The sequence below is a fragment of the Sphingomonas sp. BK036 genome (genome assembly GCF_004216825.1).
GTDB lineage: Bacteria > Pseudomonadota > Alphaproteobacteria > Sphingomonadales > Sphingomonadaceae > Sphingomonas.
This window is the reverse complement of the sequence record NZ_SGXR01000003.1, coordinates 742,234-799,904: the sequence shown is the minus strand read 5'-3', so window position 1 is coordinate 799,904 and position 57,671 is coordinate 742,234. Positions and strand designations below refer to the sequence as shown.

Below are 57,671 nucleotides of genomic sequence, written 5' to 3'. Positions count from 1 at the left end.
CCGTGGTCGACCGTGTCCGCGCCACCGATCCGGCGCTGCGGACCCGGATGCGCGCGCTGCTGACCGCGCCGATGCGCGAACGCCACCGCAATGCCGATCAGGTCTTCCTGCGGCGCTTTGCCGAGGTCCGCGACGAGCTCGGGGCGGGCGAGTTCGATGAGGACGAGCAGTTCCTGATCGGCGCCTATTTCAGCCAGGAATATGCGTTCGAATCGGCGGCGTTGTTCAACCCGAGCATGGTCCGGCTGCCCGACGACGCGCTCGAGGGGCAGCCGAGCGAGCCGGGGGCGGTGCGGTTCCTGCTGTCGCTGCGCGGGATCGGCGAGGGGCATATCTCGTCGGTGACGTTCCGCACCGGCGAATGGGGGCCGGGCGACCGGCTGGTGCTCGATCCGCCGAGCGCGAACGGCGTGCCGCCGCAGATCGACCGGACCGAGTCGGACTGGGTCAGGCTGCGGTGCGAGGACAGCCGCGACGTGTCCGAGACGGTGATCTTCCCCGTGCTGCCCAGCCAGCGTCAGGGGGTCGAGGATCTCCGGCTCGTCACCTTCACCGATCATGACGGCGTGCAGAGCGTCATCGGCACCTATACCGCGTTCGACGGCCGGACCGCGCGGCAGGAGATGCTGCGCGGGATCGACATGCGCACGTTCGAGATGCGCCCGCTGGCGGGATCGATGACCGGCTACAAGGGCATGGCGTTGTTCCCGCGGCGGATCGACGGGCAGTTCGTGATGCTCGGGCGGCAGGACAGCGAGAATATCTGGCTGCTGCGCTCGGACGATCTTTACACCTGGGACAGCGGCACGCCGATCATGGCGCCGAAATATCCGTGGGAATATGTCCAGCTCGGCAATTGCGGGTCGCCGCTCGAGATCGACGAGGGCTGGCTGGTCTTCACGCACGGCGTCGGCATGGTCCGCGGCTATTGCATCGGCGCGTGCCTGCTCGACAAGGCGGATCCGTCTAAGGTGCTCGCGCGGACGCCGTCGCCGTTGCTGTTCCCGTCCGCGGAGCAGCGCGGCGGCTACGTGCCCAACGTCACCTATAGCTGCGGCGGGCTACTCGACGGCCGGCGGGTGTTGCTGCCCTATGCGATCGGCGACGAATATAGCGCGTTCGCGGTCGGGACCGTCGACGACATCCTCGCCGCCATGGTCCCCGCATGACACGCTTTTCTCACCCCAGCGTCGCAAACAATTTGCGCACGATCTCTGTATCAACCCAAAAATCCCGCCGATCCACCGCCCGTGTGTCGGTCGGGACGGTCGGGCCGACCGCAGCCAGATAGTCGAGCTGGCGGTGATGCGCGAGATTGGCGAACAGCGTGGCATCGCCCTCGCGTCCTTCGGGGGCGAGCTCGATCAGCGCACTGCCCGGACGCAGGAACACCGCATTGGCGAGCCCGGCGCCTAGCGGGCCCGCAATAGCGTCCGCCCCGCCGAACAGGTCGACCTGGTCGCGGAAGGAGAGATGCTGGGGCGAGACGGTCTCGAACCCATAGTCCGCAGCGATCGCGATAATCTCGTCCTCGTTGACCAGCTTGCGAGATCCCGCATCGGCGCGCGTGACGAACAGCCTGCGTCCGGACCGTGTCTCTAGCGCGTACCGATCGTGGATCTGATCGGCCATCGCGAAGGCATGCGGGCAGAATGTATGGATATTGCCGAGCCCGCGCGCCGGCATCAGCAGACGCTCGCACCGGGTGATACCCGTCCCTTGCGTGGCGCGCCGCTCGATCGGGTCAAGCGCGGTGAGCATGTCGGCCATCCATGGACGCAGCGGTGGCAGCCAGACCGTCGAGTCCGCCGCCAGGCCTTCATGCTGGGCAAGCCACAATCGCGGCATCGCTTCGAGCAACCAGTGGAAATAATTCAGGTTCGTCTGGATGCCGACGACCAGGTGGGTGCCGGGCAACTCGGGGCTTGCAATCCTGTCGATCGAGAACAGCCGGTCGGCATGCTCCTGGAACCCGTGCCGCGCCAACGATCCAAACGCCCGGAAGCTGTCGCTGAGGATGCGATCATCCTGATCGGCGACCAGGAAACCCTCGGTCAGGATTGTGCCATGCGGCAACGCCACCATGAACGCGGGCGCCAGGCGCGTCGTCGCGACCGGCCCCGCGCGGACCTGGTGTTCGCGCTCCACATCGGCGACTCGCGGATCGATCGCGAAGAAGAGAGGAGCGTTTCTGACGACCGGCGCGCTGCCGGGCAGGATGACTCGCGTTGCGCTGCCGATGGCGGTCGAGAGGTCGTCCGTCGTTGGGATGCCATCACGGTGGAACAGGCTATACATCGTGTCAGTCACGAATAGAGGGTCGGCGATCGTCGGCTCCTTGTGGGAAACATCGTCCCGTACCTGCGTCCGGGATGGCCGTCTATATGAACCGGCAGGCGACACGGTCACTCGGCGTGATCCTAGACCTGTACGCCTTTGTACGCTCAGGGAATTGGGCGGCTGAACGCACGGCGGGTCTCCCGCACCTGCGCGTATACCGCACAGTAACGATCTGCCATTGCTGCGGTGTCGTAGTGACGGCCGACCGTGTCCTGCCAGTGGAGAGTCGTCGCCCCGGCTGCCTTGATCGCCTCGGGGAGCGCGGACAAATGCGTTAGCCACTGCGCCAGGTCGGCGGGGGGGATGTTGACGTGATGCAGCCATCCGGCGCCGGAGTCTCGGATCCGGTTGCCCACCGCGCCGATGTCGAAGCCGATGACCGGCAGTCCCGCTGCCCAGAGTTCGGTAAGCGTATGGCAATAGGTCTCCGCCCAGATCGAGAAGATCGCGCCGACATGCGGCGCGATCTCGGCGACGCGCGCTGCAAACGAATCGCGCTGGTATCGTCCGTGCAGGATCAGCCCGGGCCGTGCGGTCATGTGACCCGAGTCGCCAAGGACGTGAAACTCGAAAGTGCGGCCCTCGTCGATCGCCGCCACGGCCTCGATCAGCACGGAGCCTTTTGCAGCCGACAAATTGCCGGGGACGAGGATCTTCAGCGGTGCGCCCGGGTCGCGTGCCACCATCGTCCCGAAGGTTTCGAAGCTTCGTCCATGCGGGATGACGTCGAACGGCCGATCCGTGAGACCGGGCAACCCCTCCAGGATGATTGTCCGTGCGGTCGGGCTCGTCGTGACGAACGCATCGCAGTGATGCAGCGCGGCGGTCATCATGGCGCGCCAGCGATGAATGAACTGATGTTTCAGGTTCGGAAACGCATCGGCGGGCCATAGTTCGGGGCGACACCGGCCAGGCCCCGGCGTGCAACGGCCACCGCAGAACACCATGTCCTGATCGAGCAGCTTCACCGTTGGGCACAAGGCATAGAAATCGTGAAACGAGAAAATCGTCGCAATTCCCAACCTGCGACATGTTTGGGGGAGGGTGGTGCTGTGCCAGGCCATGTGTCGAATGTGGACAAGTTCGATCGCGTGGCGGGTGAGCATGTCGGCGACGATCAGGTCATATTCGCTCGAGCGGTGGACGAGCGGATCGAGGCCGCGCGCGAGGTCCGCGGTCTCGACCGGGACGAGCGCGCCGCGGTCCAGCCGCGACAGTTCGATCCGCGCGGTATCGCAGCGTAGCAGCCATGGTTCGAACCGATCCGCGAGCGCGGCCATCAGATCCTGATTGGTCTGCGGCGTGCCACCCGACTGCGTCGCGATGACGTACAGGATGCGCGGCCGCGGCGGCGCGGTCACGGCGGCGAGCGCGCGCCGGATCCGCCATCGCATCGCCAGCATGTCGCGGCCGCGCGTGAACACGCCGATCCGCGCCTTGTATTCCGGATAGCGGTCGTCGACGACCCGCCGCCCCGCCGCATACAGCGCCGCCTTTTCGCCGCCGAAACTCGCCGACCCCTCGTGATGGATGAAGGTGCGGTCGTCGATGACGTTGCGCAGCCCGGCATGGTCGGCGCGCATCGAAAAGTCGTTCTCCTCGCCATAGCCGCGCGGAAACGCGGCGGCGTCGAGCGGCCCGATCCGGTCGAGCGCATCGCGGCGGATATACATGCAGAACCCGTGTCCGGTCGGCACCTCGGGCCGCAGCGTCATCGCCGATTGCCGGACGAGCCGCGCCATGTCGTCGAACGACAGACCGGCGGGGACCGGGTTGGCCATGCCCGAATCTGGCACCGAAAAGGCCCCCGCATTGTCCGACACCGCGGTCGCGGTCGCCACCGACCGACCGCTATAGGCGGCGAGACGCAGGCCCTGCAGCCAGCCCGTCGTCACCTGCGTATCCGAATTGAGCAGGATCACGTCGTCGCGACCGGCGAGCCCGATCGCGCGGTTGACGGTGCGCGTGAACCCCAGATTTCGGGGGTTGCGGTGAACCTCGACATTGTGGAGCGCGGCTGCCGCAGCGAGGATCCCGGCGATCGCGGGGTCGGTGCTGCAATCGTCGATCAGGATCAGCCGACACGGCATGTCGGTGGCGCGGCAGAGCGCATCGATACACGCGGCAGTATCGACCGGTGCGTTGTAGACCGGGACGATGATCGTCACCCCGCGCTCGTCGAGGTCGGGCAGGATGTCGAGGATCACCGACGTCAGCAGCGAGCGCCGCTCGGGCACCGCGATGTCGGTCGCGCCGCGGATCGCGGCGTCGTCGCCTTGCGCATGGACCGAAACATGCGCGGTCGTGCCGCCCGTCATGCTGATCGACGGCATCTCGAACCGGAACCCGCCGCCCGACGCGACGATGCCCTTGGCGACGAGATCGGCGCGGTACCGGTCTGCGACCCCGGTCGCATAGCGGATGCCGTCGATCCGCATCTCGACGCCGAGCATCCCGTCCCGTCGGTTGGCGTCGGCTGCCCAGCCACGAGCCTCGACCGGAGTTACGCGTTCGAGCTTGCCGCGCACCAATGGCGTGCGGACGATCGTCGACCGGGCGAGGACGTGCGCGCCGGCACGCAGCAGGATCACGTCCGGTTCGAGGGGCGGATCGGACGACGCCGTCGCGTGCGTGCGCAATGCCTGCAACGAGACGCGGAAGCCGTAATTTGGTGCGCTGCCCGGTACCATCTGCGCCAGATCGGGGCGGTCGATCGCCGCGTCGATCGCGGCGATCCGGGTGCCGTCGAACTGAAGCGTGACGGGCAGGCCCGCCGCGACCACCCAGCCTGCGACATCGTCGCTGCCCGCGATCTCGATATGCCCGCGCGGCGGCATCGGCCGGAGCGCGTCCGCGGCGATGTCGAGCGGCCGACCGGTGATCGCCGCGCTCACATGGGTGCCCGGACCTATCGGTACAGGCAGGCAGACGCGAAACGCGCGCGCACCGATCGCAGCAAGATCGTCGCGATGCGCGGTTTCGGCGATCTGGACGATACGTTGGGCGATACCGTCGAACGAAAACGTCAGCGCGCCCGATCGCAGCGCGGCGTCGGTCGCCCAGCCCTGCACGACGGTGCGATCCGCCAGGCACTCCAGCGCCTCGATATAGCCTGCGGTCATGGGTATTGGCTGCTCCGTTAGCCGGTTCCGTCCTGTTCTCGCGCCCTCTCGAATCTTGGGCGTTCGCACTTACCGCGTGAGGCTGCGCGCGACCGCCAGTGGCGAGAAGAGCTGGCCGATGATCTGCGTCATCTTGGCGGGCGCATTGGCGGCGGCGCTGGAGACGTAGATGACGTCCTTGTCCTGCATCTCGACGCGTTGCGACAGGAAGTAGCTGTCGGCGCGGACCATGTTCAGGCGGTAGATTACCGGCTTTGGCTCGGCACCGAGCGACGTGTCGTAGCGGAACAGGTAGACCGCGGCGGGATCCGCGGTGCGCTCGCTCGGGCCGCCGATCCGCGCCATCGCCTCGGCCAGCGACAGCGAACTGGCGCCGAACGGGACCTGCGATACCTTCTCGGTCGCGCCGAACACCAGGAACGTGCGGGGCCGGTTGAACAATTCGATCCGGTCGCCCGGCAGCAGCGCGATGTTCTGGTCGCCCGACGCGTCGATGTCGCTCAGCCGGGTCTCCGCCGAGCGTCCGCTGCGTGTGACCCGCACGATCATGTCGTTGGGCTGGTTGGTCGTTCCCCCCGCGCGCGCGATCGCATCGAGCAGCCGTTCGCGTGGCAGGCCGAGTTCGAAGCGGCCGGGCGTGCGGATGTCGCCGGAGACATAGAACACGTTGAACGCGTTCGCCTTGACCGCCACGACGACCTGGGGGCGTTGCGACAGGCCGATCATGCCGTGTTCGATCGTCCGTTCGACCTCGCCCGGTGTCTTCCCGGCGACCGCGACGCGGCCGACATAGGGCAATTGCACGGTGCCGGCGGCATCCACGCGAACGGTGAGATCCGTGCCCGATGCCGATGGGGTGAAGCTGCTCTGTGCGGTCGCGCCGTTGCCGCGCGTGAACAGCGTCACGCCAACTTCGAAGATGCCGATCGACAGCGTGTCGCCCGGGCCCAGTGTGTCGGTCCGGCCGACCTCGTCCAGCGTCGCGAGCGGCGCGGCGGCGGCGGCGTGGACGGCGAGACGCGCGGTGCTCGCCGCGTCGATGTCGACGATCTGGAATCCGGTCCCGTTGTCCTTGGTCTCCGCGCGGCGGATCTGCGCGGCGGTCGGGCCGGCGGCGGGCAGGGTCGCGCACCCGCCGGTCACCCCGAGGCCGGCAGAGACCAGAACCAGCCTGGCCCAGTGGTTTGCAGTTCGGTGACGCGAATTGTAATTTTTAGACGCTGTCATCGATGACTCTTCCAATAAAGCAGCCGAATGGAAAATGTATCTAGCCACTTTCCCCAATGCGCCGTTAAATCAGCCCCGCGATGAAAACAATCGAATCAACGCCGTTGCGGCGGAAAGCTTTGTAACCTGTGATGCACATCGGCCGCCTCTTGAATCGTATCGTAAAGTGTTACAACTCCACCGAATACAACCGCACCACGGTCGCAATATCGGAATAGAGCATGGGTATCATGGGACACCATCACTAACGTACCACGGTCGCGTCGGGCCTTAAGTGCTTCTTCTGACTTGATTCTGAAGCGTTCGTCTCCGGCACCCGTAATTTCGTCGACGATATAGCAATCAAAGTCTATGGCGAGCGAGACACCGAATGCGAGACGTGCCGACATTCCTGCCGAGTAGGTATTGACAGGTTCGTAAATATAGGATCCGAGTTGCGCAAAATCCTGAACATAGTCGAGCAGTTGTTGTGGATCACGCCCATAGATACGGGCAATAAAGCGTGCGTTGTCGGCACCGGTAAGACCAGGTTGAAACGCGCTGGCATAGCCGATCGGCCAGGACGTAGTCATGGTACGCTTGATGCTGCCAGACGTCGGTCGCTCGACGCCCGAAATCATACGCATCAAAGTCGATTTGCCGACGCCGTTTGCGCCGCAAACACCGATGCTGTCGCCTCGCTTGATCACCATGTTCACATCGTTGAGCACGGCGTTCTCGAAACCGCGCCCGTGATATTTCTTGTAGACGTTCTCGAAGGCAATCATCGTGTCGAATGCTCCGCATGAAGGGGATGACGTCTCACGCTGTACTCGACTGCACTGTGGATAAGAAAGTGAAGATTGCCGTCGACGCGCGATTGTCACGGAGCGGGGGGACGGGGGTCGCCAGCTATCGCCGCGCGGTGCTCGCCGCGCTCGATGCCGCGGGTCGTACCACGCTCCCGCTGGCCGATGATTCGGTCGGTCGGTTCGGCATGCCGGGCACGAAGCGCGAGGCGGCGTCGCGGTGGCTCTCGGCATGGTCGTCGCGCCCGCGCCGACTGCACGCGCGTGCGCCGCGAAGCGATGGTGCGCGTGTGCCGGCAGGGCTCGGGACACGGCGCGAAACGTCCTCCCATGAAACGCCTGCATTGTGGCGGCGCGACGTGTTCCGGCTCGCGCATGTCCATTTCGGTCGGCACGGCACGCTGTTGCGGCTGACCCCGCCGCACCCGGTCGGCGTGATGCACTGGACCTATCCCATCCCCGCGATCGTCGAGGGATGGATCAACGTCCATACCGTCCACGACGTGATCCCGTTGCGGCGCCCCGATCTGTCGCCGGTCGATGCGGATCGGTTGCGGGCGTGCCTCATCGCGATCGCCGTGCGGACCGATCGGATCGTCACGGTGTCCGCCTGGGCGCGTCGGACGATCCTCGATGCGCTGGCGATCCCGTCGGCGCTGGTCGACGATTGCGGCGGCGGGCTGGCGGCGCTGGCCGAACCCCACCCCGATCGCGTCTTGCCGTCGGGCCTGCGTCCGCAAGGCTATCTGTTCTTCTGCGGGGTGATCGAGCCGCGCAAGAACCTTGCCCGGCTCGCCGACGCGTGGGCGACGAGCGGATGCGGCGTGCCGCTGGTGGTCGCGGGCCCCGACGGCGCCGATGGCGGTGCGTTGCGCGGCGCGCTGGAACGCGCGGGTGTCGTCGTGCTGCCCTATCAGGACAGGCCGGTGCTGATCGACCTGATCCGCAACGCGCGCGCGCTCGTGCTGCTGTCGCTGGAGGAAGGGTTCGGCGTGCCGGTCGCTGAGGCCATGGCGCTGGGAACGCCCGTGCTCACTGCCGATCGTGGCGCGCTGGCGGAGATTGCAGGCGGTGCGGCGCTGCTGGTCGATCCGACCGATGCGCGGGCGATCGCCGATGCGCTGCGGCGGATCGTCGACGACGCCGGCTTGCGGGCTACGCTGGCCGGGCGCGGGCTGGACCGCGCAAAGGCCTTCGCGCCGGCCGCCTTCGGCGAGCGGCTGACGACGCTGTACGACCGGCTGATCAATGCGCGGATCGCCGATGGCCGATGGCAGGGACTGGAGGCCGCGCGTGGACGCTGACGTGCGGATCGCGATCGACGGGTTCAACCTCGCCATGCCGCACGGCACGGGGGTCGCGACCTATGGCCGTGCGCTCGGCGATGCGATCACCGGGCTCGGGGTTCGGCTCGACGGCGTGTTCGGAATCCCCGTCGGGGCGAATCCCGACTTGCGCGAGATCCTGTTCTACGAGGCGATGGGGCGCGGTATCCCGGACGATCCCGGGCTGCCGGCGGTGCGCGCGGTGCGGCAGTGGTTCGCCCGGTATCGCCGCGCGAAGGTGTTCGATGTGCCGACGCGCGGACTGATCGTGCAGGACATGCTCGAACGGCGATTGCCGCAGTTCGACCGGATCATGAGCTCGGCCCGGCTGTTCGAACGCGCCGATCGGTATTTCGTGCGGACCGGACGGTTCCTGACGATCCGCGTCGCCAATCCCCCCGACATCATGCACTGGACCTATCCCGTGCCGATCCGGATGCTCGGCACGCGCAACGTCTATACGCTGCACGATCTCGTCCCGCTCAAGCTTCCCTATGCGACGCTCGATCGGAAGCGGCTCTATTACCGGATGATCCAGGCGATCGTGCGCGATGCCGACCATGTCTGCACCGTATCGGAGTCGAGCCGGCGCGACGTGATCGCGCAATTCGGGATCGCCGGGGACCGTATCACCAACACCTATCAATCCGTCTCGACCACGCAGCCGCGCGACGATCGCCTGGGCGACATCACGGCGGTGTTCGGGCTCAAGCCGAAGGGCTATTTCCTCTATTATGGCGCTATCGAGCCGAAGAAGAATGTCGGCCGGCTGATCGAGGCGTATCTCGGCAGCCAGGTCGATACGCCGCTGGTTCTGGTCGGCGCGCGCGCGTGGCAGGCGGACGAGGACCTGCGGCTGCTCACGAGCGGGATGGCCGGCGCGCGCACCGCCTTTGGCACGCGCGTCGCAAACCAGGTCCTCCAGCTGCGCTATGTGCCGCGCGGGCTGTTGCTGTGCCTGATCGCGAACGCCAAGGGGGTGATCTTTCCGTCGCTGTACGAGGGGTTCGGGCTCCCCGTGCTCGAGGCGATGCAGCTCGGGACGCCGGTCATCACGTCGGACCGTGGGTCGTTGCCGGAGGTCGCGGGGGAGGCTGCGCTGATGGTGGACCCGTATGACGTCGGCGCGCTGACCGCCGCGATCCAGGCGCTCGATACCGACGATGCGCTGGCGCGTCGGCTCGTGGCGGCGGGGACCGTGCAGGCTGGGCGCTTCTCGACGGAACGGTATCGGGCGCGGCTGGGGGCGATGTACGACGCGATCCTGGCAAAACGGCCGGCGATGACAGCGGAGGCGGCATAGATGGCGACGCATAGTCCTCCCCGCGCCACGCTGCGCCGGGGCCTCAAGGTGCAGGGCAACGTGATCGGTGCGCTGATCATGCGCGAACTGCACACGCGCTATGGTCGCGACAATATCGGCTATGTCTGGCTCATTCTCGAGCCGATGATGCTGGCGACGATGATCGCGCTGCTGCACCAGCAGACCGGCGGGCATCTGGGCAACGACATCAAGCCGGTGCCGTTCGCGCTGATCGGCTACTGCATCTTCATCATGTTCCGCAGCATCTTCGGCCGTGCCGAGGGCGCGCTGGAGGCCAATCTTCCGCTCTTGTACCACAAGACGGTCACGATCTTCGACATCCTGCTCGCGCGCGCGCTGCTCGAGGCGGCCGGGTGCATCCTGTCGTTCATGATCCTGATGGGGCTGGCGATGGCGACCGGGCTGGCGGGTCTTCCCGCGCGCCCGCTCTACGTCTGCCTGGGCATCGCGAGCATGTTCTTGCTGGCGTTCGGCCTGTCGCTCGTCGTCTGTGCTTTCACCTATGAAAACAGAGCGATGGGTCGGCTAGTCCATCCTATTGCGTACATCATGCTGCCGCTGTCCGGTGTCTTCGTGATGCTGCAATGGGTGCCGGCAAAGTTCAGGCCGTTCTTTTCGGCCATTCCGATGTCGCATATCTTCGAGATGTTGCGATACGGATGGTTCACCAGCGCGGTGCCTTATTACATCGATGGATGGTATCTTGCCGGCTGGATATTTGGATCGACCCTGATCGGGCTGCTCGCAATTGCTGCGGTGAAGCGCAAGATACACATGCCGTGACGATCGATATTCACACTTTATTCGGCCGTCAGCGGGTCGACCTTCGGAGAACATCATGACGCACGGTTTCATGTCGCCGGCGACCGCCGAACCGGAGGCGATGCCGAGCCTCGGGGAGCGATGGCGCGATGCCCGCACGCGCTATGGCTGGTTCTTCGTCGTGGTCGTGTTCCCCTGCCTTGCCGCCGCGCTCTACCTCTACGGCTTCGCCGCGGATCAGTATGAGTCCGAGGCGCATTACCTGGTCCGTGCGCAGGGCGCGCCCGCATCGAGCGGGTCGAGCATCGAAAAGCTGCTCGGCGCGAGCGGCAGCAGCGGTGGTGGCGGGCAGGGCGAGGCGAACAGCGTCGCGGACTTCCTGCTGTCGCACGACGCGGTCGACGCGCTGCGCCGGCAGAGCGCGCTGATCGCACGGTTCCGCCGTCCCGAGGCGGATGGACTGAGCCGCTTGCCCTCCGCCGATCCGACGCCCGAAGCGCTGCTGAAATATTATCGCAAGCAGGTCGACGTCCATTACGACACCGACACCGGCATCACGACGCTCAAGGTCCGCGCGTTCCGCCCGACCGATGCCTATGTCATCGCCCGCAAGCTGCTCGGACTGGGCGAGGGCCAGGTCAACACGATGAACGTCCGGTCCTATGCCGATGCGGTCAAGCTGTCGCGCCAGCAACTCGCCGAAGCCGAGCAGGCGCTGACGCAGGTCCAGTCGCGGATGACCAATTTCCGGCAGGACAGCCGCGACGTGAACCCGCAAGGCACCGCCGAAGCGCAGATCGGCCTGGTGTCGAAGCTCGAATCCGAACTGTCCGCCGCGCGCTCGCAACTCGCGACGACGGTCAGCCTGATCGGCACGCGCAATCCGCAATATGCCGCGCTGTCGCAACAGGTCCGATCGCTGCAGAGCCAGGTCGCGGCGCAATCCGCGAAGCTCGCCGGCGGCGGCAACGCGATCGCCGCGGGGCTCGGCGATTACGAGCGGCTGCGGATGCAGCAGGAGTTCCTATCGAAGCGCTACGACGCGGCCTCCGCGGCATTCGAAGCGGCGCGACAACAGGCGGTCCGCCAGCAGCTCTATGTCGTCCGGATCGTCGATGCGAACATGCCGGTCCGCTCCGAATATCCCAAGCGCGCGCTGTCGTTGCTGACGCTCTTCATCGCGTTGATGGTGCTGTACGGCCTTGGCTGGCTGGTCGCCGCGGGTGTGCGGGAACATGCGAGCTAAGATCCACCACGCACCGTCTCGCGCCACCGTGGCGGCGCGCGCGGTCAGCATCGTACCGTTGCTGCGCGCGCCGCCCTTTCCCTGGGCGGCGCCGGTGACGATCACCGTGGCGGGCGGCACGCCACCCAGCCTTGCGGAGGCTCGTCTTGCGGTGGACGCGTTGCGCACGGCGCGAGTAGGCGGCGCGTTCTGGGACGGCGACGGCGATCCCTGGACTCAGGTCGCGACCGCCGCGTCGGTGCAGGCGGAGCCCGCTGACGACCTTGCGATCGTCGCCTGGCTGTCGCAGGTCGAGGTGCGCGACGGCATGGGCGGGATCGTCGATCCGGCGCGGATCGAACGCGCCTGCCTCGAGCGACTGACCGCGTTTGCCTGCCACGATCCGTTCGAGGATCGGCCCGCGACGCTGGCCGAGACGATCGCCACGCTGGCGGAGTGGCGCCGGACGCTCGACGCCAACCGGAGGATCGGCGTGATGACCGGCATGGCGATGTGGAAGCGCACCGCGATCGGCCGGTTCCTGTGGGACGGACGCGCGCGCCCCGCCGACCTCTCCCCGAAAAAGGCGCTGGCCGCCGCGCGCCGATCGGGCCGCGCGATCGCCGGCTGGGCGTCGCGGATGCCGCCCGACTATGCGCGCGACGTGGCGACCGCCGGGCTCGACCTTCACATCGTCGAGGATGGCTTCGTCCGGTCGAGCGGGCTTGGCGCCGATGGCCGCGTGCCGAGTTCGGTGACGGTCGACACGCGCGGCGTCTATTACGATCCCGGCACGCCGAGCGATCTCGAAATCCTGTTGCAGACTCACGCGTTTCCGGACGCGCTGATCGCGCGCGCGCGCCGTCTGCGTGCCATGATCTGCGATCTGAGGATCGGTAAATACGGGATCGATGCCGGGACGGTCGCGCCGCTGCCCGACCGACGCTGCGTCCTGGCGATCGGGCAGGTCGAGGATGATCGCTCGGTGCTCTGCGGCGGCGCGGGCGTGACGTCGAACATCGCGTTCCTGGCGCGCGTTAGGGCGTGCGAGCCGGATGCGTTTATCGTCTATCGCCCGCATCCCGATGTCGTCGCCGGCCATCGCAAGGGGCATCTGTCGGCTGCGACCGCCGCCGCATCGGTCGATCGGATCGACCAGCACAGCGGCCTGCTCTCGCTCGTCGAACGCGTCGATGCCGTCCATGTCCTGACATCGCTGACCGGGTTCGAGGCGCTGATGCGCGGTCGCCCGGTGACCGTCCATGGACGCCCTTTCTATGCCGGCTGGGGTCTTACCGAGGATCTCGTCGACCAGCCCGACCGGCGAGCGCGCAGGCTGACGCTCGATCAGCTCGTCGCGGGCGCGCTGATCCTGTACCCGCGCTACATCGATCCGGTGACCGGCGTGTTCTGCGACGTCGAAACGCTGATCGGCCGGATCGCGGCGGGGCAGGGGCGATCGGACACCGCTTTCACGCTGCTGCGCCGGGCACTCGGCCGCCTTCGGCATCGCGGCGTCCTGCTGTCGGCGGGGCTCCGTTGATGCCGGCGACCACCGGCCGACAGACGTTCCTGTTTCTGCAGGGACCGCACGGCGTCTTCTTCGATCAGCTCGCCTCCGCGCTTGCGATGGAGGGGCATGCGATACGCCGGATCAACCTGAACGGCGGCGACCGCGCCGACTGGAGCGGCGTGTCGACCGATTACCGCAGCTCGCTGAAGGGCTGGCCGCTGTTCTTCGACGATTTTGTCGTTGATCATCAGGTCACCGACGTCATCCTCTTCGGCGATTGCAGGCCGTACCACGCCTCCGCGCACGGCATGGCCAAGCTGCGCGGCATCCGCGTGCATGTGGTCGAGGAGGGGTATATCCGCCCCGATTTCATGACGTTGCAGGAAGACGGCGTGAACGGCAATTCGACCTTGCCGCGCGATGGTGACTGGTATCGCGAACAGGCGAACCGGTTGGGCGCCATCCCCCCGGCGCGACCCGTCCCGTCAAGCTTTGCCCGGCGACTGCGCGAGACCGGCCGCTACACCATCGCCAGCGCGCTCACGCGGCCGCTCTACCCCTTTTATCGGTCGCACCGCTCGGCCGGGATGCTCAGCGAGGCGCTCGGCTGGGCGGTGCATTTCCTCACCAGGCAGCGCGAGCGGAGGCGGTCGGCGGCGACGATGGCGGCGATCGGCCATTTGCCGTATTTCGCGCTGCCGCTGCAGCTGAATTCGGATTACCAGATCCGCGTCCATTCGCCGTTCCGCGATATGTGCGCGGCGCTGCGGTTCATCATCAAGAGCTTCGCGCGGTCGGCGCCGCCCGGAGTCAATCTGATCGTCAAGCGGCATCCGCTCGATGGCGGGCTGACGAGCTGGCGGCGGTTCGTGCGCCGCGAGGCGCAGCGCTACGGGATCGCCGACCGTGTGTTCTATATCGGCGACGGCGACATATCCGAGCTGGTGGCCAGGGCCCGCGCGGTCGTGACCGTCAACAGCACGGTCGGCACGCTCGCGCTGAATTCGGGGGTGCCGGTGGCGGTGCTCGGCGACGCGATCTACGATATCGAGGGGATCGTCCGGCGCGAGCCGCTCGATACGTTCTGGGCCGATCCGCCGCCGGTCGATACCGAGCTGTACGAGGCGTTCAAGCGAGTCCTGATCGATCGCTGCCTGATCCCCGGCGGATATCTGAGCGACGAGGGGATCGCGATGCTCGTCCGGCATGCCGTGCGCCGCCTAACGGGCGCCGACCCTGTCGATCACCCCGAGGCCGGCGTTTGAAGCCGTTCCGCGCGTTTGCGCCGATGCTGCTGACCCGGACCTGGGTGCCGCGATGGCTCGGCGGACGCCCCAGCGAGGACGCGGAGGTCGTGCTCGACCTGTCGCGCCTGCTCAGTCGTTCCTATCATGTAACGCCGACCGGGATCGACCGGGTCGAGTTCGTCTATGCACGCGAGCTGCTCGACCGCATTCCGGACAGGCTGGCCTTTGCCGCGGTGCATCCGGCGGGGGGCTATTACGGGCGGTTGCCGGTGGGGGCCGTGCGGCAGTTTCTCAGCTTCACCGATGCGCGGTGGCAGAATCCCGACGCGTTCGATCCGCAGGCGGTGCGCGCCGCCGCCAACCGGCACCTGCTGGCGCTGCGGCCGCGACCGGTGCCGACGGCGGATCGGCGGCGCATCTATCTCCAGGCGTCGCATCATCATCTCGAGGATACCGACCTGGTCGCGGCGATCCTGAAACGCGAACGCGCTCGGCTGATCGCGCTGATCCACGATGTGATCCCGCTCACGCATCCCGAATTCGCGCGGAGCGATGGTCAGGCGCGACACGCCAAGGTCATGCGGACGATCGACCGCCACGCCAGCGGGATCATCGGCAATTCGGCGGCGACGATCGCGGCGGTCGGCGCGCATCTGACCGACGCGCGCAGCGACCGCGTGATCCGGGTCGCGCATCTGGGGACCGACCCGGCCGAGCTGCCTTCGACCAGCCGGTCGACGATTCTCCCGGCGAGTCCCGAGTCTCCTTATTTCGTGTGCGTCGCGACGATCGAGCCGCGCAAGAACCACCTGTTGCTGCTCAACGTCTGGCGCCGGCTGGTCGAGACGCTGGGCAGTGCGGCGCCGAAGCTCGTGCTGATTGGCCGGCGCGGGTGGGAGAATGAAAATGCGATCGACATGATCGAACGCTGCACCGCCTTGTCGGGGCATGTGATCGAAGCGTCGGACATGTCCGATCGCGTGATGCAGGCGATGCTCGGCGGTGCGCAGGCGTTGCTGTTGCCGTCGTTCGCCGAAGGGTTCGGGATGCCGGTCAGCGAGGCGCTTGCCGCCGGGGTGCCGGTGATCTGCAGCGATATCGCCGCGTTGCGCGAGGTCGGCGGCGAGACCCCCGACTATCTCGATCCGCTCGACGGGCTGGGGTGGCTGGAGGCGGTGATCGCCTATTCCCGCCCCGGATCGCCGCGCCGCGCCGCCCAGCTCGACCGGATGGCGCAGTGGCGGCCGGTCAGCTGGGCAGAGCATATCGACGTGGTCGAGGCGACGATCGATTCGGTGGGGGCGATGGTGCGGGGCTGACCTGCGGGCGGCGCGTCGTTCAGCGATCGCCGCGGCGGACGATGATCCCGAACGACGTCGTGACATATTGGCCGAGCGCGAGCTTCAGGTGATTGTCCGCCGAATAGGGCGGCACGTCGACATAGGCATCCTGCTGCGTGTCGCCGAGATCATATTTGATCTGCGCGACGAAATGCCCGCGCGAGACGAGATCGACCGCGAGCCGCTCGAAGTCGCGCCGCCGGAACAGGACGGTGCCGCCGCTGTCGATCGTCGCATCGTTCGAGGTGAGGTTGAGCTCGGTGGTGTGCACCGCCAGCCCGCCCGGATTGAGGCACTGGACCGCGTTGCGGACGAAATCGAGGCCCGCCTCGATCGACCCCAGATGCTCGTACGCGCAGGAGGACCAGGTGAAATCGAACCCGCGCAGGTCGGCGGGAATCGCGTTCATGTCGGCCACGCGGAACGCGACGTTCCGGTCGAAGACGTCGTCCGCGCAGATTTGGGGATAGCGAAGCTGGTCGAGCCCGTCGCTATGCTGGTTGGTCAGCGTCCAGTCGCGGCTGCGCGCGTCGTCCGAGGCGAGATCGGTCGCGACGACCGAGCACCCCATCGCCGCCATCGCCGCGGGCAGCGGCTCGATGCCGACGCCGAAGCCGAGACCGCGCGCGCCGGGCTTGAGCATGCCGTAGCGCTCGAGCGTCTGCAGGATGTAGACGAATTCCCATTGCTTGCGATGGCGGTGCTTGGCGAGCTTCAGCCGGTCGAGCCAGAGGTCGTAGGCTGGCTCGTTGAACTGCGACGCGGTGCAGGTCTGCGAGACCGGATCGGCGAGCGTCGCCTTGCCGGGCGCGAGCAGTCGCGAGGCGCGGCGGAACACGCGCTGGCCGAAGATCGACTTGCGCGCCGCCTCGACCTGCTTCTCGAAATGCGGCTGGTGCGCGGCCGTTTCGAGCACGACCCTGAACGACTGCGCGGCGGCATCGGTGTCGGAATAGAGATGCCCGAGCACCGCATATTGCATGCCGTCGACCGCATCGAACGTCAGGCGCATCGTGCCACCCGCCGCGACGATCTCGCGCACGGCGATCGGCCAGGTCTTGATCGTCTCGGCGGGGCGCGATCCGTCGAGCGGCAAGGCGTTCACCCGCACGACCATCGAGCCGAGCGTTGCGGTCAGGCCGGTGAAGACGAGCGAGCAGCGGACCGTCGCGCTGTCCAGCGCAATGTAGCGCGTATGAAAGACATAGGCCGGATCTTCCGAGGGTTCGGTGCCGCCAAGTCCTTGAATTCGGCTCGTTCGAGGGGGCCAGAAGTCGAACGGACCCGCGTCTATCTCAAGTGCTTCGGCGCTGGATGACAAGGAGGGCGTAGTTTGCATCAGCAGGTCGTAGCGTCGAAGGAGGAACGCGTCACGCGCTGAAGGAACGGTGCCCCAAAATTGTACGACTATACTTGGATGGGTTGTATCCTTCGCCGGTCTTGATCTTATAGTAGGGCGATTCAGGCCCCTAATTAGAGAGATCGATGAACAACGTATTCCGGACGGGCTTCGGTCGGTTGATGGGCGCCGCATCGAGGGCCGGGTCGGGATCGGGGGACCGAACGGTCCACCGGGTCGCGGGCGATGCCGCGCGCGACGCACGCGATTGGGCAGGCGCGATCGAGGCCTATCGCCACCATGTCGCACTCAATCCCGGCGATTTCGCGATCCACGTGCAACTGGGACATGCGCTGAAGGAGGCGCGCGATTTCACCGCGTCGATGGAGGCGTATCACGCCGCCTACAGGATCGATGCGCGCGATTCGGATCTGCTCGTCAACATCGGCCATCTGCACAAGATGCGCGGCCAGCAGGCGGCGGCGTGCTTCGCCTATGTCGCGAGCTATGCGCTGGACGCCAATGCCGATGCAGCGACCGAGCTCGAGGATCCGCTGCTGGCGGCGGACATCGCGGTCGCGCGCGGCGCCTTCTTCGCCGATCCGACACGGGACCCGGTCGTTCTGACCACCGATCTCCTGGCACCGGCGCCGACGCCGGATATCCCCGCGGACCCGACGGCGGATCGAGCCGCGGAACCGGCTGCGGATCGCGGCGACGCCATCGCGCAATCGCCGCTGTTCGACGAACGCTGGTACCGGCAGCGCTACGGGGTCGCCCCGGGCATGGACGCGGCGCAGCATTATGCGACGATTGGCGCTCCCGAGGGGCATGAGCCGCACCGCCTGTTCGACAGCCGCTTCTATCGATCGCAGGTGATGGGCGACCTGCCGCCGGGCGCGAACCTGCTCGATCATTTCCTCAAGGTCGGCGGTCCGAACGGGCTCGATCCGCACCCGCTATTTGCCGGACGCTGGTACCGCGAACGCTATCCCGAATCGGCTCGCGACGGTGCTATCCCCGTCCTCCATTACCTGACGCGCGCGCCATACGAGGCGATCGCGCCGACGCCGCTGTTCGATGCGGCCCGCTACCGCGAGGCGATGCCCGACATCGGTGAGACCGAGACTGCGTTCGGCCATTATCTCGACCATGGCGATGCCGCGGACGTCACGCCGATCGAGGGGTTCCAGGCCGCCCGCATCCTCGACACCTTCGGGGGATCGCCGGTTGGCGGCGAGAGCGCGCTGGAACTGTACGTGCATTTCATGGGTCGCGACCAGGCGTTTGCCTGCGCCACCTTCGACTCGCTCGATCCGTCCGAGTTCGGCGTCCGGCCGCCGCCGCTACGCCTCGAGCCGACGGTGCCCGCCGACGAGCGGATCGCCGCGGCCGATCGGCTGCTGCAACGGCTGGTCGGGCGTATCGCGCCGGGTGACGACGGCCCGTCCGCCGCCCGCCCGTCCCCTGACCGGTATGCGATGGCCAAGCTCGAACTGCTGCGCCGCGATCCGGCGCTGCTCGATGCCGCGGTCCGCGACTTGCAGCATGCGACGGTGGCCGCCGCGAGTGAAGTTGTGGCGATGTTCGGCGTTCTGCCGCTTCACGCGGTCGCGCCCGGCGACGACCAAGACGGTTTTCCGCCCGCGGGGCTGCTCGAGCGCTACCGCGCCGGCCAGCGCGACCTGGCGCGCCGGTTCCGCCTCGATCACGACCGTGTCGGTGCGGTGACGGACGGGCCGAAAATCTCGATCCTGCTGCCGATCTATCGCTCGCCGGTGGTGTATCTGGAGCGGGCGATCCTGTCGGTGCTCGCCCAGACCTATGCCAATTGGGAATTGTGCATCGTCGACGACTGTTCGCGCGAGACCGCGTTGACCGACGTCGTGATGCGGTTCTGTGCGGCGGATCCGCGGATCACCTTCGCCGGCGCTCGCCGCAATGGCGGGATCGCGGCGGCCACCAACCGCGCGCTCGACCTCGCCACCGGCGACTATGTCGCGCTGTTCGATCATGACGACATGCTGACCGTCGATGCGCTCGAGATCGTCGCCCGGCGGATCGCGGCGGCGCCCGACACCGACTGGCTCTACAGCGACGAGTGCAAGATCGGGGTCGACGACCAGCCCGACGAACTGTTGACCAAGCCCGACTGGAGTCCGTCGCTGCTGATGTCGGTGATGTATACCGGGCATCTCTCCGTCTATCGATCGAGCCTGGTCCGATCGGTCGGCGGCTTTCGCAGCGCCTATGATTTCTCGCAGGATTACGACCTCGCGCTGCGGATCTCGGAGACCGCGCCGGTCGTCCACCACATCCGCGATGTCCTGTATGGCTGGCGCATGATCGAAGGGTCTGCGGCGAGCGGCGGCAAGCCCGAGGCACGACGGACCAATATCGGTGCGGTCCAGGCGGCGATGGATCGTCGCGGCTGGCATGGTCGCGCGGTCGCGTTGCCCGCATCGAACCGCGCGCAGGCCGACTATGCGGCGTTCGACCAGCTCGTCTCGATCATCATTCCGTCCGACGATGCCGGGCATATCGTCCGGGCGGTGATGTCGATCGTCGCCTGGACCGCTTATGACCGGTACGAGATCGTGATCGTCACCAATTCGCGGACCGCCGCGCAGTGTCGCGACTGGATCGACGGTCCGCGTATCCGCTTCGCGCTGTTCGATGCGCCGTATAATTTCTCGGCGAAATGCAATGCCGGTGCCGCGGTCGCGCAGGGCGAATATGTCGTCTTCCACAATGACGACGTGCTGGTCGTGACGCACGACTGGATCGAGGCGCTGCTCGAGCAACTCGTCCGGCCCGGGGTCGGCGGAGTCAGCCCCAAGCTGCTCTACGAGAATGGGCGTATCCAATATGCGGGCATGGCGGTCGGTTTGCGGCGGCTGACGGGGACGACGTTCCACGCCTTTCCGCGGCACAGTTCGACGCATTTCAACCTGGCACAGTCGACCCGCGACGTCGGGCTGATGTGCGGCGCGTGTTGCGCGATGCCCACCGGGCTGTTCCGCGAGCTTGGCGGGTGGGATGCGCCGAACGTCGGCATCGCGCATTCGGACGTCGATCTCAGCCTGCGGATCCGCGAGGCCGGTTACCGGCTGGTCTATACGCCGCATGCCGAGCTGATCCATATCGGCCATGCCTCGATCGGCGGCGATGCCGACCTGCCGGCGGGATCGCGCTGGAAGAAGAGCAAGGCGGACATCTTCCTGCTCAAGCGCTTTCCGACGCTGATCGCGGACGATCCGTATTTCCCGCCGATGATGAGCGGGATCAGCTATGTCGATTCGCAGGAACCCTATCTGATCCACCCCGCCAGAGCGCGCTATACGGGCACCGGGCCGGACATCCTGATCGTCTCGCACGACCTGACCAACAGTGGCGCGCCGCGCGTCGCGGCGGACATGGCGATCGCGTTGAAACAATCGGGCGCGTTCGTCGTGGTGACGTGTCCGACCGACGGGCCGATGCGAGCGCGTCTGACCGAGGCGGATATCCCCGTCATCATCGATTCGCTCGCGCTCACCGGCCATTCGAGCGTCCATGACTTTGCGCGCAATTTCGATACCGTCATCGTCAATACGGTGATCGGCTGGCGAGTCGTCCAGCAGCTCGATGCCGAAACCGAGGTGCGCTGGTACATCCACGAATCCGGGCTGATCGACGAGATGGTGCGCGATACGCACGGATTCGGCGCGGCGCTGGCATCGGCGCGCAACATCCTCGCGGTCAGCACGCGAACCGCGGCGGTGCTGCGCCGGCACGGCGTCGCGTCGCGCCTGCTGGAAACCGGGATCGCCGATCCCAAGCCCTTATACCCGATCCCGGCGCAGACCGACCGCGTCCGGATCGGCGTGTTCGGATCGTTCGAGCCGCGCAAGGGGCAGGATATCGCCGCGCAGGCCTTTGCGATGATCCCTCCCCGGATACGCGCGGGCGCCGCGCTCAATTTCTACGGTCGCGACCACGATCCCGATTTCCAGCACAAGGTCCGCCACACGTGGCAGCACCAGGAGGGTATCCACTTCCACGGCGAGAAGGGGCATCCGGACTATTGGCATTGCCTCGCCGACATGGACATCGTGCTGGTCCCGTCGCGCGACGATCCGCTCCCGCTGGTCGCGTCCGACGCGCTGGCACTGGGCAAGACGATCGTGTGCAGCGACTGCACGGGGACGTCGGATTATATCGAGCATGAGGTGTCGGGCTTCGTCTATCCGACCGCGCGGATCGCCGATCTTGCCGCGCTGCTGACCCGGTTGATCGAGGACCGCGCGTTGCGCGAATCGGTGCGCGCGCCGGCGCGGGCGGTGTACGAGGCGATGTTCACGATGGAGGCGTTCACCACGCGCCTGTCGGACCGGATCGCCGTTGCTCCCGTCGGAGCGGCGTGATCGCAGCGGAGGACGGCGTCGCCGCGCTGGTGGCGCGCGCCGATCAGGCGCGCGACCGTCGCGACTGGCTGGAGGCGGCGGAGGCCTATCGCGGCGTGCTCCGTGTGCAGCCGCGCAACGCCGGGCTCTGGGTGCAGCTGGGTCATGCGCTGAAGGAATCGGGCGGCCTTCAGGCGGCGGGCGATGCGTATCGGCGCGCGCTGTCGATCGACCGGTTCAGCGCCGATACGCATCTGCAGCTCGGGCATCTGCTCAAGATGCAGAACGATCGTGCGGGCGCGGTCGCAGCCTATGCGCAGGCGCTGCGCCTCGATCCGCAGCTCGAGTCGGCGCTGGGCGAACTCGTCCATCTCGGCGCGCGCGACCGGATTCCGGCGGCGACGATCGATCGCGAGGCGATGTGGCGGCGGCTCGATGCCGTGGCGGGGGCGCTGGCCGACGCGAACGATGCGCTGCGCGCCTGGATCGGGACCTCGGCCTATCCGATGGCGGCGTATGACCGGTTCCGCGCGGATGTCGCGATCCGGCCGCCGCCGCCCGCGACCGGGGGCGACGATCCCTTGCCGCCGATCACGCTGATGATCGACTGCGGCGGGGCGACGGCAACCGCGGTCCGCGCCACCTTGACCGGCTTGCTCGATCAGTCGGATCTGTCCTGGGCGGCGCGACTGGTGGATGCGGCCGGGATCGCCGATCATCCCGTGGCGAGCATGACGCTCACCGATCCGCGGTTCGGGTTCGACGATCCCGACGATCCCGACGATCACGCCGAGCGCGCCGGACTGACGATCGGTATCGATGCGGGCACGATCCTGCATCCGCATGCGCTCGCGTGGCTGCGTTATGCTGCGCTGCGGTCGGGCGCGGGGGCGGTGACGTGCGATCACGACCATGTGCGGCGCCACTGGGCGCGCGGGCAGCGTCATGCCGATCCCGTCCTCTACGGAGTCGATGATCCGTCGTTGCGCGCGGCGGTCCCGCCCCGGCTGGTGGCGGTGCGCGGTGATCTCGCGGGTATGCCGTCCAGCGGTGGCACGCGCTCGGGCGCCGATCTGCGCGCCGCCATGCTCCACGCCGCGCGGGTGGCGCAGGCGCCGGTTGCGCATGTTCCGCGTATCCTCGCCTCGGTGCTTGATGAGGGGAGTGGGCGCCTGGCCGCGCCCGATGCGACGCCGATCGCATCAGGCTCGTCCGACGCGCGGCGATCGCGCATCGCCATCATCGTGCCGACGCGCGATCACGCCGCGATGCTGGCCGAGGCGATCGACAGCCTGATCGCGACCGCGGCGATACCCGACCGGATCCTTTTCGTGATCGTCGACAACCGGAGCCGCGAGGCGGCGACGCAGGCGCTGCTCGCCGCACGCGCGGTGCGGTCCGATCATGCCGTCGTCAGGATGGACGAACCGTTCAACTGGTCGCGCGCGAACATGCTCGGCATCGCCGACCCGCGTGTGGCGGACTGTGACCTGCTGGTGTTCGCGAACAACGACGTCGTGATGCTGACGCAAGGCTGGGACGTCGAACTCGACCGGTTGCTGGCCGATCCGCCGTGCGGGATCGTCGGTGCCCGGCTGCTCTACCCCGACATGACCGTGCAACATGCCGGCATCGTGCTCGGGACGGGCGAGGGGCTGCCGCTGCACGCCGGACGGCATGCGGCGTTCGACGATCCGGGGCCGGGCGGGCGATACGTGACGCAGCATGATGCGGCGGCGGTGACCGGCGCGTTCCTGGCGATGCGGCGCGACGTGCTCGCTGAGATCGACGGGTTCGACTGCGCACGCCTGCCGATCGCGTATAACGACATCGACGTCTGCCTTCGCGCGCGCGCGGCGGGATACCGGGTGCGCTATTCCCCGCAGATCGAGCTGCTCCACCATGAATCGAAGACTCGCGGTCGCACGCGGACCGTGGACGAGGCGGCGTGGGACGATGCCGAGCTCGCGGACATCCATGCGACCTGGGGCGACGCACTCACGATCGACCCAAGCATCAATCCGCAATGGGCGCTGGGCGGCGCGGCGTTCGATGGCCTGCGCGAGCCGGGCATGAGCGAGATCCTCGCGTTCATCGACCGGTCGGCGGCGCCCGATCCGTGGCGCGTGGAGAAGGTGCGCTTCTAGCAAAACCACCGCGCGGCGGGAGCGAAACGGGGGGCGGGCCGTTACACCCCCGTAATGGCCAATCCCGATCGCACCGCACCGCAGGACGATGTCGACGACCTCAAGGCCGCCGATGCGAAGGACCTGCACCGCGCGGTGCGCGAGGCGGGGCAGGAGGAACTCGACCGGCCGGTTTCGTCGCTGTTCTTTTCCGGCCTCGCGGCGGGGATGGCAATCGCCAGCTCGCTGATCGCGGAGGGCGCGCTGCACGCCGCGCTGCCCGACACGCCGTGGCGCACGCTGATCGTGTCGCTCGGCTATCCGATCGGGTTTCTCGTCGTCATTCTCGGGCGGATGCAGTTGTTTACCGAGAGCACGATCAGCGCGACGCTGCCGCTGGTGACCAAGCCCTCGGGTTGGGCGCTGCGGCGGACTTTGCGGCTCTGGGCGGTCGTACTCGGCGCCAATCTGCTGGGGACCGCGCTGGCCGCGGCAATGATCGCGGCGGGGCTGCTCGGCAGCAGCGAGTTGCGCACCGCGATGATCGAGGTGTCGGCGGCGATTACCGAGCTGTCGCCCGGCGCGACGTTCGTCAACGCGATCCCCGCCGGGTTCATGATCGCGATCCTCGCCTGGTCGTTGCCCAATGCACGCGGGCAGGCGTTCCAGGTCATCGCCGCGATTACCTATGTCGTAGCGATCGGGGGGTTCAGCCACTCGGTTGTCGGCGCGGTCGAGGCGTGGCTGCTGCTGTTCGTCGGCAAGACCGGCGTCGTGCAGACGCTCGGCGAGCTGATGCTGCCGGCGATCCTCGGCAACCTGTTGGGCGGTGCGGGGTTGTTCGCCTTGCTGGCACATGCGCAGGTGCGCGGCGAGATGAACGGGCGGGACGAGAACTGATGGGCAAGATCGAACGGGCCGCCAAGGCCGTCGCGACCGCGGATCGTGACGTGACGTTAAAAGCGGCCGAACAGCGTGACCGGCCGGTCGTCAAGGCGACCGGGTTGCTCGCCGAGATCGGCGACCAGCCCCAGCTCGTCGCGACCTCGATCGGAACCGCGGTGATCGGGCTGATCGCGCGGCGTCCCGACATGATCCGCGGCGGGGTGCGGATGCTCGCGGCGCATGCGGCGGCCACCTTCGTCAAATCGGCGATCAAGAGCTCGATCGACCGCACGCGTCCCAAACAGGCGATCGAAGACGGCAAGGCGAAGTTCGAGCCGGGCGACAGCGACGACCACGAACAGACGTCGTTTCCCTCGGGGCATACCGCGGGCGCGGTTGCGGTCGCACGCGCGGCGTCGCGCGACATCGGCGGGGCAGGGGCGCCGGCTGCGGTGATCAGCGGCATGGTCGCGGTCGCGCAACCGCTCACCGGCAAGCATTACCTCTCAGACCTGGTCGTCGGCGCGGCAGTCGGCTGGATCGCGGAGGCGCTCGTCAGCGCGGTATTCGACCGGGTCGCACCGGTCATCGAGGCGCAGGTAGCGACCGGCCCGGCCACGGACGCGAACGCCTAGCGCCGGGTCAGCCGACGCGCATCCGCGCGCGCATCGCGGCGGCGATCTCGTAATCGGTCGCGACATGGTCCTCGATCACGCAGCGCAGGTCGAGCCCGGCGAACCCATGGTCGGACGGCACCGACGCCTGCGCGACCACCAGCCCGTCGCGCGCGTCGATCTGCGGCGCGTCGCCGGGTTTCACGTATGGATGCACCACGTGATAGGCGTAGGCCCCGGTGCTGGCGACGACGCGGCCCTGTCGGTCGACGATGCTGACGACCGCGTCCGATGTCGATTTGCGGATGACGTCCATGATCGTCGCCGCCTGTCCCTCGAAATCATATTCGAGATAGCAGACGCCGATCGTCGCGCCGTCGAAGCGAACCGGCGCGACATAGACCAGCACCTTGCGACGATCCGACCAGGGGTTTTCCCAGACGTCGTCGGTCGACCATTCCTGCGACAGATCGGCCACCAGCGCGCGTTCGAACTGCGGATAGCCCTTGAAATTGACGGTGCGGACAGAGGCATTGTCGTGCGCGCACACTGCCACCACGCCGCTCGCATCGACGACGAAGGCGTTGAGGAAATAGGGCGAACAGCGCAGCAACGCACGCAGGCGTTCGAGCGCCTTGGCCTCCGCCTTGGGTGAATCGGATCGGAACAGGATCGCCTCGCCGACCGAATGGTCCGAGGCGAGCATGCGGATGTCGATCGAGCGGTCGTACAGCGTACGGCACAACGTGTCGGCGATCGACTGCGCCAGCTCGACCAGCCGCCCGCCCTCGACATCGCGCACGAGATCGTCGGCGATCGCCGCGCCCTGCTGGAGTCGTCCGAGGATCTGTTCGCGGAACGACGCGGACGAACTGCGCGCCTGGTCGGCCAGCGCCTTCACCTCCTGCGCGACCACTGCGAAGCCACGCCCGGCCTCGCCGGATCGCGCCGCCTCGATCGTCGCGTTGAGGGCGAGCAAGTTGGTCCGCCCGGCGATCGCCTCGGACTGGCGCGCATGCGCGGTGACCTCCTCGCCCAGTGAGGCAACTAAAGAACGTATGCGGCGGGGCATGGGCAGTATCCGAAGTAGCGACCGGGCTTCGGTAGCCGAAAATGGTTAATCGCTGATAGTCTCGAAACGGATATTTCTGCGAGAAGCGGCTGATATCGCAGCGTAAAGTCGCGCTTCCCCGGACTGCCCCCCGCGACCGTCGATCGTCCCGATACAGAAAAGCCTCCCCCGATCGCTCGGGAGAGGCTTTCTCGGTATCGCTGTCCTCCCGCCGGCGGGAGGGGCATCGTCAGGCGATAGCAGCCTTCAGCGCGTCGACCAGATCGGTCTTTTCCCAGGTGAACGTGTCGCCCTCGGGATCGCGACCGAAATGGCCATAGGCGGCGGTCTTCTTGTAGATCGGTGCGTTCAGCTTGAGGTGCTCGCGGATGCCCTTCGGCGTCAGGCGGACGAGCTTCGGCAGGACCGCCTCGAGCTTGGCCTCTTCCACGGTGCCCGTGCCGTGCGTGTCGACATAGACCGACAGCGGCTCGGCGATGCCGATCGCGTAGCTCAGCTGGATCGTGCAGCGACGGGCGAGCCCGGCGGCGACGACGTTCTTTGCGAGATAGCGTGCGACATAGGCGGCCGAGCGATCGACCTTCGTCGGATCCTTGCCCGAGAATGCACCGCCGCCATGCGGTGCCGCGCCGCCGTACGTGTCGACGATGATTTTCCGCCCGGTGACGCCTGCGTCGCCGTCAGGGCCACCGATTTCGAACGCGCCGGTCGGATTGATGTAGATCGCGGTCTCGTCCGAGATGAAGCCTGCTGGCAGAACGTCGGTGAACACGCCCATGACATAGTCACGCAGCTCGGCATATTTGGCCGAATCAGGGTTCTTGCCCTTTTCCGAATAACCGGGCGCATGCTGCGTCGAGACGACGAGCGCGGTCGCGCGGACCGGCTTTTCATTCTCGTATGCGAGCGTCACCTGGCTCTTGGCGTCAGGCTCGAGGAAGGGGGCAGCGCCCGAATGACGATCGGCGGCCATCCGCTCGAGGATCTTGTGGCTGTAATACAGCGTGGCGGGCATCAGGCCGGGGGTCTCGTCGGTCGCGTAACCGAACATGATGCCCTGGTCGCCGGCGCCTTCGTCCTTGTTGCCGCTCTCGTCGACACCCATCGCGATCTCCGCGGACTGGCCGTGGAGGTTGTTCTCAAAGCGGAATTCGTTCCAGTGGAAGCCCGACTGTTCGTAGCCGATTTCCTTGACGGTGTTGCGGACGGCCGCCTCGATCTCGTCCTTGGCGCCGGGGGCCCAGTAGTCGGTGTCCTTCCACTCGACCTTCCCGAACTCGTAAACGCCACGGCAGCGGATCTCGCCGGCCAGGACGACGAGCTGCGTGGTCGTCAGCGTCTCGCAGGCGATGCGCGCCTCGGGATCCTTGGCGAGGAACAGGTCGACGATCGTGTCGCTGATCTGGTCGGCGACCTTGTCGGGATGGCCTTCGGAGACCGACTCGGAGGTGAAGAGAAAGGACTTGCGCATGAAACCTCTTCGCAAAGGCTCGCCGGTAGAGGGCCGGGGAGCGACATATAAGGAAAGCTTTATATGTCCTTCTAGCGCTGGCGGCGGCGCAGGGCAACTGCGGTTGCGAGCATGATCGCGGCAACGATCGCCGCCATCGCATTCCCGACGCGCGAGAACAGCGTCGGGGGGAGCGCGGACGGTATCGGCTGCTCGATCGCGCCCGCGGTCTCGTGCGGGATGGTGGCGACGAGGTGGCCATCGGCGGCGATGATCGCCGAAATGCCCGTCGGGGTGGCGCGCAGGATCGGCAGCCCTTCCTCGATCGCGCGCATCCTGGCCTGGGCGAGGTGCTGCGGCGGGCCCCATTTGCCGAACCACGCGTCGTTGGACGGATTGAACAGGATGCGCGGCCGGTGCGCGCGATCGACGACCTCGCCCGAGAAGATGATCTCGTAGCAGATCTGCATCCCGATCGCGCCGAAGCCGGGCAGCGTCAGGTTCGCCGGGCCCTTGCCCGAGGTGAAGTCGATGTCGCCGGGGACCAGCCGCGCGAGGCCGAGCGGCTTCAACAGCCACGGCATCGGGAGATATTCGCCATACGGCACCAGATGCGCCTTGTCGTACCGCCCTCGCAACCGCGCCTGCGCGTCGAGCGCGAACACCGAATTGGCGGCCCCGGAAATCTGATCCCTGGCGTTGAACTCCAGCGCGGTGCCGCCGATCAGCAATATGTCCTGCGGCCCCAGCAGCCGCGCCATGCGACGGCGCAGGTAGAGCGGGCTCGACCAGCCATAGGCATAGAAGGGATACCCGTCCTCCACATAGTCGCGCACGACCCCCTCGGGCCAGACGACGAGGCGCGGCGGCGCGCCGGCCCCGCGATCATTGGCGCCGGAGAGCTTTTCGAGCGCGGAGAGGACACGTTCGCCGTCGGTTTCGCTGCGGTCTTCCTGGCCGATGTCGGGCTGGACCACGCGGACCAGCGGCGTGCCGGGGGCAGGCGGCGGCGCATTTGTCCATAGCGCGGACAGCGCCGCGAGGCCAAGCGCGGGCAGCACGATCGCGGGCAGCGCCCAGCGGCGCAGCGCGAGCAACGCCAGCGCCCCCGCCGCCAGCACCGTCACACCCGACAGCGCATAGGTGCCGATCCACGCCGACAGCCGCGCGACGCCGATCGCGGGCAGCCAGACGACGCCGAGCGGATCCCAGGCATAGCCCGTGAACAGCGTCGCGCGCAGCCATTCGGTCGCGATCCACGCGGCAGCGAAGACCAGCACATAGGTCGCGTCAGGCGTGCCGGGGCGCCGCGCGATCCGCCACGTCAGCGCGCCCGCCAGCATCGGGAATACCGCAAGATACAACGCGAGCCCGACCGCGGCGAAATAGCCGAGGACCGGCGGCATCGCGTCCTGAAAGTCGAACGCATGCTGGAACCAGTTGTTGTTCACGGTGAAATGCCCGAGCCCGAACACCCAGCCGCACCAGAGCGCGCTCCGCAACGTCGGCGCGCGATGGACGAGCGTCATCCACAGCGCAAACGCGACCAGCGTCAGCGGCCAGAGATCGAGCGGAGCGAACCCCGTCGCGGCGAGCGCGCCGAGGATGAGGCAGGCGAGAGCGGGAAAACGGGTCACGCAGGCGCTATGGCGTCGCGGGGGGGAGCGGGCAATATCTTAGCCGGGATCGCGTCATTGCACGCCACCTTGCACCACCCCGGCGAAGGCCGGGGCCCAATTGGGAAAGTCGCAGTAACGGAGCGCTGCCCAGAGTTGGCGGCGTTCCCCAATTGGGCCCCGGCCTTCGCCGGGGTGGTATGGGGGGAGCTGTGATCCGCCTAAAGCCTGTTTCCCCGCGAAGGCGGGGACCCAGACTGTTCTCCCGCCTTCGCGGGAGAACACCGGCGCGCCCGCAAAAGGGTGACGAACCCGATCGCACGACCTATCTTCGCCCCCTATGACCCTGCGCCCCTTCCACCTCGCCTTCCCGGTCCACGACCTCGACGCGGCCCGTAGCTTCTACGGCAGCACGCTCGGCTGTCCGGAAGGCCGCTCGAGCGACCACTGGATCGACTTCGACCTGTTCGGCCACCAGATCGTCGCGCATCTCGATCCCTCGGCCAAGCCCGTCGCGGTCGAGAATGCGGTCGATGGCCATGCCGTCCCCGTGCCGCATTTCGGCGTCGTGCTGACGATGGACGACTGGACCGCGCTGTCCAAACGCGTCACCGCCGCCGGCATCACGTTCGGGATCGCGCCGCACATCCGCTTCAAGGGCCAGCCCGGCGAACAGGCGACGATGTTCTTTCTCGATCCCAGCGGCAACGCGCTCGAGTTCAAGGCGTTCGCCCATGACGACATGCTTTTCGCGACTTAAGGACTACACATGGCCAACCCCATCACCGTCGACGTTCCCCATCAACTCGGCAAGGCCGCGGTCCGTGCGCGCCTCGACGGCGGCATCGACAAGATCAGTGCGAGCATTCCCGGCGGCTCGGTGACCGATCACCGCTGGGACGGCGACACGCTGCACTTCACCATCCAGGCGATGGGCCAGACGATCGCCAGCGCGGTCACCGTGTTCGAAACCAACGTCCATGCGGTCGTCGACCTGCCCGGCATCCTCGGGCTGTTCGCCAGCAAGATCCAGGACATGATCCGCAAGGAAGCGCCCAAGCTCCTGCGCTGACGCCGTAACGCCGGGGGCGGGTTACGCCCCCGGTGCGCGCCGATAGAGTTCGAAGGCAGCCTTGGCGCCGGCAACGGCCTCGGCGATCCAGGCCTCGTCCGCGGGCTGCGCGTCGATCGCCGCGAGCAACGCGCGCCATTCGCCCGACAGATGCTTCGCACCAAGATAGGCGGACGGCAGGCCCTCTGACACCGACCGCGACAGCATGATCCCGCCGAGCCGCGACCCCTCGACCACGTACATCGCGCCCCAACCGGCGGCCGCACTCGGCGCCACGTCGAACGACATCGGTGCCGGCATCGCCTCGCCCAGCGCGGCGAGATCGGCGGCAAGCGCGTCGCGACGTGACCGGACCGGGGCAAGCCCCGCGATACCGTCGAGCCACGCCTCGACCGCGGGCAGCGCCCTGGCGTGCGCGATCAGGAACGCGCGGTACTCCCCCGTATCGCTCAGGTCATAGCGGCCGAACCCGGCGTCGACCGCGTCGTGATCGCTCGCCGTCGCCGCGCGGAGGCGGGCGACGGTCGAAAGCGTCCCGGTCAACAGCACCGCCCTCCGCCCTTGCTGCCGTACCGCGCCTCCTGCCGATCGCGGAAGAACGTGCGTTCGTCCATTGGCGGGTGATCGGGATGCCGCTCGGCCATGTGCTGGCAATAGGCGGCATAGGACGGCACGCCGACCATCAGCAGCGCGGTCTCGCGCGCCTTTGCATAGAAAGCGCGGATCATTTCGCGGCCACCAGCTGCGGCGGCACTTCGGTCACCGTCGGCCGGTCGATCTTCAGCGCCGCAAGGCAGGTGCGGATCCCGAAGACCACGATCGACAGCACCACCGCCAGGAACAGCGCGCAGAGCGCCGCGTCGATCCGGTCGTTGAAGATGATCCGCTGCATCTCCGCTATCGTCTTGGCGGGCGCGAGCAGTTCGCCGCGCGCCGCCGCGTCGGAGAACTTGGCCGCATGCGCGAGGAAGCCGACCTTCGGATCGCTTGCGAACAGCTTCATCAGCCCGGCGGTGATCGTGCACAGGCACAGCCACGCGGCGGGCAGGATCGTCACCCACGCGTAGCGCTGCCGCTTCATCCGGAACAGCACGACCGTCGCCAGCACCAGCGCGACTGCGGCGAGCATCTGGTTCGAGATGCCGAACAGCGGCCACAGCGTGTTCACCCCGCCAAGCGGATCGGTGACGCCCTGGTACAGGAAGAAGCCCCAGGCGGTGACGCACAGCGCGGTCGCGATCAGCCCGGGCACGATCGCCGACGCATTGCGGAACGACGGCACCGCAAGGCCGATCAGGTCCTGCAGCATGAACCGCCCCGCGCGCGTGCCGGCATCGACCGCGGTCAGGATGAACAGCGCCTCGAACAGGATCGCGAAGTGATACCAGAACGCCTTCATCGCCTGCCCACCGACCAGGTGGCTGAAGATCTCCGACATCGCCACTGCGAGCGTCGGCGCGCCGCCCGTCCGCGAGACGATCGTGGTCTCGCCGACGTCCCTGGCGGTCTGCGCGAGCAGCTCGGGCGTGATCGGGAAGCCCATCGCGGTGACCGCGCTCGCCGCCGAGGCGAAGTCGGTGCCGACTACGGCTGCCGGGCTGTTCATCGCGAAATAGACGCCCGGGTCGAGGATCGACGCGCCGACCAGCGCCATGATCGCGACGAAGCTTTCCATCAGCATCGCGCCATAGCCGATGAACTGCGCGTCGCCCTCGCTGGCGATCAGTTTCGGCGTGGTGCCGCTGGCGATCAGCGCGTGGAAGCCGGAGACGGCGCCGCACGCGATCGTAATGAACAGGAACGGGAACAGCCCGCCCGACCAGACCGGGCCGCTGCCGTCGATGAACGGGGTGAGCGCCGGCATCCGCAGCGGCGGCGCGACGACCGCGATGCCGATCGCCAGCGCGACGATCGCGCCGATCTTGAGAAAGGTCGACAGATAGTCGCGCGGCGCCAGCAACAGCCACACCGGCAGCACGGACGCGACCGCGCCGTAGCCGACCATCAGCACGCACAGCTGCACCGGCGTCAGCGTGAACAGCGGCGCGAGCGTCGGCGAGGCGGCGACGGTGCCGCCATAGACGATCGCCGCGAGCAGCCCGATGACGCCGAGCACGGAGACTTCGCCGACCTTCCCCGGCCGGATCCACCGCGTGTAGATGCCCATCAGGAACGCCAGCGGGATCGTCGCGGCCACGGTGAACAGCCCCCACGGGCTGCCGGCGAGTGCGCGGACCACGATCAGTGCGAGCACCGCGAGGATGATGACCATGATCGCGAACGCGCCGACCAACGCGATCACGCCGGGGATCGCGCCCATCTCCATGCGGATCAGCTCGCCGAGCGAGCGGCCGTCGCGGCGCATCGAGATGAACAGGATCATGAAATCCTGCACCGCACCCGCGAGCACGACGCCGGCCAGGATCCAGAGCGTCCCTGGGAGATAGCCCATCTGCGCGGCGAGCACCGGCCCGACCAGCGGCCCGGCGCCGGCGATGGCTGCGAAGTGGTGGCCGAACAGCACGTTGCGGTCGGTCGCGACATAATCGAGCCCATCGGCGCGGCGAAGCGCCGGGGTCTTCCGCGACGGGTCGAGCTGCATGACGTGGCGCGCGATGTAGCGTGCGTAGAAGCGGTACGCGATCAGCTGGACCGAGACGGCGGCGGTGACGATCCACAGCGCGTTGACGTGCTCGCCGCGATGGAAGGCGACCACTGCGAGCGCGCAGGCTCCGAGCAGGGCGAGTGCGCCCCAACCGATCTTCTCGCGTAAAGTCATGCGTGCGCTCTCCCGTGCCTTCCGTCTGCGCGGCATCGCGTATTCGGGGCGGCAGCGCTAGCCTAGATTAGGGGGCTGCCCCCGGTCAGGGACCACCCCGGCTAAGGCCGGGGCCCAATTGGAAAGGTTGCCGTAATGGAGCGGGGAGCGTCGTCATGACCGTCCCCCAATTGGGCCCCGGCCTTCGCCGGGGGGGGGGGGGGGAAGGCGTGGGCAAGCCGGCTCGATGCATTTTGGAAGATGCGGAGCGCCAACCCTCTCCGAGCTAACCCCCTCTAGGATAAACCCCCTCCCGTCATCCCGGCGGACGCCGGGACCCATCGTTCCGCGTACGCAAACGACAGCGAGGATGCGGAACCGTGGATGCCGGAACGAGCCCAACAGAACGGGGAAGGGGACGCTGGCTCCCGGCCCCGCTCGATCGAGGCCCCAACCGACGCAGCGCCGATCCCCACACCAAGAGCCGTTCCCCCGCGGACGCGGGGGCTCAGCTAAATACCGTAGCGCTCGGTACCCTGGACCCCCGCCTCCGCGGGGGAACGGCTAAGTGAGGCGTGTCTTCACGATGACGAGGGCAGTCTGCGTCACATCAAACCGCCCCCCGACCTCAAACCTGCGAGTGATGCCCCTTCAGCTCGTCCCCCACGATCCGAACCACATGCAGCACGTTGGTCGACCCAGGCGTCCGGAACGGCACGCCCGCCAGCACGATCACCCGGTCGCCCGCCTTCGCCATGCCGTGGCGCAGCGCCATACGCTTCGACTTGGCCACCATGTCCTCGAACGATTCGACGTCGCGCGTGTGGACCGCATGCGTGCCCCACAGCAGCCCGAGCCGCCGCGCGGTCTCCTGGCTCGGCGTGAGCACCAGCAGCGGCACCGAAGGCCGCTCGCGCGCGATCCGGCGTGCGGTCGAGCCCGAGGTGGTGAAGCAGATGATCGCCACCGCCGAGACCGTCGCGGCGATGTTCTTCGCGGCTTCGGCCAGCGCGTCCGCGGTCGTCGGATCGGGCTTCATCACGGTGAAGTGCATGCGGTCGCCGTGCTCGGGATCGCCCTCGACCGAGACGCCGATCGCATCCATCATCGCCACCGATTCGACCGGCCACGCGCCCGCCGCGCTCTCGGCCGACAGCATGATCGCGTCGGCGCCGTCATAGACCGCGGTCGCGACGTCGGACACTTCCGCGCGCGTCGGCGACGGCGAGGTGATCATCGATTCGAGCATCTGCGTCGCGACCACCACCGGGCGGCCCATCCGGCGCGAAACCTCGACGATGCGCTTCTGCAGCGGCGGCACGGCCTGCGGCGGCATCTCGACGCCGAGATCGCCGCGCGCGACCATCACGCCGTCACACGCCTCGACGATCTCATCGAGCCGCTCGATCGCCGCCGGCTTCTCGATCTTGGCGAGCAGCGCGGCCTTGCCGCCGATCAGTTTCCGCGCTTCCCACAGATCCTCGGGGCGCTGGACGAACGACAGCGCGATCCAGTCGACGCCCTGGTCGACCGCGAAGTCGAGATCGCTGCGATCCTTCTCGGTCAGCGCGGCCATCGGCAGCACGACGTCGGGGACGTTCAGCCCCTTGTTGTTCGACAGCGCGCCGCCGACCTCGACGCGCGTCGTGATCTCGCGCGGGCTGTGCGAGACGACGCGCAGCACCAGCTTGCCGTCGTCGAGCAGCAGGCGCGCGCCCGGCTCGATCGCGGCAAAGATCTCGTCATGCGGCAGTTCGACGCGGGTCGCATCGCCCGGCGTCGTGTCGCGGTCGAGCACGAAGGTCGAGCCGGTTTCGAGCACCGTGCGGCCGCCGTCGAACTTGCCGACACGCAGCTTGGGCCCCTGGAGGTCGGCGAGGATCGTCGACGGGCGGCCATATTCCTTTTCGAGCGCACGAATCGCCTGGATCACCGCGATCTTCGACTGCTGGTCGCCATGGCTCATGTTGATGCGGAACGCGTCGGCGCCGGTGCGGAACAGCGTGGCGATCATCTCGGGCGTGCTGCTGGCAGGGCCAAGCGTCGCGAGGATGCGGACCTTCCGCAAGCGGGGGGCGATAGCGATGGTCATGCGTGCGGTTTCCTCGGGGAAGCTCTTTGCCGCGACGGGCCTTAAACCCTATCTCCGCCGGATCAACCACGGAGCATACGAATGAATCCCGAAACCGACCCACTCGATACTTTGGACGATGCCGTAGCGGCGCAGGCCTTCCGCCGCCTGATCCGCCACCTCCGCCACCGCGACGATGCGCAGAATGTCGACCTGATGGGACTCGCCGGTTTCTGCCGCAATTGCCTGTCCGACTGGGTTGAGGAGGCTGGCGGTCTCGACAAGGATGCGGCGCGCGAGACCGTGTACGGGATGCCCTATGCGCAGTGGAAGGCGCATCACCAGGGCGATGCGACCCCTGAGCAGCTCGAACGGATGAAGCAAAGCGTCGCCAAGAACGCGCCGCAATCGGCTGGCGCCTGATTTGTGGCGATACGCCGCGGCGTCGCTTGAGCCGAACACGGTAAACGCCTAGACGCGGCGACGCACCCACAGCAGCCTGATTCACGACGCCCTGCGACGGCGATCAACGGCGTGGGGTATTTCGATTGGTTTGAGGCCGGCGCCTGTGGCGCCCGCGAGTGGGGAATTTTCGATGTCTGACGAACGGCAACACGGCATGGGCGGCGGCGCGGTCGCAGCGGACGAACTGCGCCTGCTGATCGAGCGCGCCGAGCGCCTCGAAGAAGAGAAAAAGGGTATCTCGGACGACATCAAGGACGTGATGGCCGAAGCCAAGGGCCGCGGCTACGACCCCAAGGCGATCCGCAAGATCCTGTCGATCCGCAAGAAGAAGAAGGAAGAGTATCAGGAGGAAGAGGCGATCCTCGAGGTGTACCTCCAGGCGTTGGGGATGATCTGACGATCGAACCCTGCGCGGTGTCTTCCTCGCGATGCGTCATCGACGCCGAGGGGGACGCCGCGTCAACGCCGACGCGGTACCGGTAAGACATGCTCGTCCCGATCGCTGCGGCGTTCCTGCTGTTTCTGCTGATCAACGCGGTCACCGTCGCCGCGTTTGCGCTCGACAAGCGCCGATCGCATGCCGGCGCATGGCGCATCCCCGAAGCCCGCCTGCTGTGGTTCGCAGCGCTCGGCGGTAGCCCCGGCGCCTTCTGGGCACGCCGCCGTTTTCGCCACAAGACCCGCAAGCAGCCGTTCGTCGGCCGCCTCCAGATGATTGCGATGGTGCAGGTCGGCGTCGTCGCCGGACTGGTCTTTGCGTTCGCCTTCTAGCTACGCCGCCTCCGCCGGCAGCGTCGTCCAGCCGAGCCCGGGGATCGTGATCGAGCGCTTGCCGGCCAGATCCGTGCGGCAGACGATCAACTCGCGGCTTTCGATATAGCCGATCAGGCGCTTCACGCGGCCGATCGAACTCGTGCCGTACGTCGCCGCGATCCGTGCGTCCGACGGGCAGGGTTCGCCCTCCCGCGCCGCGCGGGCGACCAGCAGGAACGCGCCGAGCATGTCGTCCGGCAGTCCGCTCGCCACGTCGAGCGCGGCCGTCCACGCCTCGTCGGTCATGTCGAAGATCCCCGCACGCGCGCAACTCAAGCGGCGGACGAAGCCCGGCAGGTCGAGCGGCGGTTTCGCCAGGCCGCCCATCCGGCAGCGCACCTGGAAATCCTGGAACAGCACCGACGGTGGCCGCAGCGTTGATTCGGGATCCTCGACTATCGCCCGGAAGACGTCGGCATAGACCGCCTCGACCTCGTCGTCGGTCTTCTCGGGCGGCGGCGGCGCGGCGGTGCGCGGCTCGGGCGGGCGGGCGATGCCGTCGAGCAGCTCCTCCGCCGGCACGCGACGCGGGCGCGAATCGAACAACAGGCCCAGCTCGGGCGCGTCGACGACCGGTTCGGACAAGAGGTCCTGCAAGTCCATCGGCGCGGCACTGGGGAGGGGGGTGAGCTTGGGACTGCCGCTGCGCGCGGAGGTCGCGACGTCGCCGATCTTCACCGTGATCGGACGGCGCGACACCGCCGGCCCGAGCGCCATGAAGGTGCCGCGCTGGAGATCGCGAATCGCTTCGGCCTGGCGGCGCTCCATGCCGAGCAGATCGGCGGCGCGCGCCATGTCGATGTCGAGGAAGGTGCGACCCATCAGGAAGTTCGACGCTTCCGCCGCGACGTTCTTGGCGAGCTTCGCCAATCGCTGAGTCGCGATCACGCCGGCAAGGCCGCGTTTGCGCCCGCGGCACATCAGATTGGTCATCGCCGCGAGCGAGGCACGGCGGACCTCTTCCGACACTTCGCCGCCGGTGACGGGCGCGAACATCTGCGCCTCGTCGACCACCACCAGCACCGGATACCAATGCTCGCGCGGAGCATCGAACAGCGCGGAGAGGAACGACGCGGCGCAGCGCATCTGCCCCTCGACCTCGAGCCCCTCGAGGCTGAGCACCGCGGACGTCCGGTGTTCGCGCAACCGCGTGGCGATCCGCGCGATCTCGCGTTCGCTATAGTCGCCCGCCTCGATCACGACATGGCCGTGCGGACCCGCCAGCGTCACGAAATCGCCCTCGGGATCGATCACGATCTGCTGGACATGCCCCGCCGATCGCTCGAGCAGCCGGCGCAGCAGATGCGATTTTCCCGATCCCGAATTGCCCTGCACCAACAGGCGCGTGGCGAGTAGTTCCTCCAGGTCGACGCCGACGGCCGTACCATTGCCGTCGGTGCCCATATTCACGCTAACCGTCATGCCGCGCGTTTGGCAGGTGCGGGCGCTTGGGGGCAAGGAGTCTTTCGCGGGTCTCGTCGCAAGTGCGGTTTTGCGCGCTGGCTTGGACGACGATCCGGGGTACGCCTCGGCATGGCCACATCCTCTCCGCTCGACGATCTCTCGCAACGCCTGCTCGGCAAGCCCCCCGGCGAGCTCGACGACGCGCAACGCCGCGTGCTCGCGGGGATCGAGGCGGGGACGACGGTCAGCCGCGATGCCGCGAACCTCGCCGACGAACGCGCCACGGTCGGCGAACGGCTGTCGGACCGCGTGGCCGCGGTCGGCGGGTCGTGGGGGTTCATCATCGCGTTCACCGTGGTGCTCGTCGGCTGGATGATCCTCAATTCGGACATCCTCACGCAGTTCGGGCGGGCGTTCGATCCCTATCCCTACATCTTCCTCAACCTGCTGCTGTCGACGGTCGCGGCGATCCAGGCGCCGATCATCATGATGAGCCAGAACCGGCAATCGGCGAAGGACCGTCTCGCCGCCAGCCTCGACTATGAGACCAACCTGCGCGCCGAGCTCGACATCCTGCGCGTGCACCACAAGATCGATCACCTCGTTCTCGCGCGGCTCGACGCGATCGAAGCGAAAATCGACGGTCTGGCGAAAAGCGCCTCCGGAGCCTAAGAGCGGGGCATCAAATCATAGAGGCACAGATGGCAGGCCATTCCAAATATAAGAATATCATGCATCGCAAGGGTGCGCAGGACAAGAAGCGCTCGTCGGCGTTCAGCAAGCTCAGCCGCGAAATCACCGTCGCGGCCAAGATGGGCCTGCCCGACGTCGACATGAATCCGCGCCTGCGCGCGGCGGTCAACGCGGCCAAGGCGGCGTCGCTGCCCAAGGAGAACATCCAGCGCTCGATCGACAAGGCGAGCCGCGGCGATGCCGAGAATTACGAAGAGATCCGCTATGAGGGTTTCGGTCCCGGCGGCGTGTCGCTGATCATCGAGGCGCTGACCGACAACCGCAACCGCACCGCGACCAACGTGCGCGTCGCGGTCGGCAAGAACGGCGGCAACCTGGGCGCGGGCGGTTCGGTCAGCCATGCGTTCGACCGGGTCGGCCTGATCTCGTATCCGGCGAGCGCGGGCGATGCCGACGCGGTGTTCGAAGCCGCGCTCGAAGCCGGCGCCGAGGACGTGTCGTCGAGCGAGGACGGGCATGAGGTCTGGACCGCGCAGGGCGACCTGCACGAAGTCGCCAAGGCGCTCGAGGCGAAGCTCGGCGAAGCCGAAGGCGCCAAGCTCGCCTGGCGCCCGCAGACGATGGTCGCGGTCGACGCCGACGATGCCGCCACGCTGTTCAAGCTGATCGACGCGCTCGACGACGACGACGACGTACAGACCGTGTGGGGCAATTACGAGATCTCGGACGAGATCATGGAGACCCTGGGTTGAGATGAAGACGGTTGGTTCGCGCGGAGACGCGGAGACGCGGAGAGTGGCGCTTCGGGCAGTCGTTCTCCGCGCCAGCGGCCCTCCATTTGTCGGCCAGCCCGATGGAGCGGAAGTCCCGCTGACGCGCGGCGATAGCCAGGAGCGCACCACCTCCGCGTCTCCGCGCCTCCGCGCGAACCAACCTTTCTTCTTCCCATGATCATCCTCGGACTGGACCCAGGCCTGGGCACCACAGGCTGGGGCGTCATTCGCGCCGACGGCAACCGGCTGAGCCATATTGCCAACGGCCAGATCAAGACCGACCCGTCGATGGCGCTCCCGCGCCGCCTCACCGCGCTGTACAATGCGCTGATCGATGTCATCCGCACCGAACGCCCCGACGGCGCCGCGGTCGAGGAGGTGCTCGGCAACACCAACGCGCAATCGACGCTCAAGCTCGGCCAGGCACGCGGCGTCGTGCTGCTCGCCGCGGCGGGTGCTGGGCTGCATATCGGCGAATACCACCCCTCGACCGTGAAGAAGGGCGTCGTCGGCACCGGCGGCGCGGACAAGAAGCAGATCCAGGCGATGATGGCGGTCCTGCTGCCCGGCGCGAAACTCGCCGGCCCCGACGCCGCCGACGCGCTGGCGGTGGCGATCACCCACGCACACCACGTCGCGAGCGCGGCTGCGATGGCGCGACGAACGGGCGTTGGCGCCTGAGAGCAGGCCGACGGGGCGGTCCCGATCAGCAACGCAGTCCGGCAAGCGATGTGCCCGACACTATCCGTTGTAAGTAATACCCAATTACATCATGCGCTGTTTCGACTTTTAGCGTCTTGCTCCGTCAGCATAGTCATGACCAAGTGGCGGAAAGCTGATGGAGCGTGCGCGGCGTCTTGTTCGCAACGCTTCGGCCGCTACGGCGAGTGATGCCAATTGCGAAAGAGCGCCGCTCTCTATGACACATCATCTTTTGCAGCCTCGATATTCTCGGATTTTGATCCGACAGCGTCCGCGCGGCGAAGCCTATGGCGGTCCCGTCGGGACTGGTTCGGTATATGCGGCGCGACGGCATCCGGCGGCGCAGGGACCCTCAAGGCCATTCCGAGCCCGCAGGGGGGCACGGTTCAAAGTCTCGCGCCACGTGCGCGAAATCGGCATCCCCGTGCGCCGTACCGGGAAGGGTTTTCAGCCGCGCCATGAACGGGGCGACGATGGCGGGAACTGCGGCCGGATGACGACCGCCACGGACGCTCTGCACAATGCGGCGGCGGGCAATCCCGCACGCGCGTCCTCTGCGACAGCCTAGCATGGCGGTCTCGAAGCCCCGCCGCCGTGTCGCGATCCTGCCCAACCTGTCGATCCGACAGCTCGGCGACGCGGGCCGTGTCCCGACCGCGGATGCGGCGACGCTGACCGAGGCGCTTGGCGGCAATGCGGGCAATGTCGCCTATGTCGACGGGTTGGTCGCGTCGCTCGCCGACTCGCATATGATCACCTGGAGCACGCCGCCCGAGATCGTCCGCGCGACCGCCGACATCATCGTGGTCGCCTGCGCGAACCAGCTTGGCGATCATGTCGATCTGGCAGGATGGGCGGCGCGGCTCGCGGCGTTCGGATTGCCCGTGCTGCTGGTCGGTCTGGGCGCGCAGGCCCCCGGGCTCGGTGCGAGTCTCGATCTGAAGCCCGGCACTCGCGCCGCGCTCGACGTCGTCGCCGCGGCAGCGGGCGCGGCGCCCGCGATGCTCGTGCGCGGCGCCTATACCGCGGAGATCCTCGCGCGGAACGGCTATGCCTCGACCATCATCGGCTGTCCGTCGCTGTTCCTGTCGCCGACCCGCGACCTTGGCGCGCGGATCGCGGCGCGAGTCGCGGCCGGGCTCGGACCGCGACCCGCGATCGCGGCCGGCCACCAGCATCATGCCGACATGGCACCGGAGCATCGCCTGATCGCCGCAGCGGAGCGCGATGACGGATGCTATGTCGTCCAGCATCCGGCAACGATGATTGCGCTCGCCCGATCGGACCCCGCGGATATGCAAAGCGCGGAGTTCGCGATGCTGGCGCAGCGGTTGCTGCCGGGTCTCACCCCCGCGCAGGTCGTGGCGTGGGGCCGGCGCAGGGCCTTCGTCTTTACCGACAGCCAGAACTGGATGAGCTTCCTGCGCCGCTACGACTATGCGATCGGGCCGCGATTCCACGGCGTGGCGCTTGCCATCCAGGCCGAGCGACCGGGCGTCGTCCTCCATGTCGACAGCCGAACGCGCGAAATGGCGGAGACGATGGCGATCCCGACGCAGCCGTTCGACGACGCGCCGCTATCGGATCTGCGCGATGTCGTCGCAAACGCTTGGACGCCCGGGACCGGCGCGGCATTCGACACCCGCCGCGAAACGCTTGCCCGGGTCTTTCGCACGGCGCTCGAGGCACACGACATCACCGTCAGCGCGCGGCTGGCGGCGTTGAGCAGATGACGTCGTGCTCGCCAGCCGGACCGGGGCGGCGGGTGACATCCGTCTTGCGCGGATGACAGGACCGCGAGGCGGCCGCCGCGGTCCTGTCCTATAGGCCGCGGCGCCACTACGGAGATCGCCGAATGCGAGAAGTAGGCGGAACACACCCTGCTCACCGATCGCGGCAATGATCGTGCTGCGCAGGTTTGCTCGGATAGGTTTTACACTTTTATCGCCCGAAAACTAAAATCCGGAAAATACGACGATCTCGGTTCTCGACCTGAGATGGTGACTTGTATGCGCCGTCAAAACGACGCCGTCCTTGTTTTTCCTATTGTTCATTTCCGAGTAGAAATCCGAGAAAACCTTTGCCGAATTGACCTGATCGGTCACGCGCGTGGCGTTCCCAAAAAGCGTCCTGCTCCATTTATCTGGATCGGTCGTTGCCCATGATGGGACCCCGCCACGGGCCAATTGTCGACTCGAATATTGAAAATCGTTGCGGTGCGCCTGTCGGTCGCGAGACGCTTTCACATCAACATATTTCAAATGCGCCAAAGCGATTTTGGAAGTGAACTCATAAGGTTCGGATAGGTGATGCTGGCCAGAGCCAAACACGGCACTGTTCGAGCGCCAAATCGCCGGCTTGCTATAGGCGGAATGAAATCTGACGAAGCGACGTTGCTGCAGCAATGGGCGACTAAAGTCGAAGTCTTCTTCCAGGTCGGCATTGTGTATGAACTCTACGCCGGTAGGGGCGACAAATGTAGCGGTTTCACCGTCCAGCAGATCGGCCAGCGGAGTGGCGGCGGTCGACGGCATGGGTATCAAAATCTCGTCGACATCGCTCGTAATCACGGTTTCGTATCCGCACAGCGCGACGCCGGCCAGCGACGACAAAATTGCCGACTTCGTCTGATCATCAAACGGAAAACCCGGCATGGCGATCACGCTGACCCGACCGGATAACCCGAGCCGTGCTATCGTCTCGACGACGGGGACCTTGGAGCCGTGATCGACAATCATAAGACCGCATCCGGGGAGTTCACGGATGTAGTGGTTGGCCCATTGTTCGATAAACAACTCTTCGTCTTTGACCATCGTTATGCAGCAAAACCGCTGTACCGGCTGGCGCTCTGGCCATGAAATTTTCATAGTCGCTCCCTGGACCGGGGGCTGCCCCGCGTCTATATTTGATAAGATAGGCGTTGACCGATTTTCTATCGAGGGGGTGGCATCCTCGATGCGCTCTTCGGGTCTTTTCGAAAGGCGCCGGGCCTCAACACGATCCAAAAGGGTTTGTACACGTACCCTATGATTACGACGAAACTCTCGGATCAGAGAGTGGACTACCGGATCCGAGCGGTTTCGACATGCATCGATCAATCGTGTTAGCTTGCTTGTACCGGCAAAAACGGGCGTAACGTTATGGCCCACCATGGGAACATTAAAGATCCGCGCGTGCGGCGTAACAGCAGCAATCTGCCGGACATGAAATGCGTCACGGGCATTCCTGTGATCGGCAAAGACAAATGCATCTCCGCTTGAATCTTCCGGTCTGACGCCCATTCCTGCCATCGCGGTAGAAAAATGTCTTCCCCAACCGGGATCGATCCCGCCGCATTCGTCTGGGTCAATGGACCATTGCGGGCAAAGCGCTATGCCAGTCGTTATTCCAAGCAGCCTAGAATACTTTAGTACAGCATATCCTCCCATGGACCCCCCGTAGGCCACACGCTCAGTGTATGGCATATGACCGAGGATCGTTTCGGCAATGCTTACCATGCTTGCTTTTGGATACCAATTAGGACGCTTGGCCATGATACCTAGGCATGTGGTATCCGACTTTTCTACTGGCTTGTCGCCGAAGAACGACACGCCATTTGCTAAGTTTATCATGTCGCCGAATGTTATAAGGGCGAATGAGGACGCACCCGACGCCCAGACTACCCGAAGGTGATCATCGTCGAACACAATTTCTGGATTAAAGCTCAAAATGCGATGCCGTGAAGATGCTGGTGATCGGGACTAATCGTTGGTTCGCTATTGATTGATTGATATGATATGCGACTAACCGGGGTCTGTAGCGGCGCAGTAACATGATCGAGTGCCCTGTCGGCCGATCGCCCTCTGCAATCCTCTGATTATCGTAAAGCCAGAGCATGATGACCTAGTCCCTGTCTAGCTATTGAACGCTATCACCCTAGGAATAATCGACAATGTTCCATACTTGCAATGACTTGCAGGTGTATGCCAGGGGAAATTATACCTGGCTCAAACACTATAATGAAAACTAGATCAACAACATGCATGCAATGGTAAGAAAATAACTATGCAATAAGCGTTCGGCGGGTATCGGGCATTTGCCATGCAATTGACAGGGCGCTACTGACCCCATGCCAAATGGGGCTGGGGAGCAGAATGTCGGCAGAATCGAAATCTGAAATGTCTGCCGGCAATGAACCGACTAGAGTGTTTGCGATCGGCAGTTGTCGCGTGCACACGCCGCTCAAGCGTGCGCTGGCCGCTGTCCCGGATATGTCTTATATCGGCGACCCGGTATTCGGGTTCGTGCACAGTACTGCCGACATTCACCAGATGCTCGATGTCAACGACGGTATCATGCGCCCGCCGAAGGAGCTGTATTCCCTCCTGTCGATCAGGAATGAGAAATTCCAACCGGATGACGAAAGCAGGAAAAGACGCGTCATCAAGCATGACGTCGTCGTTATTGAAATATCGTCCATCCGTATCTTGAAATATGGATCCTACAGTCTTCAGATCAATCGGCTGAAAGAGATCGTCAAGGAACGGGCGGGCGTTAGGAATGAAGCCGTGGTGACGACGTCGCCGCGCTTTGCCGCCGTTCTGGCTTTGGCCCGATCGGTTTCGGAGGGCAGTGATCCGGTATCGGTGGCGCTCAGGGAGTTTAACGACTTTGAGCAGTCCCCCGACGATTTCTACGCAGCAGCGCGATCGATCTTGGACCGGTTGCCCATGCCTGTACTCCTAGTTCCCCATGTGAACCTGACTTCCGCCGGGAATCCAATTCCGCAGCGGCAGATCATCAGGGATGCGCTGGAGCGTATCGCAGGCGAATCGGAGAATATCCGCTTCTACGATCCCACGGCATTGGTTCGCGATGTCGGTTATGGCGCGGCGATGGCGGACTCGGCCCATTATCAAGAGGGCTTTGAGTTGGCGATGGGCGAGCAACTGGCTGCCGAGATACGCAGCCTTCTCAATACACAGGACATGCGCTAATGAACGATACAGCAATCATATTCGTTATGAACTGGAAGTATATCAGGCCTTTAAAAGTACTGTTGTACTCGCTCTACAAGCAAAACTCGCTTCAGAATATCCCGATCATCATGGTAACGGACGACAAGAGGGTTCTGCACGACCCCTTCGTTCGCGCGGTGTGCCATTCGATAGAATTCATGGGGGAGGAAGAGCTCGCGCCGTTTTCTTCGATCCGCGGCGAGAAAATCGCCGAAAAGTCGAAGGTCGCCTTTGCTCCGAAGTACACGTTTCTCAAATTCTCGATCTTCAAGGAGCGGGGATTCAAGAGGCATATCTTCATCGATGCGGACATGCTGTGCCTGAATCCTCTCGATGAGGAGCTTCTTGCGGCGGATTATCACGTCAAGGCCATGAAGGAGGTGGCGTCCTCTCACTTCCCGATCAGGGCGGAGGATCGGAGCAAGTTCAACGAGGCCAAGTCCCTCGCGTCGGTGACCAGGGCATTCGAGCCTCAGGAGAATGCGCCGGGGACGGGGATAAACTCAGGCTTCGTCGTCCTTGAAGATGGCGCGATTTCCGATGACGTCTTCGATCTGGCGATCTCGGTCGCGTCGAGCGAGGCGTTTGGCGCCGAACAGCCGGCAACAAGCGAAGTGATCCGGCGGATCCCGGACTGCAAATTCCTCGAGCTTCCAATATGGTATAACGCGAGGCGGCGAGTCTTTGAAAGTCTCGGAGAGGCGTTCTTCGACCAACATGCCGATCGTATCAAGCTCCTGCACTATACTCCGGGAAAGCCTTGGGTTCTTGGAGACAGAACGCCGGACTATCTCGATAAGCTATGGCTTAAGTGGGAGCAGGACTCGCTTGAATGGGTCGACGAAGTTACGATCAGGGGGTCCCTTCCCGATTAAGTGCTATACGAGCCCGAATTGGCGATTGTAAGAAACTAGAATGGACCAGAATGTTGCTTCGGATAACCACGTCGAGGTGGCGAGATATCTCGCTTTTCTTTTTCTTATAAAAATTAGGGTCTAGCGATGCAACACACATCGGTGGTGGAGGCCGTCTACTTGATGCGAGTTCTGCTCGCCCGTCGCCCGTCTCAAGCGACCATCGAGCAGTTTGCATCGCGAGATTCCGCCCAGAACGCGGCAGTCATACTGACATCGATCGAGTTCAGCAGATGCGTGTTGGAGCCTATGCGGGATGGCCTCCCGCTTGGCCATGAAGCGCGCGGGATCGGGTTCGATCGGCCTGCTGCGATATGGTTCGCGAGCGCGTTTTCGTTTTCCGAGCAGACGAAGAAGGGGATCGATGCCGCGAGGGACTGGCGGGGATTGTTCTCCGTCGTCCTTGCCGATCTCGCGCTCATCTCGATCGTTCGTCAGGAATATGGCGCGAGTTCACGCGCCGACGCGTTCTTCAAGGCAATCGAAACATTGTCGGCGAACGCCGTCGCGGCCGATCCCCCCGCGGCGGTCGACGCCGCGCCCGTGGCGGAAAAGGGCGCCACGACCAAGCCTGCCGCCATTCCGACGGCCTCTATCGTGCCGGCAGCGGTGGTGGAAGCGCGGCCCGCTACTGCCAGCGCGGATCCGGCCAAGGATGAGCCGGAGAATACCAGCTGGCTCATCAATGGTCGTCTGACCTCCTGGACCGGATCGTTCACGAAGCGGATCGAGAAAGGCCGCTCGCCGATAACGAACGGCTGGGCAGCGCTGGTGAAGCCGGCAGGATCGGCCGCGATCATATCGCTGACGAGCATCGTCACGCGAGACCCCGGCAAGGGCGAGCTGGGCGACCTGCGCTATGCCATCTCCTGCGCGACGACGGACCTTCCGAGATTCGTGCGCATCGAGGCGGAGATCGATCCAGGTCGTATCAAGCCACTGGACGCGTGCCTTCAATTCTACGCCCGCGGCGATTCAAAGACGGTAGGGACCTATCTGAAGGTCAATCGCATCTTCGTTCTGGCGCGCGTCGAGAACCAGGGAAAGACCGAGGATGTCGATTTCGGCGAGATAGCCAAGAACGTCCATGTCGACGCGGTCGGGCGCAATTACAAATTCGATCTACGCCCCAAGGTGCTCGATGCGATGAACGCGGGGACCGTCAAGCATATCTGCGTCGTCTTCGAGATTGCGGCACAGGAGTTCGACTTCAGCCTTTCGGATGTCTTTCTGGGGTCGAACCCCGATCGGCTGCTCACGGAGCCGAGCCGGAACGGTGCGTTCGAAGACCCGAATATCGAAGCACAGACGTCGCTGCTGAAGGGGCTGGGGGACTGGCAGAAGCTGGGGCCGCCCGCGCCACGACCGCATTCCGGCGCGCAGGGGAGGAAATGGCAATGGATCGATCGTGTCGGATCGGTCGATATCGTCGTGCCGGTCTACAACGCGATCGAAGAGGTCGAGAACTGCATCCAGTCCATAGTCCGCGCGACACACGTTCCCTATACCTTGACCCTGGTAAATGATGGCTCGAGCCGCGAAACATCGCGGCGTCTCGATAATATCGCCAGCAAGCATCCCTGGATCAGGGTCATCGATAACGGCAGCAACATCGGCTATACCCGTGCCGCCAATGTCGGTCTGGCTGCTTCCACCGCGGAGTATATCGTCCTCCTGAACAGCGACACGATCGTCGGGCAGGATTGGCTTTCCGAAATGCTGTCGTGCATCGTCAATCACCCGAAGGCCGCTGGCGTCGGGGCACTATCGAACGCGGCGTCTTGGCAGTCGGTGCCTTCGCTGAACGATGCAAAGGGAAAGTGGCGCGTCAATGCCTTGCCTGCCGGATGGACGGTCGATGATTATGCAAGGCTGGTCAGCGACCTGAGCAACAGAGCCTATCCCGCCGTACCGCTGTTGAACGGTTTCTGTACGCTATTCCGGCGTTCCGCATTGGTGGCCGTCGGGTTTCTCGACGAGGAAGGATTCCCGGTCGGCTATGGCGAGGAAAACGACCTGTGTGTGCGCCTCACCAAGGCGGGCTACGATCTGCATGTCTGCGACAGTGCGTATGTCTATCATGTGAAATCGGCCAGTTTTGGCAGTGCGAAGCGCGCCGAGCTCGTCAGGGCCGGTACGGCGAAATGTGCCGAGAAGCACCCCGAAGTGGACTGGAAAAGCCTGCAGCGGGTGCTTGGCGAAAGCATTCCCCTCATAAAATTGAGAGCCGCCTTGTCCGAGCATATCAGCAAGCGGGGGTCGTGACCGTGTTCCCAAAAATCCTCTTCGTCCTTCCGAGCAAGGGCGGCGGCGGTGGGCCGAACAGCGTCTTTCAGGAAGCGTGCGGGCTTCACGACCTCGGCTGCTCGGTATCAATCGCCATCAACGGGAAAAACGTCGACCTGTTTCGCCAAAACTATCCGGAAGCCGAGCGCTATCCGCGGCTGACCATCGTCGGTTACGCGGATCGGATCGGCCTGGCCGAGATAGCGTCGGGGTATGACGTGATCTGCGCTACGACCAACGACTCGGTCTATGATGCCAAGGGCGTCAAGGACGTTCTCGGTGACTCGATCAAATACGCCTATTATGTTCAGGACTATGAGCCCCTGTTCTACGCCTATGGCTCGGAACAATGGAAACGATGCTTCGACTCGTACGAATTGATCCCCGGCTGCCAGATGTTCGCGAAGACGGACTGGATATGCCAGGCCGTCTATGAAAATCATGGCATCCGACCGGCGCGCGTCCAGGCGAGCATCGATCATGACGTGTATAACTACAAGCATGAGGACCAGGCTTTAAAGCCGACGCTGGCGGCCATGGTTCGACCCCAGACGCCGCGACGTGCGGCCCAGCGGACCATTCGGGTCCTGCAGGAATTATCGGCTATATTCTCGACCCAGATCGATGGATATATATTCGGCGCGACCGATGAGATGCTTGCCAAGGCAGGACTGGCCGCTCCAGCCTCCTTCACCAATCTGGGCCTGCTGAAGAGAAGCGGTGTTGCGGACGTGCTTCGCAAATCGACGCTCTTCCTCGATCTCTCGGATTATCAGGCGTTCGGACGTACGGCGCTCGAGGCGATGGCGAGCGGGTGCGTCCCGATCGTACCCAAGCTTGGTGGTACGGACGAATTCGCCATCCACGGCAAAAACGCGTTCGTCGTGGATACGCGCGACGAGACGGACATACTGGACGCCGCACGGACGTTTTTGGAGATGAGCGACGCTGATCGGACGACGATGAAAATGGAGGCGTTGTCGACGGCGCAGCGCTATTCCGTGCTGGGGGCAGCCATCAGCGAGCTTCAGCTGTTTCGGAGCCTTGCGCAACGATAGGGTCGCGCGGTCATCGATCGATCGGGACCAGGGCCAAATTGTCCCCTTGAGCGACAAATGGAAACCCTTGAGAGAGGGCGGCGCGCAACCTGAATCCGGCCCATCGACGACCGCCGACATAGATCGTCCGAGAGGCAGGGCGGGGCGCAAGGCTGGGGCGGCGATCGCACTCACGTCCGACCCCATTCGGGCGTTCGCCGGGACCCGGTCGGGTAACGTTGCTCGGCCGGTCACGCGGTTCCGTTTGATCGGCTCGGCATCGCGTGAGCCCTGCGGCGCGCCTTGCGAAAGGCGCTTTGATAGGATGACGCGGCGCGTCCTATGTTCTACCGATCGCGGCAATGATCGTGCATCTCAAAGGACGGCTGGACTCGACCGGCATCGACCATGCCGTGATCGACGTCGGCGGCGTCGGGTATCTTGTTGGCGCGTCGGCGCGCACATTGTCGGCGCTCGGGCCGATCGGCGAGGCATGTACGGTGTTCACCGAACTGCTCGTCGGCGAGGATTTCCAGCGCCTGGTGGGCTTTTCGAGCGCGGACGAGCGCGACTGGTTCCGGTTGCTGACCGCCGTCCAGGGGGTGGGCGCGCGCGTTGCGCTGGCGATCCTGTCCGCGCTCGAGCCCGTCGACCTGAGCCGTGCGATCGCGAGCGGCGACAAGGCGATGGTCGCGCGCGCGAACGGCGTCGGGCCCAAGCTTGCCCAGCGCATCGTCATGGAGCTGAAGGACAAGGTCGGCGGCATCGCGCTGGGCCTGGGGCCGGCGGTGGTCGCCGCGGCGCCCGGCGCGTCTGCGGATGCGGTGTCGGCGCTGCTCAACCTCGGGTTCCGACCGAACGAGGCGAGCGTGGCGGTGGCGGCTGCGGACGAGGAACTGGGACCGGCCGCCTCGCTCGATTCGCTTGTTCGGCTGGCGCTGCGGAAAGCGTCGAAATCATAACGCCGTTCTCCTGCGTCCGCAGGAGAACTAGAGCGGGGTGAGCGGGGGCGATCCGGCGAAATGCGCGTCGAGATTGGCGACGACCAGCGCGGCCATGTCGGCGCGGGCGACGATCGTGCCGCTGCCTTGGTGCGGCGACAGCACGACCTGCTCCATCGCTTTCAGCGCATCGGGTACGACCGGTTCGTCGGCGAACACATCAAGCCCTGCACCCGCGATCGCCCCCGTTTGCAGCGCCGCGACCAGCGCGGGTTCGTCGACCAGGCTGCCGCGCGCGATGTTCACCAGGATTCCGTCGGGCCCGAGCGCGGCGAGAACGCCCGCATCGACGATATGCCGCGTCGCCGCGCCGCCGGGGGCGGCAAGGATCAGCACGTCGCACGCGGCGGCGAGCGATGCGATGTCGGCATGGAACACGCCCTCGACATCGGTCTTCGCGGCGCGCGCGGTGTAATGGAGCTCGCGCGCGAACGGCCGGGCGCGGGTCGCGATCGCCTTGCCGATCTGGCCGAGTCCATAGATGCCGATCCGTCGACCGCTCGCGCGCCGGGCAAGCGGCACCTGCCAGCCGCCTTCGCGCACCGCCCGGTCGTTCGCGACGATCCGCCGCTGCACCGCCAGCATCAGCCCGATCGCGAGGTCCGCGACGTCGTCGGTCAGCACGTCGGGCGTGGTCGTCACCACGACGCCGCGCGCGCGGGTTGCGGCAAGGTCGATCCCGTCATGGCCGACGCCGTGGATCGCGACCATCTCCAACGCGGGCAGGCGATCGAGCAGCGGCGCATCCACCACGCTCGTCCCGCCGCCGACGATCGCCCGCGTCGTTACGGGCGGATCCGCCCGGTGCAGCGTGAAGCGCGCGGCCAGCGCCGCCTCCAGCGCGGACGAGGCTCCCGACAGCAGATACAAATCGGGGCGTGTGCGATTGTCGGTCATCGTACCGCCATAGCCGCCTTGCCCCCTTCACCGCGAGCGCGCTATCGCGAGCAAGTGACCGATACAGACCGCATCCTTAACGCCGAAAAGCGTCCCGAAGACGTCGACGCGGCGCTGCGCCCGAAGAACCTTGATGAATTCGTCGGGCAGAAGGCGGCGCGGGAAAATCTGCGCATCTTCATCCAGGCGGCCAAATCGCGCGGCGATGCGCTGGATCACGTGCTGTTCTTCGGGCCGCCGGGGCTCGGCAAGACGACGCTCGCGCAGATCGTCGCGCGCGAGATGGGGGTGGGGTTCCGCGCCACCTCGGGGCCGGTGATCGCCAAGTCGGGCGATCTCGCCGCGCTGCTGACCAATCTCGAGGATGGCGACGTGCTGTTCATCGACGAGATCCACCGGTTGCAGCCCGCGGTCGAGGAAGTGCTCTACCCGGCGATGGAGGATCGCGCGCTCGACCTGATGATCGGCGAGGGGCCCAGCGCGCGCTCGGTACGGATCGATCTGCCGCGGTTCACGCTGATCGGTGCGACGACGCGGCAGGGGCTGCTGACGACGCCACTGCGCGATCGCTTCGGTATCCCGGTGCGGTTGCAATTCTACACCGTCGAGGAGCTGGAGCGGGTCGTCTCGCGCGCCGCCGGGCTGTTGGGGCTCGGCATCGCCAAGGACGGTGCGATGGAGGTCGCGCGCCGCTCGCGCGGGACGCCGCGGATCGCCGGGCGGTTGCTGCGGCGGGTGCGCGATTTCGCCAATGTCGCGGGGCACGAGACGGTCGATGCGCGCGCGGCCGACGCGGCGCTCAACCGGCTCGAGGTCGATTCGCTCGGGCTCGATGCGATGGATCGGCGCTATCTGATGATGATCGCGGACATTTACCGCGGCGGGCCGGTCGGCGTCGAGACGCTGGCGGCGGGCCTGAGCGAACCGCGCGACACGATCGAGGAGGTGATCGAGCCCTATCTGATCCAGCTCGGCCTGATCGCGCGCACCGCGCGCGGCCGGTTCCTGAATGCGGGCGGGTGGAAGCATCTCGGCCTGAACCCGCCGGCCGGCAGCCAGGACGGGTTGTTCGACGCGTAACGAAGTCTCCGTCATCCCAGCTTTCGCTGGGATGACGGATAAGATTGCTCCAACTTCGCCCCGGCATCGCTTTTGTTGCGTGGCACCCAAGCCGTTCATCTGGTAGCCAACGCGAATGCCCCTTTCGGCCGCCGCCTCCGCCCGCGAAATCCTCACCAGCCTTCACGACGTGATGGCCGCGCGCACGTCTGCGCAGGCCAAGCTCAATTCGGTCGTCGGCATCATCGCCACCGCGATCCACAGCGAAGTCTGTTCGATCTACCTGTTGCGCGAAGGCGTGCTCGAACTGTTCGCCACCCGCGGCCTCGATCAGGCGGCGGTCCATGTCACCAAGCTCGCGCTTGGCGAGGGGCTCGTCGGCACGATCGCCGAGGATGTCGAGGTGCTCAATCTCGACGAAGCCGCGAGTCATCCCGACTTCGCCTACAAGCCCGAAACCGGCGAGGACCGCTTCCACAGCTTTGCCGGCGTGCCGATCATCCGTCGCGAGCGGTCGGTCGGCGTGCTCGCCGTCCAGCACACCGATCGCCGCAAATATGCCGATGTCGAGATCGAGGCGTTGCAGACGGTCGCGATGGTGCTTTCCGAACTGATCGCCAATGCCGGGCTCATCGACACCACCGGCGGCGGCGCGGATCGGCCGCAGTCGACCGCGGCGATGCGAATCCCCGGCCAGAAGCTGGTCGACGGGATGGGCGCGGGGTTCGCGGTGTATCACCAGCCACGCATCCATATCGAGCACACCGTCGCCGAGGATACCGATGCCGAGCGGCACCGAGTCTATGCGGCGTTCGACAAGATGCGCGAAGGCATCGACCGGATGACTCGCGAGGCCGAATTCGGCGTCGGCGGCGAGCATGTCGAGGTGCTCCAGACCTACAAGATGTTCGCATATGACGAGGGCTGGGCGCGGCGGATCAACGAGGCGATCGATTCGGGCCTGACCGCGGAGGCGGCGATCGAGCGTGTCCAGCAGCGCACCCGCCAGCGCATGCGCCAGATCGACGATCCGTTGCTCGCCGACCGGATGCACGATCTGGAGGATCTGTCGAACCGGTTGCTCCGCATCGTCTCGGGCCAGATGGGGACCGCGGCACAGATGGGGCTGCGCCAGGACACGATCCTGATCGCGCGCAACCTCGGCCCCGCCGAGCTGCTCGAATATGACAAGAGGCGGCTGAAGGGCGTGATCCTCGAAGAGGGATCGCTGACCGCGCATGTCACGATCGTCGCGCGCGCGATGGGCGTGCCGGTACTCGGCCGCGTCCGCGACATTCGCCGGCTGGTGGCGGAGGGCGACATGCTGCTGCTCGACAGCGCCGAGAGCAACGTGTTCGCACGGCCCTCGGCGGCGATGGAGGAGGCGTTCGATACGCGGCTGGCGATGCGACAGAAGCGCAAGGCGGCGTTCGCTGCGCTGCGCGACGTGCCGCCGGTCACCAAGGACGGCCACCGCCTGACCGTGATGGTCAATGCCGGGCTGCGCGACGACGTCGCTGCACTCGACGTGACCGGCGCGGACGGGATCGGCCTGTTCCGCACCGAATTCCAGTTTCTCGTCTCGTCGACGCTGCCGCAGCGCGAACGCCAGCACCGGCTGTACCGCGAAGTGCTCGATGCGGCGGGCGACCGCCCGGTGATCTTCCGCACCGTCGATATCGGCGGCGACAAGGCGCTGCCCTATCTCAACAAGGAAGACGTCGACGAGGAGAACCCGGCGATGGGCTGGCGCGCGCTGCGCCTCGGCCTCGAACGCGACGGGTTGATGAAGGTGCAGGCACGCGCGCTGCTGGAGGCTGCCGCCGGCCGGACGCTCAACGTGATGTTCCCGATGGTCAGCGAGCCGTGGGAGTTCGACGAGGCGCGCGCGCTGTTCGAGGCGCAGCGTCACTGGCTCGAGGGGCGCGGGCGCAAGCTGCCGCTCGCGATCCGCTATGGCGCGATGCTCGAGGTGCCCGCGCTCGCCGAGATGCTCGACGTGCTGCTGCCGCGGATCGAGTTCCTGTCGATCGGCACCAACGACCTGACGCAGTTCCTGTTCGCCGCCGATCGCGCTAATCCCAAGCTCGCCGAGCGCTACGACTGGCTCAGCCCGTCGATCCTGCGCTTCATCGCGCGGCTGGTGCCGCCGACACGCGCGGCGGGGGTCGATCTGGCGGTGTGCGGCGAGATGGGCGGGCGACCGCTCGAGGCGATGGCGTTGATCGGTCTGGGGATCGAGCGGCTGTCGATCACCCCCGCCGCGGTCGGTCCGATCAAGGCAATGACGCGTTCGCTCGATCGCGGCGCGCTCACTGCGTACATGACAGCGCTGCTGGCGGATCCGCCGCGCGACATGCGCGGTGCTTTGACCGCCTGGGCGACCGAAAACGGCGTTGAAATCGTCTGAGCGCCCGAAAGCGGGGGTTCTGTGCCGCGTTCGCGTTGACACGGCTTGGGCCCTCTGAAAGACGGGGGCATAACAAGCAGCCCGGCTTCGGAGACAAGAATGGACGAGGTCGATACCGGCCAGAACGCTGCGCCCGCTGTACCAGAGCGTGCTGGCGACATTCTTCGGAACAGCCGCGAATCGCAGGGGTTGAGCGTCGCGGATATCGCCGCGCGGACTCGCGTGCCGCTACGGCATCTCGAGGCGATCGAGGCGTCGGACTATAGCGCATTGCCGTCGTCCACCTATGCGGTCGGCTTCACGCGTGCCTATGCCCGCGCGGTCGGTGTCGATGAGGTCCGGATCGCGCAGATGGTCCGCGACGACGTCGCCAAGCTCGGCCGCCGCACGCCCGAATATGAACCCTATGAGATGACCGACCCGTCGCGCGTACCCTCGCGCGGGGTGGCGATCGTCGCCTTGGGCCTCGCGATCGCGGTGCTGGTACTGGTCGGCCTGTGGTACGGCACCGACATGTTCCGCGGATCGACCACGTCGTCGACCGCGGCGCCCGTCGCCGAGACCGCGCCGAACCCCGCCGCGCAGACCGCGCAACCCGTCCCCGCGCCGGCGACCCCGGCGAACGGGCAGGTCACGCTGACCGCCTCGGACGAGGTGTGGATGCGCGTGTACGATGCCGACAACAAAACGCTGTATCTCGGCACGATGAAGCCGGGCGACAAGTTCGACGTGCCCAAGGATGCGAAGGATCCGATGATCAACATCGGTCGCGCGGACAAGCTGGCGGTGACGCTCAACGGTGCGGCCGCACCCGCGCTCGGCACCGGCGAGCGTGCGATCAAGGACGTCCGCGTCGGTGCGCCGGCGATCGCCGCGCGGATCGCGGGCACGCCCGAGCCGCAGGCGGCACCGGCGGCTGCGACCACCGCGTCCGCCACGCCCGAGCGGTCACGCTCCAGCCGTTCGCGGCCGCAGCGCCGCCCGCTGACCGAGACGCAGCGCGCCAATCTGGATGCGGCCGCCACACCCCCGCCTGCCGCTACGGCAACGCCCGATCAGTAAGTCCGATCAGTAAGTCTGGGTCGGGGATGGACACGGGCCATCCCCGGGGTCTTAAGGCTGGCGACAGGATGGGTAGTGCAGCTATACCCGGACGATTAACCAATCCACCGGGGGGTGTGGCCCATGCGTAAGTCAATTCTGGTCGGCGTCTGCCTCGCGGCGCTCGCACCCTCTGCGATCTCCACGGGGGCGCAGGCGCAAAATGTCGAGGGCCGCGTCGGCAAGCTCGAGAGCGAAATGCGCGCGGTCCAGCGGAAAGTCTTTCCGGGCGGCGCGGGGCAGATGCTCCAGCCCGAAGTCCGCGCGCCGCAGAGCGAGCAGGGGCCGGGGCCTGGCTCGCCCGCGACGAGTGCGCTGGCCGATGTGAACCAGCGAGTCACCTCGCTCGAGCAGCAGATGACCTCGCTCACCGAGCAGATCGAGCAGAACCAGAACCGCACGCGCCAGTTGCAGGATGCTTTCGACAATTATCGCCGATCGAACGATGCGCGCGTGAAGATGCTCGAGGCGGGCCCCGCACCGGTCGCGGCAGGCGGCCCGGTCGAGTCCGACGACACGTCGAGCGGCCCCTCGCGCCCGTCGACGCGTCCCGAGGTCGCGGCCAAGCCCGGCGCCGCACCCGCCCCGACCAAGGTCTCGGTCGAAAAGCCCTCGACCGGCGATCCGGCTGAGGACGAGTATATGTATGGCTACCGGCTATGGGCGGCCAAGCAATACCCGCAGGCGGAGGCGCAGCTGAAGAAGGTCGTCGCCGAATATCCCAAGAGTAAGCGCGCGAGCTATGCGCAGAACCTGCTGGGTCGCGCCTATCTGGACGAGGGCAAGCCGAGCCTGGCGTCGATGGCGTTCTACGACAATTACAAGAAGATGCCCGATGGCGAGCGCGCGCCCGACAGCCTGTTGTACCTGGGGCAGGCGCTGACCAAGCTCAACAAGCCCGCAGATGCCTGCAAGGTGTATGACGAGCTGAACGACGTCTATGGTGCGAAGATGGCGGCGGCGATGAAGGGGCAGGTTGCCGCCGGACGCGCCGCGGCGAAGTGCAAGTAAGCCAGCGCCCGATGGTCATGCGTGATTCCCTGTTCGTGACGTCGGGTCGCGCACCAGCACCACCCCGGCGGAGGCCGGGGCCCAATTGGGAAAGCCGGCATCACGGCGTGCTGCGCTCAGTCATCACCGTTCCCCAATTGGGCCCCGGCCTGCGCCGGGGGGGTAAATTCTCCCCGAACAGGGCGGTCTCGGCATGACCGAGGAAGGACGCCGTTTCGCCGCCGACTATGCGCGGCTGGCAGGCGATATCGTCAACCCGCTGCTCGCCGTATCCGGCGGTCCGGACAGCATGGCGATGCTCACGCTCGCGCACGAGGCGCTTGCCCCCGGTTTCACGGTCGCCAGCATCGACCACCGCCTGCGCCCCGAAGCGGTCGAGGAATCGGCGATGGTCGCCGCGCATTGTGCCACGCTCGGCATCGCGCATGCGACTCTCGCGCCGAGCGAGCCGATCACCGGCGCCAGCATCCAGGCGCAGGCGCGGACCACGCGTTATGCGCTCCTCAC

46 protein-coding genes (2 of these 46 only partly in view) are annotated in these 57,671 nt (G+C 66.2%); 31 read left to right on the top strand and 15 right to left on the bottom strand.

Features of this window, described 5'->3' with window-relative positions:
• On the top strand, positions 1 to 1,169 hold the 3' portion of the coding sequence (locus EV283_RS03790) for a glycoside hydrolase family 130 protein (protein WP_130323890.1). 130 nt of this gene lie to the left of the window's left edge; the window shows 1,169 of its 1,299 coding nt (coding positions 131–1,299); its start codon lies off the left edge, out of view; it ends in the stop codon at positions 1,167 to 1,169.
• Between the two features lie 10 nt (positions 1,170 to 1,179).
• Here EV283_RS03790 and EV283_RS03785 read toward each other — a convergent pair whose 3' ends face one another.
• The 4 genes from EV283_RS03785 to EV283_RS03770 all read right to left on the bottom strand — a co-directional run bounded on the left by EV283_RS03785 (position 1,180) and on the right by EV283_RS03770 (position 7,456).
• Complete coding sequence (locus tag EV283_RS03785) at positions 1,180 to 2,310, bottom strand: glycosyltransferase 61 family protein (protein WP_165391687.1); 1,131 nt, start codon at positions 2,308 to 2,310, stop codon at positions 1,180 to 1,182.
• A gap of 134 nt (positions 2,311 to 2,444) precedes the next feature.
• Positions 2,445 to 5,462 carry a glycosyltransferase gene (locus tag EV283_RS03780; RefSeq protein WP_130322769.1) on the bottom strand — a complete coding sequence of 1,006 codons (3,018 nt, stop codon included), beginning with the start codon at positions 5,460 to 5,462 and terminating at the stop codon, positions 2,445 to 2,447.
• A 69-nt stretch (positions 5,463 to 5,531) separates the two neighbouring features.
• Positions 5,532 to 6,689: a polysaccharide biosynthesis/export family protein gene (locus EV283_RS03775; RefSeq protein ID WP_130322767.1), complete on the bottom strand. Its 1,158-nt coding sequence runs from the start codon at positions 6,687 to 6,689 to the stop codon at positions 5,532 to 5,534.
• Between the two features lie 95 nt (positions 6,690 to 6,784).
• The gene (locus EV283_RS03770) at positions 6,785 to 7,456 is read right to left on the bottom strand and encodes an ABC transporter ATP-binding protein (protein ID WP_056411886.1); all 672 of its coding nucleotides are present in this window, start codon (positions 7,454 to 7,456) and stop codon (positions 6,785 to 6,787) included.
• Between the two features lie 68 nt (positions 7,457 to 7,524).
• Here EV283_RS03770 and EV283_RS03765 point away from each other — a divergent pair, with 68 nt between their 5' ends.
• Genes EV283_RS03765 through EV283_RS03735 form a run of 7 tightly spaced genes read left to right on the top strand, consistent with a single transcriptional unit; the run spans position 7,525 to position 16,192 of the window.
• Positions 7,525 to 8,781, top strand: a complete 1,257-nt coding sequence (locus EV283_RS03765) for a glycosyltransferase family 1 protein (protein ID WP_242615767.1) — start codon at positions 7,525 to 7,527, stop codon at positions 8,779 to 8,781.
• Complete coding sequence (locus tag EV283_RS03760; RefSeq protein WP_242615766.1) at positions 8,771 to 10,105, top strand: glycosyltransferase family 1 protein; 1,335 nt, start codon at positions 8,771 to 8,773, stop codon at positions 10,103 to 10,105. Before EV283_RS03765 ends, EV283_RS03760 begins: the two co-directional genes overlap by 11 nt.
• Complete coding sequence (locus EV283_RS03755) at positions 10,106 to 10,909, top strand: ABC transporter permease (protein WP_130322761.1); 804 nt, start codon at positions 10,106 to 10,108, stop codon at positions 10,907 to 10,909.
• Between the two features lie 55 nt (positions 10,910 to 10,964).
• Complete coding sequence (locus EV283_RS03750) at positions 10,965 to 12,134, top strand: lipopolysaccharide biosynthesis protein (RefSeq protein ID WP_082445039.1); 1,170 nt, start codon at positions 10,965 to 10,967, stop codon at positions 12,132 to 12,134.
• Positions 12,124 to 13,656, top strand: coding sequence for a beta-3-deoxy-D-manno-oct-2-ulosonic acid transferase (locus EV283_RS03745; protein ID WP_130322759.1), 1,533 nt, complete (start codon positions 12,124 to 12,126; stop codon positions 13,654 to 13,656). The genes EV283_RS03750 and EV283_RS03745 overlap by 11 nt, the downstream gene beginning before the upstream one ends.
• Positions 13,656 to 14,891: a capsular biosynthesis protein gene (locus EV283_RS03740; RefSeq protein WP_130322757.1), complete on the top strand. Its 1,236-nt coding sequence runs from the start codon at positions 13,656 to 13,658 to the stop codon at positions 14,889 to 14,891. Before EV283_RS03745 ends, EV283_RS03740 begins: the two co-directional genes overlap by 1 nt.
• Positions 14,892 to 14,914: 23 nt before the next feature.
• Complete coding sequence (locus tag EV283_RS03735) at positions 14,915 to 16,192, top strand: glycosyltransferase family 1 protein (RefSeq protein WP_130323888.1); 1,278 nt, start codon at positions 14,915 to 14,917, stop codon at positions 16,190 to 16,192.
• Between the two features lie 19 nt (positions 16,193 to 16,211).
• On the opposite strand, the gene EV283_RS03730 is transcribed toward EV283_RS03735, so the two are convergent.
• Entirely contained in the window at positions 16,212 to 17,552 is a 1,341-nt protein-coding gene (locus tag EV283_RS03730) for a class I SAM-dependent methyltransferase (RefSeq protein WP_165391686.1), read from the bottom strand.
• A gap of 146 nt (positions 17,553 to 17,698) precedes the next feature.
• Between EV283_RS03730 and EV283_RS03725 the strand changes: the two genes are divergently transcribed.
• From EV283_RS03725 to EV283_RS03710, 4 genes are read left to right on the top strand one after another with little or no spacing between them, the layout of a single operon-like run.
• The gene (locus EV283_RS03725; protein ID WP_130322753.1) at positions 17,699 to 21,958 is read left to right on the top strand and encodes a glycosyltransferase; all 4,260 of its coding nucleotides are present in this window, start codon (positions 17,699 to 17,701) and stop codon (positions 21,956 to 21,958) included.
• Positions 21,955 to 24,084: a glycosyltransferase gene (locus tag EV283_RS03720; protein WP_130322751.1), complete on the top strand. Its 2,130-nt coding sequence runs from the start codon at positions 21,955 to 21,957 to the stop codon at positions 24,082 to 24,084. The genes EV283_RS03725 and EV283_RS03720 overlap by 4 nt, the downstream gene beginning before the upstream one ends.
• A 54-nt stretch (positions 24,085 to 24,138) precedes the next feature.
• Positions 24,139 to 24,963: a formate/nitrite transporter family protein gene (locus tag EV283_RS03715; protein ID WP_130322749.1), complete on the top strand. Its 825-nt coding sequence runs from the start codon at positions 24,139 to 24,141 to the stop codon at positions 24,961 to 24,963.
• On the top strand, positions 24,963 to 25,583 hold the full coding sequence (locus EV283_RS03710; protein ID WP_130322747.1) for a phosphatase PAP2 family protein: 621 nt from the start codon (positions 24,963 to 24,965) through the stop codon (positions 25,581 to 25,583). The genes EV283_RS03715 and EV283_RS03710 overlap by 1 nt, the downstream gene beginning before the upstream one ends.
• Positions 25,584 to 25,590: 7 nt before the next feature.
• Here the strand turns inward: EV283_RS03710 and EV283_RS19545 are convergent, their stop codons facing one another.
• The 3 genes from EV283_RS19545 to lnt all read right to left on the bottom strand — a co-directional run bounded on the left by EV283_RS19545 (position 25,591) and on the right by lnt (position 29,721).
• Entirely contained in the window at positions 25,591 to 26,634 is a 1,044-nt protein-coding gene (locus EV283_RS19545; protein ID WP_130322745.1) for a methyl-accepting chemotaxis protein, read from the bottom strand.
• Between the two features lie 229 nt (positions 26,635 to 26,863).
• The gene (metK, locus tag EV283_RS03700; RefSeq protein WP_130322743.1) at positions 26,864 to 28,105 is read right to left on the bottom strand and encodes a methionine adenosyltransferase; all 1,242 of its coding nucleotides are present in this window, start codon (positions 28,103 to 28,105) and stop codon (positions 26,864 to 26,866) included.
• 71 nt (positions 28,106 to 28,176) lie between these two features.
• Positions 28,177 to 29,721, bottom strand: coding sequence for an apolipoprotein N-acyltransferase (gene lnt, locus EV283_RS03695; RefSeq protein ID WP_130322741.1), 1,545 nt, complete (start codon positions 29,719 to 29,721; stop codon positions 28,177 to 28,179).
• Positions 29,722 to 30,040: 319 nt separating this feature from the next.
• Between lnt and EV283_RS03690 the strand changes: the two genes are divergently transcribed.
• Complete coding sequence (locus tag EV283_RS03690) at positions 30,041 to 30,460, top strand: VOC family protein (RefSeq protein WP_130322739.1); 420 nt, start codon at positions 30,041 to 30,043, stop codon at positions 30,458 to 30,460.
• Positions 30,461 to 30,469: 9 nt separating this feature from the next.
• On the top strand, positions 30,470 to 30,772 hold the full coding sequence (locus tag EV283_RS03685) for a polyhydroxyalkanoic acid system family protein (protein WP_056411856.1): 303 nt from the start codon (positions 30,470 to 30,472) through the stop codon (positions 30,770 to 30,772).
• 21 nt (positions 30,773 to 30,793) lie between these two features.
• On the opposite strand, the gene EV283_RS03680 is transcribed toward EV283_RS03685, so the two are convergent.
• The 4 genes from EV283_RS03680 to pyk all read right to left on the bottom strand — a co-directional run bounded on the left by EV283_RS03680 (position 30,794) and on the right by pyk (position 35,622).
• A complete protein-coding gene (locus EV283_RS03680; RefSeq protein ID WP_130322737.1) occupies positions 30,794 to 31,315 on the bottom strand; it encodes a biliverdin-producing heme oxygenase in 522 nt (173 codons plus the stop codon).
• Positions 31,312 to 31,500 carry a YbdD/YjiX family protein gene (locus EV283_RS03675; protein WP_130322735.1) on the bottom strand — a complete coding sequence of 63 codons (189 nt, stop codon included), beginning with the start codon at positions 31,498 to 31,500 and terminating at the stop codon, positions 31,312 to 31,314. Before EV283_RS03675 ends, EV283_RS03680 begins: the two co-directional genes overlap by 4 nt.
• Complete coding sequence (locus EV283_RS03670) at positions 31,497 to 33,551, bottom strand: carbon starvation CstA family protein (RefSeq protein ID WP_130322733.1); 2,055 nt, start codon at positions 33,549 to 33,551, stop codon at positions 31,497 to 31,499. The genes EV283_RS03675 and EV283_RS03670 overlap by 4 nt, the downstream gene beginning before the upstream one ends.
• 607 nt (positions 33,552 to 34,158) lie before the next feature.
• Positions 34,159 to 35,622 carry a pyruvate kinase gene (gene pyk, locus EV283_RS03665; RefSeq protein WP_130322731.1) on the bottom strand — a complete coding sequence of 488 codons (1,464 nt, stop codon included), beginning with the start codon at positions 35,620 to 35,622 and terminating at the stop codon, positions 34,159 to 34,161.
• 81 nt (positions 35,623 to 35,703) lie between these two features.
• Here pyk and EV283_RS03660 point away from each other — a divergent pair, with 81 nt between their 5' ends.
• From EV283_RS03660 to EV283_RS03650, 3 genes are all read left to right on the top strand, one after another.
• A complete protein-coding gene (locus EV283_RS03660) occupies positions 35,704 to 36,024 on the top strand; it encodes a DUF1244 domain-containing protein (RefSeq protein ID WP_130322729.1) in 321 nt (106 codons plus the stop codon).
• Between the two features lie 196 nt (positions 36,025 to 36,220).
• Positions 36,221 to 36,463 (top strand): DUF2312 domain-containing protein, encoded by a 243-nt coding sequence (locus EV283_RS03655; protein ID WP_197942503.1) that lies wholly within the window; start codon positions 36,221 to 36,223, stop codon positions 36,461 to 36,463.
• 89 nt (positions 36,464 to 36,552) lie between these two features.
• Positions 36,553 to 36,837: a DUF1294 domain-containing protein gene (locus EV283_RS03650; RefSeq protein ID WP_130322727.1), complete on the top strand. Its 285-nt coding sequence runs from the start codon at positions 36,553 to 36,555 to the stop codon at positions 36,835 to 36,837.
• Here EV283_RS03650 and EV283_RS03645 read toward each other — a convergent pair whose 3' ends face one another.
• Complete coding sequence (locus EV283_RS03645; RefSeq protein WP_107956797.1) at positions 36,838 to 38,301, bottom strand: ATP-binding protein; 1,464 nt, start codon at positions 38,299 to 38,301, stop codon at positions 36,838 to 36,840.
• Between the two features lie 111 nt (positions 38,302 to 38,412).
• Between EV283_RS03645 and EV283_RS03640 the strand changes: the two genes are divergently transcribed.
• From EV283_RS03640 to EV283_RS03625, 4 genes are all read left to right on the top strand, one after another.
• Positions 38,413 to 38,955 (top strand): DUF1003 domain-containing protein, encoded by a 543-nt coding sequence (locus EV283_RS03640; RefSeq protein ID WP_130322725.1) that lies wholly within the window; start codon positions 38,413 to 38,415, stop codon positions 38,953 to 38,955.
• Positions 38,956 to 38,984: 29 nt separating this feature from the next.
• Entirely contained in the window at positions 38,985 to 39,728 is a 744-nt protein-coding gene (locus tag EV283_RS03635; protein ID WP_056411839.1) for a YebC/PmpR family DNA-binding transcriptional regulator, read from the top strand.
• A gap of 195 nt (positions 39,729 to 39,923) precedes the next feature.
• Positions 39,924 to 40,430, top strand: coding sequence for a crossover junction endodeoxyribonuclease RuvC (gene ruvC / locus EV283_RS03630; RefSeq protein ID WP_056411838.1), 507 nt, complete (start codon positions 39,924 to 39,926; stop codon positions 40,428 to 40,430).
• A 590-nt stretch (positions 40,431 to 41,020) separates the two neighbouring features.
• Complete coding sequence (locus EV283_RS03625) at positions 41,021 to 42,184, top strand: polysaccharide pyruvyl transferase family protein (protein WP_165391685.1); 1,164 nt, start codon at positions 41,021 to 41,023, stop codon at positions 42,182 to 42,184.
• A gap of 222 nt (positions 42,185 to 42,406) precedes the next feature.
• Here EV283_RS03625 and EV283_RS03620 read toward each other — a convergent pair whose 3' ends face one another.
• Positions 42,407 to 44,062 carry a hypothetical protein gene (locus tag EV283_RS03620; protein ID WP_130322721.1) on the bottom strand — a complete coding sequence of 552 codons (1,656 nt, stop codon included), beginning with the start codon at positions 44,060 to 44,062 and terminating at the stop codon, positions 42,407 to 42,409.
• A gap of 522 nt (positions 44,063 to 44,584) precedes the next feature.
• On the opposite strand from EV283_RS03620, the gene EV283_RS03615 reads away from it, so the two are divergent.
• The 5 genes from EV283_RS03615 to ruvA all read left to right on the top strand — a co-directional run bounded on the left by EV283_RS03615 (position 44,585) and on the right by ruvA (position 50,647).
• Positions 44,585 to 45,427: a hypothetical protein gene (locus EV283_RS03615; RefSeq protein ID WP_130322719.1), complete on the top strand. Its 843-nt coding sequence runs from the start codon at positions 44,585 to 44,587 to the stop codon at positions 45,425 to 45,427.
• Positions 45,427 to 46,323 carry a glycosyltransferase gene (locus EV283_RS03610; RefSeq protein ID WP_130322717.1) on the top strand — a complete coding sequence of 299 codons (897 nt, stop codon included), beginning with the start codon at positions 45,427 to 45,429 and terminating at the stop codon, positions 46,321 to 46,323. The genes EV283_RS03615 and EV283_RS03610 overlap by 1 nt, the downstream gene beginning before the upstream one ends.
• Before the next feature lie 126 nt (positions 46,324 to 46,449).
• Positions 46,450 to 48,627: a glycosyltransferase family 2 protein gene (locus EV283_RS03605; protein WP_130322715.1), complete on the top strand. Its 2,178-nt coding sequence runs from the start codon at positions 46,450 to 46,452 to the stop codon at positions 48,625 to 48,627.
• Positions 48,624 to 49,706, top strand: a complete 1,083-nt coding sequence (locus EV283_RS03600; RefSeq protein ID WP_165391683.1) for a glycosyltransferase — start codon at positions 48,624 to 48,626, stop codon at positions 49,704 to 49,706. The genes EV283_RS03605 and EV283_RS03600 overlap by 4 nt, the downstream gene beginning before the upstream one ends.
• 341 nt (positions 49,707 to 50,047) lie before the next feature.
• Entirely contained in the window at positions 50,048 to 50,647 is a 600-nt protein-coding gene (ruvA, locus tag EV283_RS03595; protein ID WP_130322711.1) for a Holliday junction branch migration protein RuvA, read from the top strand.
• Between the two features lie 27 nt (positions 50,648 to 50,674).
• On the opposite strand, the gene EV283_RS03590 is transcribed toward ruvA, so the two are convergent.
• Positions 50,675 to 51,583 carry a 2-hydroxyacid dehydrogenase gene (locus tag EV283_RS03590; RefSeq protein WP_130322709.1) on the bottom strand — a complete coding sequence of 303 codons (909 nt, stop codon included), beginning with the start codon at positions 51,581 to 51,583 and terminating at the stop codon, positions 50,675 to 50,677.
• Between the two features lie 54 nt (positions 51,584 to 51,637).
• Between EV283_RS03590 and ruvB the strand changes: the two genes are divergently transcribed.
• The 5 genes from ruvB to tilS form a co-directional block, all read left to right on the top strand.
• Positions 51,638 to 52,663, top strand: a complete 1,026-nt coding sequence (gene ruvB, locus EV283_RS03585) for a Holliday junction branch migration DNA helicase RuvB (RefSeq protein WP_056411819.1) — start codon at positions 51,638 to 51,640, stop codon at positions 52,661 to 52,663.
• Positions 52,664 to 52,778: 115 nt separating this feature from the next.
• Positions 52,779 to 55,052 (top strand): phosphoenolpyruvate--protein phosphotransferase, encoded by a 2,274-nt coding sequence (gene ptsP / locus EV283_RS03580; protein WP_130322707.1) that lies wholly within the window; start codon positions 52,779 to 52,781, stop codon positions 55,050 to 55,052.
• A gap of 99 nt (positions 55,053 to 55,151) precedes the next feature.
• Positions 55,152 to 56,114, top strand: coding sequence for a helix-turn-helix domain-containing protein (locus EV283_RS03575; RefSeq protein ID WP_130322705.1), 963 nt, complete (start codon positions 55,152 to 55,154; stop codon positions 56,112 to 56,114).
• A 123-nt stretch (positions 56,115 to 56,237) separates the two neighbouring features.
• On the top strand, positions 56,238 to 57,164 hold the full coding sequence (locus tag EV283_RS03570) for a tetratricopeptide repeat protein (RefSeq protein WP_130322703.1): 927 nt from the start codon (positions 56,238 to 56,240) through the stop codon (positions 57,162 to 57,164).
• A gap of 193 nt (positions 57,165 to 57,357) precedes the next feature.
• Positions 57,358 to 57,671, top strand: the start of a protein-coding gene (gene tilS, locus EV283_RS03565; protein ID WP_130322701.1) for a tRNA lysidine(34) synthetase TilS. 655 nt of this gene lie beyond the right edge of the window; the window shows 314 of its 969 coding nt (coding positions 1–314); the start codon lies at positions 57,358 to 57,360; its stop codon lies off the right edge, out of view.

What these genes read in the sequence shown, in the direction of transcription:
- EV283_RS03780 (WP_130322769.1), bottom strand. Translation starts at nt 5,462, where the DNA reads ATGACCGCAGGCTATATCGAGGCGCTGGAGTGCCTGGCGGATCGCACC.
- EV283_RS03775 (WP_130322767.1), bottom strand. Translation starts at nt 6,689, where the DNA reads ATGACAGCGTCTAAAAATTACAATTCGCGTCACCGAACTGCAAACCAC.
- EV283_RS03770 (WP_056411886.1), bottom strand. Translation starts at nt 7,456, where the DNA reads ATGATTGCCTTCGAGAACGTCTACAAGAAATATCACGGGCGCGGTTTC.
- EV283_RS03755 (WP_130322761.1), top strand. Translation starts at nt 10,106, where the DNA reads ATGGCGACGCATAGTCCTCCCCGCGCCACGCTGCGCCGGGGCCTCAAG.
- EV283_RS03750 (WP_082445039.1), top strand. Translation starts at nt 10,965, where the DNA reads ATGACGCACGGTTTCATGTCGCCGGCGACCGCCGAACCGGAGGCGATG.
- EV283_RS03745 (WP_130322759.1), top strand. Translation starts at nt 12,124, where the DNA reads ATGCGAGCTAAGATCCACCACGCACCGTCTCGCGCCACCGTGGCGGCG.
- EV283_RS03740 (WP_130322757.1), top strand. Translation starts at nt 13,656, where the DNA reads ATGCCGGCGACCACCGGCCGACAGACGTTCCTGTTTCTGCAGGGACCG.
- EV283_RS03735 (WP_130323888.1), top strand. Translation starts at nt 14,915, where the DNA reads ATGCTGCTGACCCGGACCTGGGTGCCGCGATGGCTCGGCGGACGCCCC.
- EV283_RS03730 (WP_165391686.1), bottom strand. Translation starts at nt 17,552, where the DNA reads ATGCAAACTACGCCCTCCTTGTCATCCAGCGCCGAAGCACTTGAGATA.
- EV283_RS03725 (WP_130322753.1), top strand. Translation starts at nt 17,699, where the DNA reads ATGAACAACGTATTCCGGACGGGCTTCGGTCGGTTGATGGGCGCCGCA.
- EV283_RS03715 (WP_130322749.1), top strand. Translation starts at nt 24,139, where the DNA reads ATGGCCAATCCCGATCGCACCGCACCGCAGGACGATGTCGACGACCTC.
- EV283_RS03710 (WP_130322747.1), top strand. Translation starts at nt 24,963, where the DNA reads ATGGGCAAGATCGAACGGGCCGCCAAGGCCGTCGCGACCGCGGATCGT.
- EV283_RS19545 (WP_130322745.1), bottom strand. Translation starts at nt 26,634, where the DNA reads ATGCCCCGCCGCATACGTTCTTTAGTTGCCTCACTGGGCGAGGAGGTC.
- metK (WP_130322743.1), bottom strand. Translation starts at nt 28,105, where the DNA reads ATGCGCAAGTCCTTTCTCTTCACCTCCGAGTCGGTCTCCGAAGGCCAT.
- EV283_RS03690 (WP_130322739.1), top strand. Translation starts at nt 30,041, where the DNA reads ATGACCCTGCGCCCCTTCCACCTCGCCTTCCCGGTCCACGACCTCGAC.
- EV283_RS03685 (WP_056411856.1), top strand. Translation starts at nt 30,470, where the DNA reads ATGGCCAACCCCATCACCGTCGACGTTCCCCATCAACTCGGCAAGGCC.
- EV283_RS03675 (WP_130322735.1), bottom strand. Translation starts at nt 31,500, where the DNA reads ATGATCCGCGCTTTCTATGCAAAGGCGCGCGAGACCGCGCTGCTGATG.
- EV283_RS03670 (WP_130322733.1), bottom strand. Translation starts at nt 33,551, where the DNA reads ATGACTTTACGCGAGAAGATCGGTTGGGGCGCACTCGCCCTGCTCGGA.
- pyk (WP_130322731.1), bottom strand. Translation starts at nt 35,622, where the DNA reads ATGACCATCGCTATCGCCCCCCGCTTGCGGAAGGTCCGCATCCTCGCG.
- EV283_RS03660 (WP_130322729.1), top strand. Translation starts at nt 35,704, where the DNA reads ATGAATCCCGAAACCGACCCACTCGATACTTTGGACGATGCCGTAGCG.
- EV283_RS03655 (WP_197942503.1), top strand. Translation starts at nt 36,221, where the DNA reads ATGGGCGGCGGCGCGGTCGCAGCGGACGAACTGCGCCTGCTGATCGAG.
- EV283_RS03650 (WP_130322727.1), top strand. Translation starts at nt 36,553, where the DNA reads ATGCTCGTCCCGATCGCTGCGGCGTTCCTGCTGTTTCTGCTGATCAAC.
- EV283_RS03645 (WP_107956797.1), bottom strand. Translation starts at nt 38,301, where the DNA reads ATGACGGTTAGCGTGAATATGGGCACCGACGGCAATGGTACGGCCGTC.
- EV283_RS03640 (WP_130322725.1), top strand. Translation starts at nt 38,413, where the DNA reads ATGGCCACATCCTCTCCGCTCGACGATCTCTCGCAACGCCTGCTCGGC.
- EV283_RS03635 (WP_056411839.1), top strand. Translation starts at nt 38,985, where the DNA reads ATGGCAGGCCATTCCAAATATAAGAATATCATGCATCGCAAGGGTGCG.
- ruvC (WP_056411838.1), top strand. Translation starts at nt 39,924, where the DNA reads ATGATCATCCTCGGACTGGACCCAGGCCTGGGCACCACAGGCTGGGGC.
- EV283_RS03625 (WP_165391685.1), top strand. Translation starts at nt 41,021, where the DNA reads ATGGCGGTCTCGAAGCCCCGCCGCCGTGTCGCGATCCTGCCCAACCTG.
- EV283_RS03620 (WP_130322721.1), bottom strand. Translation starts at nt 44,062, where the DNA reads ATGATAAACTTAGCAAATGGCGTGTCGTTCTTCGGCGACAAGCCAGTA.
- EV283_RS03615 (WP_130322719.1), top strand. Translation starts at nt 44,585, where the DNA reads ATGTCGGCAGAATCGAAATCTGAAATGTCTGCCGGCAATGAACCGACT.
- EV283_RS03610 (WP_130322717.1), top strand. Translation starts at nt 45,427, where the DNA reads ATGAACGATACAGCAATCATATTCGTTATGAACTGGAAGTATATCAGG.
- EV283_RS03605 (WP_130322715.1), top strand. Translation starts at nt 46,450, where the DNA reads ATGCAACACACATCGGTGGTGGAGGCCGTCTACTTGATGCGAGTTCTG.
- ruvA (WP_130322711.1), top strand. Translation starts at nt 50,048, where the DNA reads ATGATCGTGCATCTCAAAGGACGGCTGGACTCGACCGGCATCGACCAT.
- EV283_RS03590 (WP_130322709.1), bottom strand. Translation starts at nt 51,583, where the DNA reads ATGACCGACAATCGCACACGCCCCGATTTGTATCTGCTGTCGGGAGCC.
- ptsP (WP_130322707.1), top strand. Translation starts at nt 52,779, where the DNA reads ATGCCCCTTTCGGCCGCCGCCTCCGCCCGCGAAATCCTCACCAGCCTT.
- EV283_RS03575 (WP_130322705.1), top strand. Translation starts at nt 55,152, where the DNA reads ATGGACGAGGTCGATACCGGCCAGAACGCTGCGCCCGCTGTACCAGAG.
- EV283_RS03570 (WP_130322703.1), top strand. Translation starts at nt 56,238, where the DNA reads ATGCGTAAGTCAATTCTGGTCGGCGTCTGCCTCGCGGCGCTCGCACCC.